This is a genomic window from Hyphomicrobium sp. DMF-1, assembly GCF_027886585.1.
GTDB classification, from domain to species: domain Bacteria; phylum Pseudomonadota; class Alphaproteobacteria; order Rhizobiales; family Hyphomicrobiaceae; genus Hyphomicrobium_C; species Hyphomicrobium_C zavarzinii.
Genome location: NZ_CP115706.1, coordinates 4,557,864 through 4,613,250 on the forward strand (window position 1 = coordinate 4,557,864; position 55,387 = coordinate 4,613,250).

Here is a 55,387-nt window from a genome sequence, read left to right on the forward strand (position 1 = left end):
CGAACCAGCGAGCCAGAAAGCCTGCGGCGCTTTCGGTGAACAGCGCCGCAAGGTCGCGCTGTGCCTCGAGCGGGAGCTTCTGGACCGAGCGCGAGAGGCGTGCGCCCTTCCATAGCTCGCGCAGTCCGCCGCCTGCGTTGGGCGGCGTTTCCAGGAGAAGGCCCTTGAGCACGCTGGCTGCGCGATCGAGCGCGGCGTCGTAAGCGGGCAGCCGCGCAGCGTCCCGCTCGGAGAACGCGGCAATCGCGCGCTGACGCGCCGCGAGACCGTAGGGCATCACGAGCGCACGCCGGTCATCGACGGGCCAGAAGTTGGCGACCGGACGCTCGACGATCCTCAGTCCATGGCGAGGCAGATCAAGATCGCGAATGACCTTGGGGTTGAGGAGGCTCACGGTGTAGGCCGCGACCGAGTTGCGGAAGCCGGGATGAAACTCGTCGGTGTAGGCGGCGCCGCCGACGTTGGCGTTCTTCTCCAGCACCACCACATCGAGGCCGGCCGCAGCCAGATAAGCCGCCGCGGTGAGGCCGTTGTGGCCCCCGCCTATGATCGCAACGTCGTGCAAACCCAATCGCCCTCTCGCAACGCCCTGCGCGCCGCGACGACGACATCGGGCTCAGCCCCACGTGCAGCGCGACTCGTAGCAGGATTTCCTCGCCCCGCCGATGGTGCAGCTCGACCGCACGAACCGGCAGACCCGACAGCTATAGGAGGACAGGCATCCGCGATAGCTCCCGCCTTTGCGAAATTGGCAGGTGGTTATCGTCTGGCAGTCGCGGCCGGGATTGATGGCACCGCCCGGACCTTCCTGGGCAAGGCCGCGACCTGCGGAGAACGCGGCGGCGGCGAAGATCAGCGTCAAGCTCGCGACGCAGATGGTAGCTTTGCGCAACGTCGACATGGCTTTGGCCTCGTGGCTTCATCCATGCGCCAATTTTCTGCCACAATTGGGCTTCTGGCAACCGGGATGATCCGCTATCCCTACCCCGGCGGGTCCAGCAAAGATCCCAATGCTGAAATTCTGCCGTAAACACCTGCAATTCTTATATTTTTCAGAACCCTGTCATGACGAGAAACATCATGCATTCCATCTCTTTGCGGATTTTGGCTGTGGGCGCGGCCGTGCTTCCCGGACTGCTTGCGGCCGGCGGCGTCCGCGCAGAGACCTCTTCACTCACCGAGAAGATCAACGCGTATGTGGGCTGCATCAACCGGCTCTCGGAACGCGCCTACGACTCCCGCGAGCGCTACTTCAGCTGGGTGGGCAAGAAGGGTCCGACGGGGAAAGAGCGGATCATCTACGGCACGTACACGATCTACGACACGGCGGACTGCAAGAGCGGCGTCGAGAAAGCCAACACGCTCGACCCGCGCAATGCTGAGCTCGAGGCGGCGGCCTCAACCTATGTGGACGCGGTGGTCGCGCTCGAGCCTCTGCTCAAGGACGCGGACGACTATTACTCTCAGGAGAACTACAAAGACGACAAGATGGCCAAGGGCAAGGCGCTGCATCCCCAGCTCGTAGCCGCGTGGACTGCGTTCGCGACCGCTGACGCGAAGCTGCGGTCTGGCATCGATGTCGTGCAGGACATGCTGGCTGCGGAAGACCTCGTCAACATCGAGAAGGAGGAGGGCCGCAAGGGGCGCTATCACATCCAAGCGCTCATGATGCATGCGAAGCGGCTTATGCGCGCCCAAAGCACCGACAAGCCGGATCTTGCAAAGATCACGGCCGCCCTCGGCGAATACGAAGCGGCGACCAAGGCGGCCGACAGCTATGCCGAACAGAACAAGGACAGCAAAATCGGATCGAGCTTCGTCAGCTCCGCCAAGTCGTTCCTGGTCACGAGCAAGCAGCTGATGCGCCGCGTGCGCGACAAGGTCCCCTACAGCGACGGCGAGAAGATGATCCTCAACTCCGGCGGCGGCGGCTGGATGGTGGAGGGCTCGCCCGACCGGCTCATGCACGACTACAATCAGCTCGTCGAAAGCTACAACCGCGGTCCTGGCTTCTGAGGCTGGCCGCGAAAAGCTCGAGGCGCGCTGCGTTATCATCACGGCGCTATGCGCAAGATTGCAGCGTGCCTGGATCCCGACCTTCGCCGGGATGACGTTCCTTTTTGGAGCCTAGGTTGCCCCAATTCAACGTCCGCCGGCTGCATGGCGCAGCCATGCCGTGGCTTCGCATGGACGGCCGCGATGACGCTCTTTTTTGTCGATCCGGCTGCCTCAATTCAACGTCATCCCGGCGCAGGCCGGGATCCAGACACGCCGGCGCGGTGCGCTGACCGAGAGTGAGTTGCGACCCGCCAACGGGCAATGGGCCACGCGGAAGCTGGCCACGCCTGCGTGGAGAAACCGCGTGCCGTAACCTGCGGCGCGGCAAGACGGAAGCGAGGCGCAGGCCGTGCTTCGCCTACTCTGCGGCGACCTTTTTGTTGGGCTGAACGAGCGTCATGTAGTCGTTGAGCAGCGTCTCGGAGATCTGGGCAGGCTTGAACTTGAAGTCGCCGATCTCGGAGACGGGCGTCACCTCGGCAGCGGTGCCGGTGATGAAACACTCCGAGAAGGTTGCCAGCTCGTCGGGGAGGATTGCACGCTCCCGCACCTCATAACCGCGCTTCTTCGCAAGCGCGATCACCGTGCGGCGCGTGATGCCGTCCAGGAAGCAGTCGGCCTCGGGCGTGTGGATCACGCCATCCTTCACAAAGAAGATGTTGGCGCCGGTGCACTCGGCGATGCGGCCGCGATAGTCGAGCATGAGGGCATCGGCATAGCCGGCCCGCTCGGCGCGGTGCTTCTCGATGGTGCAGATCATGTAGAGACCGGCGGCCTTGGCCTTGGTGGGCGCGGTGGCCGGATCGGGACGGCGATACTTGGCGAAGCCGATGCGGATGCCCTTCAGCCGCTGCTCCATCGGGAAGTAGGAGCCCCAAGTCCAGGTGGCCACTGCGAGGTGAATCTTGGTCTGCTGGGCGGCCACGCCCATCTGCTCGCTGCCGCGCCAGGCGATGGGGCGGACATAGCAATCGACGAGGTTGTTGGCAGCCATCGTATCGCGGCACGCCTGATCGATCTCGGCCACGCTCTGCGTGATCTCGAATTCGAGGATGCGGGCGCTCTCGACGAGGCGCTCGGAATGCTCTGTCAGCTTGAAGATCTCGCCGCCGTATGCGCGCAGGCCCTCGAACACCGCGCTGCCGTAATGCAGCGCATGCGTCAGAATGTGAACATTGGCCTCGCGCCAGGGCACGAGCTTGCCATCCATCCAGATGAAACCGTCACGATCGTGGTAGGGAACGATCTCAGCCATGATGACGTCCTATTGGGTTCCGCAGTTCGCACTCGGCATTGGGCTCGTCGTCCTGCTCGACCGCCGAGACGGGTCTTCCGGACGGGTCCGGCCAGGTCGCTCCCCGCAATCGAGGTTGCGGGGCGGCAGAAAACGGAGCAATGCGCCCCGTTTCGGCATGTGACGGCCGCTTGAAAATGACTTGCCAGAAGTACCAATGGCATTCAAATATGTCAACATGGCTGACATAACTCGTGACCCCTCCGGTGCCCGACGCCAGAACCTGACGCGTGACAGCGCCCAGGACGCGCCCTCTTCAGCCAACGGACGAGCCGACCTCATCACGCACGTGGAGCTGTTTTTTTTCGCCTATCGTGATTTCACGGGCGATCCGGACGCGGTGCTGGCGCAATACGGCTTCGGGCGGGCCCATCACAGGGTGCTGCATTTCGTCCATCGCAATCCCGGCCTCAGAGTTGCCAACCTTCTCGAGATTTTGAAGATTACCAAGCAGTCGCTTGCGCGCGTGCTGAAGCAGCTCATCGGCGAGGGCTTCATCACGCAGAGGGCCGGAGCGGAGGATCGCCGCGAACGGCTGCTCTATGCGACCGTCAAAGGCACGCGGCTCGCTGAAAAGCTCACCGCCTTGCAGGTGAAGCGCGTGGAGGCGGCCCTTGCGGCCGCGGGACCCGAGGCGGAGGCCGCAACCAAACGCTTTTTGCTCGCCATGATCTCCGAGGAAGACCGGGCGCAAGTGGAAGCTCTCGTCCGCGTCTCACCGGCAGGCGACAAGGCCAGCGGGGAGAACCGTTGATGACCTCGTTATCAGACCGACGCTCCGAGCCGCTGCCGGACGATGCTCCGCATGTGCTGATCGTCGACGACGACCACAAGATCCGCGATCTGCTCGCGCGCTATCTCTACTCTCAGGGCTTTCGCGTGACGACGGCAGCCGACGCCGAGATGGCCCAGGCCTCGCTCCGGGGACTCGATTTCGACATCGTGCTGCTGGACGTGATGATGCCCGGCATCAGCGGGCTCGAGCTCGCACGCCAGATCAAGGCGGTGCGCGACATTCCGATCTGCATGCTGACAGCCCGCGCGGAGCCCGAGCAGCGCATCGAGGGGCTCGAGATCGGCGTCGACGACTACGTGCCGAAGCCGTTCGAGCCGCGCGAGCTTCTGCTGCGCATTCGCAACATCCTGAAGCGCGGCCAGAGTGCGCAGGCCGTTCAGGCGCCCCCGGTTTCCGACGAGGTAAGGATGGGAACCCTCGTGTTCCACATCGCGCGCGGAGAGCTCAAGCGCAACAACGAGACGATCAAGCTCACCGAACGTGAACGGGATCTCTTGCGCCAGTTCGCGCAGAAGCAGGGCACTCCCATCCAGAGGCATGAACTGGCGACCGACGAGACGACCGGAAACGACCGGGCGATCGACGTGCAGATCAATCGCCTCCGCCGCAAAATCGAAACCGACCCCTCGAACCCGGTCTACCTTCAGACCGTGCGCGGCAAGGGATACATCCTGTACGTGGATTAGAACGTGGACCTTCTCGGCCCCTTCACCAGCGCGTCCGAACGAGCCGGGAAGGCATTCCGCTTCTTTTCGGAAAAATCCGCTCCGGCTCTCAGCCGGCTCAAGGGGCTGCACCAGAGCTTCGTGGGCCTGTTTGCCGAGCTGATGCCGAAGGGCCTCTATGCCCGCGCGCTCATCATCATCATCGCACCGATCGTCGTGCTCGAAGGCGTGATCGCGTTCGTGTTCATGGAGCGGCACTGGCAGAACGTCACGCGCCGCCTCTCCGAGACGACGGCGCGGGACATCGCGGCGCTGATCGACATCTACGAAGGCTCGCCGCCGGGCAAATACGACGAGATCATCCGCATCGCGCGCGACCGGCTCAATCTGTCCATGCAGATCCTGCCGCCCGGCGACCTGCCGGAATCGCGGCAGAAGCCGTTCTTCGATCTGCTCGACCGCGCACTCTCGCGCGAGATCTCGCGGCAGGTTCAGCGGCCGTTCTGGATCGATACGGTGGGACAATCGCGGCACGTGGAGATCCGCGTGCAGCATGCCGACTCCATCCTGCGTTTCCTCGCCGTGCGCACGCAGACCTATGCGTCCAACTCGCACATCTTCCTTCTCTGGATGGTCGGCTCGTCGGTGATCCTCTTGACCGTCGCCATCCTGTTCCTTCGCAACCAGATCCGCCCGATCCTGCGTCTTGCCGAAGCGGTGGACGCTTTCGGAAAGGGCCGCCCCGTGCCGGACGATTTCCAGGTCCGGGGCGCGCGCGAGGTGCGCCAGGCGGCGGCAGCCTTCCTCGAAATGCGCAACCGCATCCGCCAGCACGTGGAGCAGCGCACGACGATGCTGGCGGGCGTGAGTCACGACCTGCGAACGGTGCTGACCCGCTTCAAGCTCGAGCTCGCGTTCATGGGCGAAGGGCCGGACGTCCAGTCGCTCAAGGCGGACGTGGACGAGATGCAGCACATGCTGGAGGACTACCTCGCGTTTGCGCGCGGCGACGGCGGCGAAGAGGCGAAGCCCACGAACCTCACCGAGCTGCTCGAGGAAATCCTGGAGGAGTCGCAAGTCTACGGCACGGCAATCGAACTCAAGCTCCGCAAGCGGCGCGGCGACGTGATCCTTCCGCTCAAGCGGCAGGCCTTCAAACGCGCCATCACCAACCTTGTCTCGAACGCGGTGCGCTACGGCGATCAGATCGTGATCCGCGCCGCCACCGAAGGGCGATGGCTGCGTATCGAGGTCGACGACAACGGACCGGGCATCCCGGCATCTGAGCGGGCGAATGTGTTCAAGCCGTTCTACCGGATCGACAGGTCGCGCAACCAGGACGACGGCAACAGCGGCCTCGGGCTCGCCATTGCCCGCGACATCGCGAAAAGCCACGGCGGGGACATCACGCTCGGCGAGAGCTCCATGGGCGGGCTTCGCGCCATCATCTCCGTGCCGCTCTAGAGGCCGCTCTCTCCCCGTAATCCGCTGGTCTGCCTCGGGGTTTTTCCGCTCTCGCCGCCTCACGGGATGTTGAGTTACGTTACATCCCGTCTAGACGTAACGTTATTTCATGAATGTCCCGATCAGACGGGACTTGTTCCGTTCCTTCATTGAGAGGAGAGGTTTCATGACCTCACCAACCGTTACGAGGATCACCGCACTTGCGGTCGCGTCCGTGTTCAGCCTGCCAGCCACTGCGGCCGACGCCGTCTCGCAGAAGCTTCCGGATGCCACCGCCTGCACCAAAACCGTCAACGCCATGGGCGCCAGCATGGGGCACACCAGCGAAACAGCACCGGACGGCCGGCCGATCTATCGCTTCGTGCTTCGCACCAACGGGCTCGACTACGAGGTGATGTGCGATGCCGCAACCGGCGTCGTCGGCGACGTCTCGCCCCGCGCCACACACTGATCCTGATTTTGCTTTTAAAACAGCAGGCTACCCTCGGGTGGCCTGCTTTTTCGTGCCGATATTTTCCCGGCGATCCCGTGCTACACAAGTCCGTGATTGGGAAAAATGCCGCGTTGCGCGAACTGTTACAGTATAGCATAACCCTAGGGGTGAGGGTGATGCTGCACTTGCAGCGGCGTCGATACCCAAACGGCCAGAAAGCGGGACCGCCACCCGCCGATGGCATGGCACTCAATGCGGCGGCCGCGGACCCGACAGGCTATCCTCCTTGCTGCGTTAGGTCCCCGCCGCATCGATGTCAAAAGAACCCGGTCGCCGGAGCTTTCGGGCTCATCCGGGTTCAAACGAGGACACGTAGCCGCGGGCGTGCGCGATCTGACACGCCATGATCATTTCGCCAGCTCGCGGCTGCGCCCCTCTCCCGCAAGCACAGCTTTCGTCATCAGCTCTCCGAGACCACCTTCGGCCATCAGCACGCCGAGCGCCGCTGCCGTGGTGCCGCCGGGCGACGTCACGTTCTGGCGCAGGACGCTCGCGTCGAGATCCGAGCGGTGCAAGAGCTCGCCCGCTCCCGAGACGGTAGCCCTGGCGAGGCGCTTCGCCAAACCGGCCTCCAGCCCTGCGGCGATCCCGGCCTTCTCCAGACATTCGGCGAGCAGAAACACATAGGCGGGTCCCGAGCCGGAGACGGCCGTCACCGCATCCATCAGCTCCTCCTTCTCGACCCACGCGACCTCTCCCACGGCCGACAAGAGCGCTTCGCACAAGCCCTGTGCGGCAGGTGTCACGTGGGCGTTCGCAGCGCAAACCGTGATGCCACGGCCGATAGCGGCAGGCGTGTTGGGCATGGCGCGCACGACGGCGGCGCCTTGCGCCAGATGCTTTTCGAAACTCTGCAGCGTGCGCCCGGCCGCGATGGAGATCGTCAACGTCTGAGGTCCGGCGAGGCGGGCAACCGGCGGAAAGACGGCGTCCATCACCTGAGGCTTGACCGCGACGAGGATCACCCCCGGCGCCTCGGAGAGGCGTTCAATGCGCGGCTCGGCTGGAATGCCGTACTTGGCGAGAAGCGCTGCAACCTCGGACGGCGGAGACGGGTCCTGGACGCGGACGCGCTTGGGATCGAGGCCGCGCGCGATCAAACCCTCGATCAGGGCGCCGCCCATCTTGCCCGCTCCGACGAGAAGGAGGGGACCGTTGAATGTGAATGCCATTGTGCCGTGCCGTTCTGCTTCTCTGCGGGGACCGCCGCAGACGCAGCTCAGCTTTGTCCAGAGGCGGCTTAGGCTTGGCCCTCGGTCTGGAACATGGTCGAGACGAGCGCTTCCCGGCTCTCCTTACCCGCCCAAACGACGAACTGGAAGGCCTGATAGTAGCGCTCGCAGGCTTCGAGAGCGGCCTTGAGGATGGCTTCGCACTGGCCCGGCGTGATCACGGCGCCATTGAGCAGCAGCGCGTGGCGGAACATCACCAGGCCTTCCTGGGTCCACAGATCGAAATGGCCGAGCCAGAGCTGCTCGTTGATCTGGGCAATCAAGCGGTACATCTCGTTGAGGCGCGTCTCGGGCACCCGGAAATCGAACGCGCAGGCCAGATGCAAGGCCTCGAGGTCATCGCGCCAGTTGAGCGAGACGTGATAGTCGGTCCAATTGCCGCCCACGACCAGCGTCAGCTCGTCGTCGCCCGTGCGATCCGTCTGCCAGTCATAGGTCGCGGCAAGCTGCTCCACCAGATCGATCGGGTGAGTGATGCGCTGATTGCCCTTTTCGGACGATGCCATTCTGGCTCCTTCAACCTGCTCGGCGACCTCGTTCGGCTGCCGGCATTCCTGATCGCCGCACTGCACGCTCTGCCGATGACCTGATTGGGGCGAAACTCGACTTGTCCCCGGGTGCTTCGCGTTCTCAACGGCTGAGCAAAGGCACCGCAGCTCCCCTGTCGAGCCAGCCTCGCAACGGGGAAAATTGACCCGCGTTTCGAAGCACTCTGAACGCCGCAGACGAAAACAGAGGGGCGCACGAGTCGCAAGCCGATGGCGGTTTTGTCCACGAGCAAAGTGGGCAAAATGGTGTCGCGACGCTTAAGGCGCAGCGTTTGCGCAACTCGCTGACGCCAAATGTTGAAAAGTCGATTTTCCGATGTGGAAACGGCGGCCGCGCACTCGACAAGCGGAACGAAGCACCGAGGCATCTCGTGCCGAGACGCGCGAAGGGCTAGAGCCCGATCACTCCCGATCGCCGCTCAAGGCCATCAGTAAGATCGAAAATTCACGCTTCGGACTGATAGGGTCCGAAGCGATCATGGGACTTCAGTGAGACCGATGATTCACGCTTCGGACTGATAGGGTCCGAAGCGATCATGGGACTTCAGTGAGACCGATGATTCACGCTTCGGACTGATAGGGTCCGAAGCGATCATGGGACTTCAGTGAGACCGATGATTCACGCTTCGGACTGATAGGGTCCGAAGCGATCATGGTCTAGACACCCGAGCGCGGCGTGCTGCCTTCGAGCGCGGCCACGCGGGCTTCGAGAGCGGTGATGAGACCGGCCAGCCGCTCGTTCTCGGCGCGAGCCTTCTCGGCCATGGCCTTCGCAGCCTCGAACTCCTCGCGCTTCACGAGGTCCATGCTCTCCAGCAGCCGTTCGGCCTGCGCGCGCATGACGCCCTCCACCTCGCGGCGGACACCTTGAGCGGCACCGGCAGCGTCCGTCATCAGCTTGGCGACTTCATCGAGCAGACGATTTGAGGTCTGGGTCATCGGGGTTCCTTCCGCTGGCGCGCCGGGCGACGCGCTTTTTCGTCTGATACTCCGCCGCCGCTGGCATGGGGAGCGTCGCAAGAGCCGCAGTCCGCTCCGGGCGCGTGCGGCCTGGGGTCTGCTGTCATCTGTCCGGACTATGGTGGTTCGCAGAGCACGGTTCAAGCGCCCGGGCGAGGATCGCTTGACTCGCTTGCCGAGACCCGGCAGCGTCCGCCCGCCGCTCCGGCTGGCACTATGAGCCATTGAACGCGAAAGGGAAATCCGCAAGCGCCATGAACCTTCTCGCCATTCCCTTTCCAGATTTCGATCCGGTTGCCATCTCCATCGGGCCGTTCGCCATCAAATGGTACGGCCTCGCCTACCTCGTGGGGCTGATCCTCGGCTGGATCTACGTCAGGCGGCTGCTGCAGCAGCCGCAGCTCTGGCGCAACAACACGCCGCCCTTCAGCCTCGAGAAGGTGGACGACCTCCTGCTCTACATCACGATCGGCGTCATCGCGGGCGGGCGGCTCGGCTATGTCTTCCTTTACGAACCCGGCACCTATCTCGCCGCCCCGCTCGACATCTTCGCGGTGTGGAAGGGCGGCATGAGCTTCCATGGCGCGCTCGCGGGGTGCGGGCTCGCGGTTTGGCTGTTCGCCGTGCGCAACAAGATCAGCGCGCTCAGCGCCATGGATCTCGGCACCGCAGCGGTGCCGATCGGGCTCTTCTTCGGGCGTCTCGCAAACTTCATCAATGGCGAGTTGTTCGGCCGCGTCTCGGATGTGCCGTGGGCAATGGTGTTTCCGCATGCCAAATGGCTCCACCCCGCGATCGAGCCCGCAACCCGCCATCCGAGCCAGCTCTACGAGGCGGCGCTGGAGGGCCTCGCTCTTTTCCTCGTGCTGAGGCTCCTCACGCACACGTTCGGCGCGCTCAAGTCTCCGGGGCTGGTGACGGGCGTGTTTCTCTCGGGCTACGCGCTCGCGCGCTCGTTCTCGGAAATCTTCCGCGAGCCGCACGCGGAGCACCTCTTCAACATCGGCCCCTTCACGGCGGGGCAGGTGTACTCCCTGCCGATGCTGCTCGGCGGGCTCTACCTCATCTGGCGCGCCCGCCAGCAGACCAGCGCCGCGCGGACATGACAGCCGAGACCACCAACGCGGAGACGCCGCTCGGCGCGAAGCTCAAGGCCCGCATCCGCCGCGATGGCCCGATCGACGTTTCGGCGTACATGCTCGCCTGTCTGGCCGATCCGGAGCACGGCTACTACAAGCGCCGGTCCGCGATCGGCGCGGCGGGCGATTTCGTCACGGCGCCCGAGATCAGCCAGGTGTTCGGCGAGCTGATCGGGCTGTGGTGCGCCGTCGTGTGGCAGCAGATGGGCTCGCCGGGCCGGGTCAATCTGGTCGAGCTCGGCGCGGGGCGGGGAACGATGATGCGGGACGCACTGCGTGCCGCGCGCCTCGTGCCGGCTTTCCGGAGCGCGCTGTCGGTTCACCTTGTCGACAGCAACGAGACGCTGCGCAATCTTCAGCGCGTGACGCTGGCCGAATGCGGCGTGCCCGTTCATTTTCATGGCGACGCCGTCTCAGCGCTCACGAGTGAGTCGCATATCCCGGATCATCCGACCATCGTGCTCGCCAACGAGTTTCTCGACGCGCTTCCGGTCGCGCAGCTCGTCTATGCAGAGGGGGACTGGCGGGCCCGCAAGGTAACCGTCGATGCCGGGGGCGCGCTGCAGTTCACGCTCGATCGCGGTGCCCGGCTGGACCCCGCCTTGCTCCACGAGACGCCGACAGCTCCCCGGGACGGGGATATTCTCGAAGTCTGCGCAGACCATGAGGCCGTGGTCGCCGCCGGTCTTCGCAGCCGCGCGAGCCTCGCGCCGCTCGCGGCGCTGTTCATCGACTACGGGCACACCGCAACCGGCTTCGGCGACACGCTGCAGGGCGTGGCGGGGCAGAAGCACGTTTCGCCGTTCCACCGGCCGGGGGAGACGGACCTCTCGGCGCAGGTCGACTTCCAGAGCTTCGCCAAGAGCTGCGCCGCGGCCGGTCTCGCGGTCGATGGCCCCATGCCGCAAGCGGAGTTCCTGGGGCGCCTCGGCATCATCGAGCGCGCTTCGCGGCTGATGTCGGCCAATCCGGCGATGGCGTCCGAGATCGAAGCCGGCGTGGCGCGCCTGATCGCGCCCACGGGCATGGGCTCCCGTTTCCTGGTGCTCGGCGTGCGCTCGCCCGCGCTTCCTCCGTTGCCCGCTTTCGAGCAGGCCGACGCATAAGGTATAAGCCGTTTCATCTGATCCCAATCAAGAACAGTGAGCCCATGCTGAGCCCCCTCGAGGCCGATAGCCTCTCCATCCTCCCCGGCATCCGTCACGGCTTCTTCACCCGGCAGGGCGGCACCTCCCGCGGGATCTACGCCAGCCTCAACTGCGGAGCGGGCTCCAAGGACAACGCCGTGTCGGTGATCGAGAACCGCTCCCGCGTGGCCCAGCATCTCGGCAGCTTTGGAGACGATGTTCAGACCATTTACCAAACCCACAGTGCGGAGGCGCATGTCGTGGACCGGCTCGTCCCGCGCGACGAGCTGCCCAAGGGCGACGCGCTCGTCACCAAGACGCGCGGCCTCGTGATCGGCATCCTGACGGCCGACTGCGCGCCAGTGCTGTTCGCCGACGCGGACGCGGGGGTCGTGGGGGCGGCTCACGCCGGATGGCGAGGCGCCCTCGGCGGCATTCTGGAAGCCACTGTGGCCGCCATGGAGGGCATTGGCGCTGATCGCACACGCATTTTTGCCGCGCTCGGTCCCTCGATCGGGCCCAAGTCCTACGAGGTGGGCCCCGAGTTCGTGGCCGCGTTCGAAGCCGCGGACGCAGGCAACGCCCGGTTCTTTACCATTCCCAAGGGGCGCAAGACGCCCCACTTCGACCTGCCCGGCTATGTGATGCATCGGCTCGGCCGGCTCGGCCTGCGCCGCAGCGAGCAACAGTCTCCGTGCACCTACGAGAACGAATCGATGTTCTACAGCTTTCGGCGAGCAACACATCGAAATGAGCCCGATTACGGGCGCCAAATCTCCGCCATTGTTGTGGCCTAACTGCAAAATCCACAATCGCGTTGTGGATGTTGCGGACAGAATTAGCCACGACACCGTTTTCACCTCGATTCCGTCTGGACGCACGGCGGGCGGGTAGATACAGGACTCGGTAGAGGGTACCGGCAGCGTTTTAGGAGAAATGGCCGCAAAGTCTGTACGCCGGCCGCCGGAGAACAGCGGATCATTCACAGGGGGACGTCATCGTGACGACCATTGATGCTGCTGCGGCATGGCGTGGTAACAGATCAGTCGTGTTCGCAGTCTTCGCAACTTTCGTGGCTTTCGGCCTGGGCGGGTGCGAGACGGGTGCCAACCTGTTTGCGAACAACGCCGCCGACCCGAACGCGTCACTGTCCACTGGACAGCCGCCGGCGGCTTCCATCTCGCAGACTCCGAAAATCGCCATCGCTCCGGTGATCGGCGCGCCCGATGCGGTCGCAAAGCAGCTTCAGACGCAGCTCACGAGCGCCATCGAATCGCAGCGGATCACCGTTGCCAAGGGCGCGAACGACAAGGCTGAGTTCACTCTGCGCGGCTACGTGGTGTCGGCACGCGAGAAGGGACGCACGAAGGTTTCCTACATCTGGGACGTCACCGATCCCTCGGGCAAGCGCGTGAACCGGATCACCGGCGAGGAAGTGCTCGCGGGCGCCCAGTCCAAGGACCCGTGGGCCGCAGTGACCCCGCAGGTTGTTGATACGATCTCGAGCAAGACGGCGGGCTCGCTCGCCACCTGGCTGCCGACGCAAGGTGCATCCGCGCCCGTTGCCATGGGCGGCTCGACTACGGGTGCTGCGGTTTCCCCGCAGACGGCTCCGGCGGTCGCTGGCTCCGTGCAGACGGCTGCGACGCCGACGGCTTACGCTCAGCCGCAGGCGACGGCCAACCCCATTCCGCCGTCCGCGGCAGGCGGTCCCACCACCGGCAGCATCGCGCGTGAAGGCGCGGTGACGGCCATGGTGCCGAGCGTGACCGGCGCGCCCGGCGACGGCGGCGTCGCGCTTACCAGCGCGATCCAGCGCGAGCTGACCCGCAACGGCCTGGCTCTCACCGAGACGGCTTCGGCTCAGACCTACAGGGTCGAGGGCAAGGTCGTGGTGGGCGAGGGCCAGAACGGCAAGCAGCCGATCCAGATCGACTGGAACGTTAAGGATCCTCAGGGCAAGAAGCTCGGCACGGTGTCGCAGAAGAACGAGATTCCTCAAGGGTCTCTGGATGGCGCCTGGGGCAAGACCGCCGATGCGGCGGCCGCTGCCGCCGCCCAGGGCATCCTGAAACTGCTGCCGCCGCAGAGCAAAGTGAACTGATCGTTCGTAAGGTGGCGCGGCGTGAGGGGCGCTGGCCACACTTCAACAGAGTCTGCTAAACATGCCGGGCCCGGGTGGTTTACACACCCGGGCCCGCGCGTTAGAAGGCGCGTCATCGAAGTGTCGCATGAGGAGCGTCCATGCCATTCGATGCGCGTGGAGATAATGGCAGGGGCGGCCAGACCATGAAGATCGTTGCCGGAAACAGCAACCGGCCGCTGGCTGAGGCTATTGCACAGTATCTCAAGATCTCGCCTGCGAAGTCTCAGGTGAAGCGCTTCGCGGACATGGAAGTGTTCGTGGAGATCCAGGAGAACGTGCGCGGCCAGGATGCGTTCGTCATCCAGTCGACGTCGTTCCCCGCCAACGACAACCTGATGGAGCTGCTGATCCTGATCGACGCGCTGAAGCGCTCATCAGCCCGGCGCATCACGGCGGTCATTCCCTACTACGGCTATGCGCGGCAGGACCGGAAGCCCGGCCCGCGCACGCCAATCTCGGCGAAGCTCGTCGCCAACCTGATCGAGCGCGCCGGCGCAGATCGCGTGCTGACGCTCGACCTGCACGCCGGGCAGATCCAGGGCTTCTTCGACATCCCGACCGACAACCTGTTCGCGGCACCGGTGATGGTGCGCGACATCGAGGACCGCTACGGCAGCAAGAACGTCGTCGTCGTCTCACCCGACGTCGGCGGCGTGGTGCGCGCGCGTGCGCTTGCCAAGCGCATCGACGTGCCGATCGCGATCTGCGACAAGCGGCGCGAGCGGCCGGGCGAGTCCGAGGTCATGAACGTCATCGGCGACGTGCAGGGCAAGCTGTGCATCCTCATCGACGACATCGTCGATAGCGGCGGCACGCTCGTGAACGCTGCGGAAGCGCTGCTGGCCAAAGGCGCGACCGAGGTCAGCGCCTACATTACGCACGGCGTGCTTTCAGGTGGCGCCGTCTCGCGTATTCAGAATTCGCGGCTGAAATCGCTCGTCATCACGGATTCGATCCTGCCGACGGCGGCGGTGCAGGCTGCGCGCAACATCCGAGTGCTCTCGATCGCTCCCCTGCTCGGCGAAGCCATCCAGCGCACCTCGCGCGAGGAAAGCGTCTCGAGCCTCTTCTACTGAGCGAGGAAGACGAGCGGGCTCTCTTGGAGCCTAGCTCAGCGGGCCGCTGATCACGGTCACCTTCAGGCGTGCGATGCCCATCTTGGCGAAGCCGAGCTTTTCGGCCGTGGCGCGCGAGACGTCCAGCATGCGGCCTTTGACGTACGGCCCCGAGTTGTTGATGCGCACGAGCGCCATCGCTTCCGTCTTGGGGTTCACGAGCACCAGGATCGTGCCGTTGGGATAGACCGGGCTCGCGGCGTTGTCGGGAAGGTCGGCGCGCATCTCCTCGCCGGACGAGAGGATCGTGCAGGGATTGCCGGGATCGACCTTGCAGTCGTCGTAGAAAGAGGCCGTCACCACCTCCTCGAAGCCGACGAGCTTTTCCATCTCGGAGCTGGTTTTCACGCGATGGCAGACGCTGTTGTAGCAGTAGGTCTTGCCGGGCTTCTTCGCGCGGGCGGTCTCAGCGAGCGAGGCGAGACCGAGTGTTCCGGCGGCGAGCGCGATGGCCGCGCCGCAGACAATGCGGACCGAAGCAGATTTCACGTAGCGTCCCCCGACGTTCCCAGTGACAGGACGCAGAAAGTCTTCGATTCTTAGCAAGAATGTGGCCGTGCCGAAGTTATCTCCAGCCCGGCCCATTGGCGTTGCGTGGCTGCCGCACTCTCAGCGCGAGAGCTTCTTCGCCTTGAGCTCGGCGAGATAGTCGCCCCAGCGCTTGTCCTTCTGCAGCGAGAGCATGTGCAGATAGGACCATGTGTAGAGGCCGGTATCGTGTCCGTCATCGAACACGATGCGGACGGCGTAGTTGCCCACGCCGCGCAGCTCGCGGATCTTCACGTTCTTCTTGCCCCCGACGGTGACGCGCTGATCCTTCGAGTGGCCTTGCACCTCAGCGGAGGGGCTCAGCACGCGCAGGAACTCGGCGGACAGCTCGTGATCGTCGCGCGTGGCGAAGGTCACGTGCAGGGCTTCGCCGCCGTGCACGATCTCGAGCTTCGGCGGCTTCATGCCACGGCCTGCGGCGCGCTCGAGCTCGGACCACGCCTTTGCGGCGATCTCGCGGAAGATCTGCGCGCTCGGGCTGTCGGGCGCTGTCGCTGTGACGGGCCGGCCGGAATCCGACGTCTCGCGCACCTCGATGGTAAGCGGCACCTCGCCGAGGAACGGCACCTCCAGCTTCTCCGCCTCGGCCTTGGCGCCGCCGTGGCCGAAGATGTCGTAGCGCGCTCCCGTATCGGGCGCGATGAAGTAGCTCATGTTCTCGACGATGCCGAGCAGCGGCACGTTGACCTTGCGGAACATGGCGAGACCCTTGCGGGCGTCGATCAGCGCCAGATCCTGCGGCGTCGAGACGATCACGGCGCCGGAGAGCGGCACCTGCTGGGCGATGGTGAGCTGCACGTCGCCGGTGCCGGGCGGCATATCGATCACCAGCACGTCGAGATCGCCCCAGAGCACCTCGCGCAGCATCTGATTGAGCGCGCCGACCACCATGGGGCCGCGCCAGACGATGGGCGTGCCTTCCTCGACCATGAAGCCCATGGACATGGCCTTGATGCCGTAACCTTCCATCGGCAAGAGCTTCTTGTCGGCGCTCGCCTCCGGCTTTCCGGTGATGCCGAGCAGGCGCGGCTGGGAGGGACCATAGATGTCCGCGTCCATGATGCCGGCCTTGAGGCCGATGGCCTGGAAGCCGAGCGCCAAGTTGGCAGCGACCGTAGATTTGCCGACGCCGCCCTTGCCCGAGGCGACGGCGACGATGTGCTTGACGCCGGGCACGCCCTGCGTCTGGCGGACGGGCGCTGCGGCCTGCTGCTGCGAGGGGCGGTGGCCGGCATCGCCTGCGGTGCCACGGGCGCGTGCCTCGGTGACGCGCGGATGCTCACGGCCATTGCCAGAAGAGGGCTTGGGCTGAGGCGGCTCGCGGCCAGGAGCGGCCTCCGCGGTGAGCACCGCGACCACGCCCGCAACGCCCTCGATCTCCTTCACGACCTTCTCTGCTGCACCGCGCAATGGCTCCAGCTCCTCGGCGCGCGAGGCGGGCACGGTGATGGAAAAGTAAACGCGGCCGTCCTTGATCAGGATATCGGAAACCAGGCCGAGATCGACGATGTTGCCGTCCAGATCGGGGCCTTTGACGCGGCGCAACCGCTCCATGACCTGGGACTTCAAATCGGACATGCGGTGCTCCTGGTTTTTCCTTCGTGGGCGGCCCGCAGGCGGCCTCGCGGGCGTCTGTGGCTGCCGGGACTCAAACGCTCTGGCTCTAAGTCATGCGGGAGAAACTCGCAATGGCGGAGTTCTCGCGCAGGCCCCTTTCGGATATAGGAAACCAGCCTATGCTCCGCCAGCGGAGACCGGCCAACATGGGAGAGATATCAATGGACGGACTGCTGGCGCTGAGCCGCGCGATCGACCGCGTCTCCGCGTCGATTGGACGCTCGGTCGCGTGGCTGATCGTGGCCGCCGCCCTGATCAGCGCCGTCAACGCCGTGGTGCGCAGACTCTTCGATTGGAGCGCGAACTCGCTGCTCGAAATCCAATGGTGGCTGTTCGCGGCCGTGTTCCTGCTCGCGGCGCCCTGGACGCTCGCGATCAACGAGCACATCCGCATCGACGTGGTGAACAGCCGGCTTTCCGCCCGGACGCGCAACATCATCGAGCTCGTGGGGCACATTTTCTTCCTGCTGCCGACTGCGGCGCTGGTCGTCTACACATCCTGGATCTTCTTCGCGACCTCCTTCGCCCAGAACGAGCAATCGCCCAACGCGGGAGGACTTGCGCTGTGGCCGATCAAGGCGCTGATCCCGGTCGCGTTCGCGCTGCTTTTCCTCCAGGGGCTTTCGGAGCTGATCAAGCGCATCGCCATCATGCGCGGAGACCTGACGGAAAAAGGGGAACACCAGGGCTATCACGACGACGCGGTAGCCGCGGGCACGGAGGCCCCGCACGGGTCGCACGACACGAGACGCCACGACCACTGAGACGGGCGGCAACAGGCTGAGCCTGAGCCTCAGCGCCAGACGACAACGGGGGAACGACGACGCATGACCGCCTTTCTGGCCCAGAACCTCGCGCCGATCATGTTCGCGTCGCTGGTGATCTTCCTGCTGCTCGGCTATCCGGTCGCGTTCTCGCTCGGAGCGGTGGGGCTGGTGTTCTTCGTCGTTGGCGTGGAACTCGCGCCGCACTCGGACGGGGTCATCACGCTCTCCTGGCATCTCCTGCAATCGATGCCCGGGCGCATCTTCGACGTGATGCGCAACGACACGCTGCTGGCGATCCCCTTCTTCACGTTCATGGGGCTGATCCTCGAACGATCGGGCATGGCGGAGGATCTGCTCGAGACGGTGGGGCAACTTTTCGGCACGCTGCGCGGCGGCCTCGCCTACGCTGTGATCTTCGTCGGCGCGCTGCTCGCCGCCACCACCGGCGTAGTCGCGGCCAGCGTCATCTCCATGGGCCTGATCTCGCTGCCGATCATGCTGCGCTACGGCTACGACCGGCGGCTCGCCTCGGGCGTGATCGCGGCGTCCGGCACGCTAGCGCAGATCATTCCGCCGTCGCTGGTGCTGATCGTTCTCGCCGACCAACTCGGCCGTTCGGTCGACGATATGTACAAAGCGGCCATCCTGCCGGGGCTGACGCTCGCCGGTCTCTATGCGGCCTACGTGTTCATCGTCTCGATCATCCGTCCGGACGCCGCGCCGGGCCTTCCCGCGGAGGAGGTCGGGCATCGCGAGGCGGATGGGTCGCGCGGTCTCACCTCACTCAGCATCTTGACCATTCTCTCGGGATTGTTCGCAGCCTGGATGATGCACGGCTCGTCCTATTCGGGGATCGATCGCGGCATTCTCGCCATGGCCTGGGGCATCATGTTCGCGCTCGGCGCCGCCTTGCTCAACCGCGGTCTCATGATCGTCACCGGGCGCGGGCTGCTTTCGGCCATCGCCGAGCGCGTGACATTCGTGATGGTGCCACCGCTGCTCCTGATCTTCCTCGTGCTTGGCACCATTCTCGTCGGTATTGCAACGCCGACGGAGGGCGGCGCCATGGGCGCGGTCGGCGCTCTCATCCTCGCGGCTGCCAAGCGCTACAGCGATTCCGACGCCCGCCGCTTCAATTTCCAGATCGTGCGGCAGGCCGCGGAAGCCACCGCGAAGCTCGCCGCGTTCGTGATGTTCATCCTGATCGGGGCACGCATCTTCTCGCTCACCTTCTACGGCGTGAACGGCCACATCTGGGTGGAGCATCTGCTCACCTCGCTGCCGGGCGGCATGTACGGCTTCCTGATCGCCGTGATGATCCTCATCTTTCTGCTGGCGTTCTTCCTCGACTTCTTCGAGCTGTGCTTCATCCTGGTGCCGCTGCTGAAACCAGCGGCCGAAGCGATCTTCCGTACATCTCCAGAGGCCATCGCCATCGCCAAGAGCTTCGGCTTCGCCGTGCTCACCCGGACCGATAGTGCGGGGGTCGTGACGGAGATGGTTGCGGACGTGACACCTTTCGTGGTCTGGTTCGGTGTGCTTCTGGCCGTCAACATGCAGACGAGCTTCATGCATCCGCCTTTCGGCTTCGCGCTGTTCTATCTTCGCAGCGTCGCGCCCCGGGAAACCTATCAGGACAAGGTGACGGGGCGCCTGATGCCGCCGGTCACCACGAGCGATATCTATTGGGGCGCCGTTCCCTTCGTGTGCATTCAGCTCGTCATGGTCGGGCTGATCATGGCGATGCCCTCGCTCGTGATGCCAAAGCCGGGGGCTCACAAGGCTCCGCCGCCAACGTCCATTTCACGCCCGCTTTCCACAGCGCCTGTGGGCGATCGTGGATTTGCGCTGCCCGGCGCGCCGCCGGCGATCGAGGGCGCACCCGACGTTCCCTGGAGCGGCCCAGGCGCGCCAAGCCTCGACATGCGGGAGCTTCCGAGCTTCACGGCACCCGAGCGCACGCTGCCGCGGACTGCCCCCGCGCCTTGAGCAGATCAAGCGGATAAATTGCCTCCGCATGAATCCCGATGAAGGGTTTCTTTGCGCTGCACCGTCGATCCCCTATTCACGAGACCGCGCGTGCGTGCGATTGTCGCCCGCGCGTGCGAATAAGCATTTCGGAGGAGTCGGATTGCTTCTCGCGCGCGCATCCGCCGCTCCCAGTGAGACGCGTGGGCCTGCTCGCAAGAAGCTCGCTTCGAGCCGCGGGCGATACGCGAAAATATCATGGGGCGATTGCGCAACAGTGTGATGATCCGTTGCGCAACGTCACAATTTCACACTGGAGATGCTATTCACTCTCTTGCTAAGTGGGAGGCAGGATCGAGCTCGGCGCGAGGCGCGCCAGTCGGATGAACGCAAGCGGGGCATTCGATCCATTGCATCCATCACAACGTAGTGCGTCTCCAAAATCAGCGCGTTCCGAAAGTCATTCATGCGGAAGACAAGAAGCTTCGCGTCTCCGACGCTCAAGAACGAGAACATCGACAAGCTCGGAGCGCCTGTCGAGGTTCGCCGTCATCCCGGCGCACGCCGCCTCACGCTGCGCGTGAGCCGCACGCGGCGCACTGTGATCGTCACCCTTCCTGTTCAGTGCGACATCGACGAAGCCGGCTCGTTCATCACGCGCAACATCGACTGGGTGCGCGAGCGTCTGGACAGCCTTCCCACCGCCGTGCCGTTCCGTGACGGCGTGTTCATTCCGTTGCGCGGCGAAGCGCATCGCGTCGTTTTCTCCGGGCTTTCCCGCCGCGCACCGGTCGAGCGCAAGGTTTCCTCCTCCTATCCCGAGCTGTGCGTTTCGGGCCAGGCCGAGCATGCGCCGCGGCGCCTCAAGGACTGGCTCGCAAAGGAGGCGCATCGCGATCTCGAAGAGCGCGTCGCCTTTCACGCCAAGCGCCTGCGCGTCTCGCCTAAGCGCATCGCCGTTCGCGACCAGGCGAGCCGCTGGGGCTCCTGCTCGACGACGGGCGTGCTGTCGTTCTCCTGGCGGCTCATCATGGCGCCTGCGGATATTCTCGACTATGTGGCGGCCCACGAGGTGGCGCATCTCAAGGAGATGAACCACGGACCGCGTTTCTGGGCGCTGGTGCGCCAGACCATGCCTGGGCTCGACGAGGCCAAGCGCTGGCTGCAGATCTACGGCATGGACCTGCATCGCTACGGTGCGCTGGACGAGGCCTGAGAGTTGCGCGCCGCTTATTAGCCCCGGCGCTCGGATGCTTCCACAGCAGCGGCGAGATCGCGATAGACGCGCTGGATGACCTCTGCCTTCTCGGCATTTCCACACAGACGCGGGATCGTAACCTCCGCATAGTGGCGCGGATCAAGGGTGGGCCAGTTGACGCGCTGTTGCTTCACGTGGGCGACTGCGGTCTCCACATCACCGAGCTGCACGAGCGAGGCGGCGAGCCGATAGGCCGTGTAGGGTGTGCGGAAGACCTGCTCCGAGTGCCGCGCGGCCACGACTGCCCGCTCATAATCGCCGTTATTCATATAGACTTGGCTGATCCAAGCCTGGGTGACCCAGCGCACTGGGTTGTCGGGAGACATGGTCGTATCGAAGGCGATGAGATCGTCGATCGCGGATTGTGAGGCGCTGGCGCAGGTGAGCGGGATGGCCTTCACCAGAAAGCGGGCGAGCCCGTGGTTGGGGTCCAGCTCGAGCGTCCGTTTTGTCGCCGCGAGCGCTTCGGCCATGCGGCCCGCATGCCAGTGGTGGATCGATACGTTGAATATGGCATCGGCGTCGTCGGGCGCGAGCTCAAGCGCGCGGCGCGCGTGCGCCTCGGCTTCGGCCCGGGCTGCGGACGTATCCGATGACGGGTCGACATTCGCGAGATAGGAGAGCTTGTCGGCGAGGACGGAGTCCGCCTGGCCCATATCGGCGTCGAGGGCGAGCGCGCGCCGCGCCAGCGCAATGCGCTCCTTCTCCCAGGCGAGACTGTCTCTCGCCTCTCCCGGCATCCAGGTTGACTGGAGAAAGAGCTGCCAGGCCGTTGCGTTCTCGATATTGCCTTTGAGGGCTCGCTTGGCGGCTGTGTAGAGCTGCGGAAGAATTTCGGACACAAGCGTGGATACCAGCTCGCTCTGGGCGGCAAGGTCGTCCGTTGCGGTGGGCCGCTCGTAGTTCTGTGCCCAAACGGGGGCGCCTTTGGCCGCGTCGACGAGCTGGATGTTGATCAGCGTCCGCGTCTTGTCGCGCTGGAGACTGCCTTCGAGGATGTAGCTCACGCCCAACTCGCTTCCGACACGGCGCAGATCTGTGGCCTCGCGAAACTGGAACGCGGAGGTGCGCGCAGAGAGCGCGAGGGATTTCACGCGAACGAGCGCGGTCGTGAGCGCGTCGGTGAGGCCGTCGGCCCAGCGGGTGTTCGGCTCGTCCTTCGACATGTCGGTGAAGGGAAGCACCGCCAGCGTGATGGCATCCACCGCCTTATGGGGCGTGGCGGGTCCTCTCAACACAGGAGCAGGGGCGACATCTCGCGTCGACGGCGCCGCGGCCCAGAACGCGACCAGCACGAGCGCAGATGCGACGGTAAGAAACGCGGGCTTGGCCGCCCAGGAGCGCCATATGGGTGGCGCGGCTTCCGGCGTGTCCGGCTGGCTCTCGTCCGGGCCGGACAAGGCCAGCTGCTCCTCATCGGCGGCGGCGTTGAACTCGACTGCGTAGCCGCCCTTGGGGATGTCGATGCGGATCGGATCGTGCCGCCCGGAGGTCAGATAGTAGTTGTCGAGAAGCTTGCGCAGACGGCCGGCCTGCACGCGCACGATGGGATCGGTGCCGGGGTCGAACTCGGCGCCACGCTCGAAGACGTCCACGCCGATGGCATAGCCCTTCAGCCGCTCAACCTCGCCCGCCAGCGTGGCGTCGACCAGATAGCGCAAGAGCGCGCGCATCTTCGGCGCGGAGGCGAACTCCTCCGAGGCCAAGATCGCTTCGAGATGCTTTTCAACGTCGACCCGCTCTCGAGTCATCCCCTTTTTTCATCCGACCGAGTTCGCCACGCAGAAAATTGAACGCCCGTCACTGTCGGCACTTGCGGGCACGAAGAAGAATTGGAAGGTCCGTGAGGAGGATATGTTCATTTCGCCGCACTGCGCGGAATAGCTGAACGAATTCAGCGCGAGCGACGTGATCTTGGGACGTGATTTAACGGTAAATTGCGGTGACATACTACCGGGTTCGCGGAGCGCAGCCTAGTATTTGAGCAGATTTGTAACTGGCTTGGGCGAGGCGAGCGTTTGCTGCTGCCTCACGATCACGAGGGCGTTAGCCCGATCGAGCTTCTCCCCCGCGCAATATCCCGAACCGCTGCTTTATTTCAGCGTGCTTCAAGCGCCGCTCGATCCTGCTGCGTCCCCGCGAGCCATCTTCTCCGGCGAGCCCCATAGCCGGCGTTCATCCCCGAAACAACGTCGAGACCGGGATGCCGCCCGAACAGCGGCGCCGCTCGGCCGGCAAGCGGAAAAGGCCATGCGGTACTACTTCCACCTCGTCTGCGAGACCGTCATCTGCATCGATCACATCGGCCAAGAACTCGAGAGCCTTCGCGAGGCCAAGGCGGAGGCGGCGCGCATCGCGCGCGAGCGTGCGACGAGCGAACCGGGAGCCCGCTGGGCCGTATCGGTCGTCAACGACGACAACAAGGAAGTCTTGCGCCTGCCCGTCGCCGACGCGGCGCTGACAGGCTGAGCGCCTTCCGGCGCGCGCCGCCGGCGTTCGGACGTTCAGGTCGGCATCCGGGCGTTCACCGCACGGGCGGGCGAACGATGATGCGCCCTTCCGACGTAACCGTGGTTTCGCCCCGGGCGGACGCAGGCGCGCTCTCCTCGGCGGAGGCCCGCATGAGAATTCCGGCGATGGAATCTTCCCTGGGTTGCTGCTTCTGCGGCGAGCGGCTCAAGGCGTCCGCAACAGGCGGGCCGCGCCGGGTAACAGCATCCGGCAGTGAGAGCGGCGCCTTTCCGTCATGGGCCGCCAGCATGACATCGTGCCAGATCTCGGCGGGCAGCGTTCCGCCCGCTACCCTGTTCATGGTGCGGCCGTCGTCGTTGCCGACCCAGACGCCCGCCGTGAGATACGACGTATAGCCGACGAACCAGGCGTCGCGGAAATCCTGCGATGTTCCCGTCTTGCCGGCCACGGTGTGGCCGGGGATCGCGGCGCGGCGTCCGGTGCCGGTCGCCACAACGGACTGCAGCATGTCGTTCATAGCGGCAACCGAGCGGAGCGGGATCGCGGGGTCCGATTTGGCGTCGATGCGCTTGAACAGCACTTTTCCCGCGCCCGTCCGGATGCGGCGGATGGCATAAGGCTCGTTCACGTAGCCCCCGTTGGCGAACGCGGCGTAAGCACCCGTGAGATCAAGGAGCGACACCTCGGACGTGCCGAGCGCGAGGGAGGCATCGGCGCGCAACGGCGACTTCATACCGAGGCGGCGTGCTGTCGCCGTGACCTTGCTCACGCCCGCATCGAGCAGAAGCCGCACGGCAACGGAATTGATGGAGTTCGCCAAGGCATAGCGCAGCGTGGTGGCGCCGACGTAGCGGTTGTTCTCGTTCTTGGGCGACCAGCGGCCTGCGGTGACCGGCGCATCCTCGACGATGCTGTCGGGTGTCAGCCCGCTTTCCAGCGCCGTGAGATAGACCACGGGCTTGAAGGCGGACCCCGGCTGGCGATGGGCCTTCACCGCGCGGTTGAACTGGCTGTCGGCATAAGATCGCCCGCCGATCAGCGCGCGGATGCCGCCGTCCGGCGCGAGCACGACGACCGCGGCCTGACTCGCCTCGAGCGGGCAACCCTTGCCGGCCAAGGCGCTCTCCACAACCTCGCCCGCGCGGCGCTGCAGGTTCGCGTCCAGCGTCGTCTCGATGACGATCTCGTCGCGATCGGCATCCTCGAAGGGCGCGGCCACATCCAGCACATAGTCGACCGCATAGGCCATGTCGGCCTGCTCAGGCACGCGCATCATCGAGGAGAAGCGGATCTCGGACGCGCGCGCCCGATTGGCCTCCTCCTCGCTGATCAATCCCGCCTCGACCATCTTGCTGATGACGACCCGGCCGCGGGCGATGGCCTGTACGGGGCTTGCGCTCGGTGCATACTTCGAGGGTGCCTTGAGGAGACCGGCGATGACGGCCGCTTCCGCGAGCGTGAGCTCACGCGCGGACTTGGCGAAATAGCGTTGGGACGCCGCCTCGATGCCGTGGGCGCCGCCGCCGAAGTAGACGCGATTGAGATAGAGCTCGAGGATATCGCGCTTGGAGAGCTTGAGCTCCAGCCAGAGCGCGAGCACCAGCTCCTCAGCCTTGCGGGAAAACGTGCGCTCGGAGGAGAGGAACAGGTTCTTTGCGAGCTGCTGCGTGAGCGTCGAGCCGCCCTGCGTCAGGCGCCCGGCGCGGAGATTGGCGATGGCCGCGCGCAGCATGCCCAAGGGATCGAGGCCGGGATGCTCGAAGAAGCGGCGATCCTCGGTCGCAACCACCGCATCGGCCACCTCGCGCGGCAGCATGTCGAGCGGGATGTAAGCGCGTGAGACGCCGCGCTCGGCGACGAGGCTGCCGTCGCGTCCCAGTATGCGGATGACGGGACCTGTCGCCTTGGGCCGCATCGAGAGCGGATCGGGAAAGGTGACGGTGTAATAGATGAAGAGCGCGCCGACCGTGATCGCGATCAGTGAGAGCGCCGCGACAGGGGCGAGCAGCAGAAAGCGGATGAAGAAGGGAAGCTCGGAGCGGCCACGGCCGCCGTCATCCGGCGTGGCATAGGATTGCCAGTCGTGCTGGTGCGGCGGATCCGGCTGATGCGGCCCCCTGTAATCTCGGCCGTCGTACCCCATGCTCTCTCGAGCCCCACCGCGCCGCCGATATCCGGCTCTCCCAAAGGCCCGGCGAAAGCGCGGCCTCGGAAGATTATGGGGAGGGTTTGGCTAACGCTGCGTTAACCCGCCGGCACGCGCGGCTCAGCGGCTCGTGAAGGGCGCGGCGATGATGGCGAGCAGAATGCGGGCCGCGATGGTGAAGAACATGAAGAGCAACTGCCGCTCCTCGAGCAGAAGCTCCACCCAGATATTGTACTTGGGATCGATGCCGGTGCTGGTGATGAGGCTCTTGAGATCGCGCGCCCATCCCAACATCATCGAGAGCGTCTCCGGCGAATTGTAGCCGACCAACGCCAGCGCGAAGGCGCCCAGGATCAGAGACAAAAAGATCGTGCTGGTGCCCACCAGAAGACGCAGCAACATGGTCGCTCTTCCCTTCCCGCGCTTCGCGCGGTCTTGACCCCACCCCCTGCCGTCACAACATGACGGAAGCCCCGGAAGGTAAATCCTGAGGGGAGAGCGCACAAGCTTCCGTTTTTCCGAGGCGCGCGTGCGGTTTTAGCGTCGCGCCGTTGCGAAAGAGAGAGATGACGAAGAGCACAGTCGAACGCTACTCGGACCCCGCCATCCAGGCCGCCGTGGCCCGCATCGAGGCGGTTTCGCGGCTAATGGACGACCTTTTCGTGATTCCGGGAACGAAAGTGCGCGTCGGCCTCGACTCGGTGATCGGACTCGTGCCGATCGTGGGCGATCTAATCTCGCAGGCGATCTCGAGCTACATCATCTGGGAGGCACGCCAGCTCGGCGTTTCGCGCCTCGTCATCGGGCGCATGATCGCCAACACGGCCGTGGATACGGTGATCGGCATCATTCCGTTCGCGGGCGATGCCTTCGACGTGGCCTTCCGCGCCAACATGAAGAACCTGGCCCTCCTCAAAGGCCACCTTGCAAAGCACGGCCACATCCGCCGCGACGCGGCGGGTACCGGCCCCGTCATCGACGTGCGCGCGACGCGCGTCGGCTGAGTCCCCCCGGCAGGTGCATCATGTGGTGCCAATACGCGACACTTGCAGTCGCAAGTCACGCTAACCGCTGTGGATTCCGTGGTTTGCCCATAGAGCTGGGCAGGCGACTCAGGGAATTAGTCAGTTTGTAGTGAAGCCGCATGTCGCGTTTCTGGTGTTGCGTCGGCTCTAAGCCCGTCACAAGGATCGCAATGCCGAGACTCTTCCAAGCCGCAGCTCTTGTTTTCGCCCTGACGTTCCTCGGTGGCTGCTGCCGCGATACGATCCGTGAAATGTCGTCTCTGAAGGACACTCCGCTGCGTCCGCAGCATCAGCGGAGCGCAAAGGCGGCATCCCAGCCGGCGAGCGAGGCCAAGTCCGCACGCGTCGACCGCGACGACGACGAGGACACCAGCCGGATCGAAACGGGCTCCGTTGCCAAGCCGGATTGCCAGGGTCAGCACATCGCCTATCAGGCGACGAAGGAATACCTGAAGAACTTCGGCCCCAAGCCGCCGGATGAGCCCGGCGAGCGCGGTCCGTGCAAGCCCGACGCGAAGTAACCTCGCTTCCTCTGCTTCACCTGATCGAAAACGCGGGCCCGCATCATTGCCTCGCGTTTTTATTTGCCGATCAGCCGGCCTCGCGATATTCGCGAGCTGCGGCGATGCCGAGCAAGGCGCGCCAGATCTCGACCATCGCCAGGGAATCGAGGCCGCAATAGGCGAGCAGGTTGTCCCGTGCCGCTCGCGCCTCATCCAGCTCCAGCTCGCCGGTGACGATGGCGTTCCACGTCTCGCTCGCGGTGGCGCCTTCTCGGATCGCGAGGGTCTTGTAGGAGAGGCTCGGCACCAGGGCCGGCAGCACCCATTTGATCGATGTCTTGCCGCGAAATGCGGGGTGCACGACCATCTGCGCGGTGAAGACATCCATGAGATCGACGACGCGCTCGTTCACACCCGCGAGATAGCTCTCCTCGGCCGGCAGGCGCTCGGCGAGCTTGGCGTTGATGCCCTTCTCGAAGGGCTTGTTCCACACGACGATGGATCCCTCGGCGGGCAGCGAGGCTTTGAGCGCGGCGACGAACGGCTCGTCTGGGCAGGTGGTTTCCGTGAACAGGAACTCGCGGTGGATCGCCTCTCCGCCCGGCCTCTCGACCACGTGCAGCGAGAACTGGAAGGGGACGTGGTTGAAGGGGCCGTAGCCCGCAAATCGCGGGAGCGCGCAGGGATAGGTCTCGTAATCGAGGAAGGCTGCGGGATAGCGAATGTCGTCGAGAAAGGCCGCGAGCGGGGCAATCTCGACGAACGGGCGGCGGCGCTTCGCGGCATTCACCTGGTTGCGCTGATTGTCCGTCAGCTCCGCGCTGTCGGGCACGTCCTCGATCGCCAGAACGCCACTATCGACGAGCGCGCGCAGCTTCTTCGGTGACTGCCCGATGCGCGTGAGATCATGCACGCTGTAAGCCGGAACGTTCGGGTTGATGTAGCCGAACGTGGTGCATTGGCTGCTGCGGCCCTTGTAGATGCAGACACATGGCGCGGAGGGAAGCGCGGGGAGCTGCAGAAGATCATGGGCAGCGTCCATCTCCACGGCCACCGCATCGAGAAGCGGCGCAACCCGGTCCGTGAAGTCCTCGCGCGTGAAGAGGCGGTCGAGATCGAGCGTGCCGTCCGACACGTAAGAGCTGTCGAGACGCACGAGATTGAGGCGGCCGAGCGGGACGCCGTTCTCGCGCAGCACCAACGCCTGGAAGGCGATGTCGTGGGCGTAGAGGTCGTCCTTTGCCTTGCGATCCTCGCCACTGGTCGACGCCTTCACCTCGTAAAGGTCGTAGGCGGCGAGCGCGTCGTTCCAGACGAGGATGTCACAGGCGGTGGTGTAGCGACCGGTCTCGAACACGGGCTGGTACAGGATGGGCGTGCGCGCATCCACCAATTGCGCGGTGCCCACCGCGTCGCCGCGGCGGATCAGAACGCCGCCCGGGAACAACTCGCGGGCCCGCACGTCCACATCATTGCCGATCTCGATGATCGCCTGCTCGAACACCGACAGCGGCTCGGCGTGGTAGACTTCGGGCTTGTGAACCTTCACCCAGGCGTTGTGGGCGCAGTCGCGGTAGACGAGATAGTTCGTCTTGCTGAGCTTCATCCCCCATACGGCCGCTTCTCTGGGCCGCCCCCATGTTCGACCGCGCCCTGCCGGGCTCCAAGGCCTTCTGCGCTCCAGGTTCTCGGCCGGCCGCATTTTCTTGCGACGAACCGGCCTCCACTTCCCCGGAAAATGCTCTAGGCTCGGTGATACTTTGAAACCAAGGTGCGGGTGGAACGTACAAAATGCACACTGGTCCGCCAAACCCTGAATGAGGTTTCCCCGTGCTTATCCGCAAGGCGTCCGACATTCCGTCTTCTGAGATCACGCCGCGCGCGATTTATCTGAAGCGGCGCGAGCTTTTGCAGGGCGGGTTGGCGTTGTCGGCGCTGGCCGCGCTTCGGCCGCAACAGGCCCGGGCTGCCATGCTGGCGTTCACCAAGAGCCCGTTCTCGACCGACGAGACGCCGACGCGCAAGGCCGACGCCACGAGCTACAACAACTTCTACGAGTTCGGCACCGACAAGGCCGATCCGGCCGCCAAGGCGCATACGCTCACCACTGCGCCCTGGTCCGTCAAGATCGACGGGCTCGTCGGCAAGCCCGCCACCTACACGCTCGAGGACATCCTGGGCCATGCCAAGCTCGAGGAGCGCATCTACCGCCTGCGGTGCGTCGAAGGCTGGTCTATGGTCATCCCCTGGGTGGGCTTTCCTCTGGCGGATCTCCTGAAGCGCGTGGAGCCGCAGGGCAGCGCGAAATACGTCGCCTTCGAGACGCTGGTTCGGCCTGACGAGATGCCCGGACAGCGCGGCATTTTCCAGCCGCTGCCGTGGCCCTATCTCGAAGGGCTTCGGCTCGACGAAGCCATGCATCCGCTGACGATCCTCGCGACCGGCATGTACGGCGAGACGCTGCCGAACCAGAACGGGGCGCCGCTTCGGCTGGTGGTGCCGTGGAAGTACGGCTTCAAGAGCATCAAGTCGATCGTGCGCATCTCGCTCGTCGAAAAGCAGCCGCCGACGACGTGGCAATCGCAAGCCGACAACGAGTACGGCTTCTATTCGAACGTGAACCCGGAAGTCGATCATCCCCGCTGGAGCCAGGCGACAGAGCGGCGCATCGGCGAAGGAAGCGGACTGTTCGCGAAGCGGCGGCCCACGCAGATGTTCAACGGCTACGGCGAGCAGGTCGCTCACCTCTACGCAGGATTGGATCTCCGTGCCAACTACTGAGACCCTCGCCAAGGTTAGCGACCGGCCGCGGCCGCACGCCACGCGGGCTCTTTGGCCGTCGTGGATCGGACCTGGAAGCTGGGCGCTCTACGGGCTCGGACTCGTGCCGGCGGCCTGGACGTTTTATCTCGCCGTTTCCGACCAGCTCGGCGCAGACCCGCTCAAGGTGCTCGAGCGCTCGCTCGGCCTCTGGGCGCTGCGCTTCCTGGTTGCCGGGCTCGCCATCACGCCACTTCGCCGTCTCGGAGGCCCCAATCTCATCCGCTACCGGCGCACGCTCGGCGTGCTCGCGTTTCTCTACGCGCTCTTTCACGTCGCGGTGTACGTCGCGCTCGATCAAGGCTTCGACCTCCACCTCATCTTGAAAGACATCCTCAAGCGGCCTTACATCACGATCGGGCTCTTGAGCTTCCTGATCCTCATTCCGCTGGCGGCGACGTCGAACGCGACGATGATCAAGCGGCTCGGCGGCGCGGCGTGGCAGCGGCTGCATCGCTGGGTCTATCTCGCTGCCGCGGCGGCGGCGGTGCATTTCATCATGCTGGTGAAAGCCTGGCCGCCGGAGCCCCTCGTCTATGCAGCGATCGTCGCGATGCTGCTGCTCTTCCGGCTTGCGGATCGCGGCCGCAGAACCACATTCACTCCATATCCGAACACGAAGCGAGGAAACCCATGACAGATACCGAGGAGTACTGGCGTCAGAAGCTCACGCCCGAGCAGTATCGCGTGCTGCGCCAGGGCGGCACGGAGCGGCCGTTCACGGGCGAGCATCTCAATACGCACGACCACGGCAAGTTCACGTGCGCGGCCTGCGGCAATCAGCTTTTCGCGTCGGATACGAAGTTCGATTCCGGCACCGGCTGGCCGTCGTTCGATCAGGCGCTTCCCGGCGCCGTCGCCTATCACCGGGATGCCTCGCACGGCATGGTGCGGACGGAGGTGACTTGCGCGAAGTGCGGCTCGCACCTCGGCCACGTGTTCGACGACGGGCCGACGGGCACAGGCAAGCGCTACTGCATCAACTCGGTGTGCCTCAATATCGAGAAGGACGGCGCCTAGAGCGACGGAGCGCTTCTTATCGCCGGCAGGTGCGCTCTCAACGGGCGCATCCACTTTCAACATCGGTCCGGACAAAAGATCGGTCCGCACAAAAGGCAGACCCCGCCGTGAAGCGTGTTTCAGCTCCAGAGCGGGGCAGCACCTTTCGGCGCCTGACGTTCGCCGGGTGATGGCGCCCGTCTGGTTATTGAACGCGCCAGAACGAAACAGGTTCCCAAAAAATCAGGTTGCCTCGCCGATGATGTAGCGCTCGATCTCATCCTCGGGGATGCCTTCCTCGCTGCGAACCCAGCCGCGCACGGAAACGCCAGCCTCGTGAACTGTTTCCGGATCGCCGGAAATAAGCGGGTGCCACCAGGCGAGACCGCGTCCCTCGTCCAGGCGGCGATAGGCACAGCTTTCGGGTAACCAAGACAACGTGCGAACGCGCCGCAAATCGATCTTCAGGCAATCCGGCATCTTCTCGAAGCGGTTCTCGTAGTCCTTGCAGCGGCACGAGCCGATGTCGAGCAGACCGCAGGCGAGCCGCGTCAGATATACGGTGCCGGTGTCCTCCTCCTCGATTTTCACGAGACAGCACTGCCCGCATCCGTCGCAGAGCGAATCCCACTCCTCCGCCGTCATCTGCTTGAGGGTCTTGATTTCCCAGAAGGGCTTTTCCGCGCCTTCCGGCGCCCACACGGCCTCGTCCGATACGGCGCGCCGCGCGGGGTTGGCGCGGCTGCGGGGGGCGCTCTTGCGCGGCGTCCGCTCGCGCTTCTCCGGTTTGGGCTTGGAGCTTTTGCTCACGTCTCAATCTCTCGCAGGGTATCTCGACCGATAGCACGCCGCCTCGCCCAGATCAGCCGCCGCGTACACACCGCGAGCCACGGCGCGCGCCACGCAATCGGCGGCGACGGCACCCAGGCGCAGGAGCTGCATCAGGCGCGCGCTTGCGTCCTCCGCCAGCGCCACGTGCCCGCTCGCCAGCACGAACAGCGTATCGCCGTCGACGTGCGAATGGATCGGCCGCACGGCGCGCGCAAGGCCGTCCTGCGCCATGATGGCGATGCGCCGCGCCTCCGATTTCGTCAATATCGCGTTGGTCGCGACAAGCCCTATGGTGGTGTTGGTGCCGGGCGCGGCCGGCGCGATGTCGAACCGGCTGCCGCGGACCGGGTCCTCGGCGGACACGGCCGGGATCGGGCTCGGCCAGCCCCGGCCGCCGAACTCATTCTCGAGCTCGTAGGGCGCGGCCCAGAAATGCCCGGTGCCGGGGATCACGGGCGAACCGAACGGGTTGACCGCGATGAGCGCACCGATCTGGATCTCGCCGTCATACGCGCTCGCGGAGCCAAGGCCGCCCTTCATGTTGCCTGCCATGGCGCCCATTCCGGCGCCAACGTTGCCAAGCTCGAAGTGGCTGTCCGCGCGCTCGCACGCCTCGATACCCCAGGCGCGGTAAGGCGGCATCTCGCCCCACGCCTTGTCGCCGCCGTTGGGAAGATCGAACAGCACGGCGCCGGGCACAACGGGCGAAACGTGCGGCGTCTCTCCCAAGGCGAAGCCGCGTTTTCTCGCCCCGAGCCAGGCGACGGCCCCGGACACGGCCTCGAGGCCGTAAACCGAGCCGCCGGAAAGGACGATGCCGTCGACCGCTTCGACTAAGCAGGTCGGGTCGAGCGCGTCGGTTTCGCGGGTGCCCGGCGCGCCTCCGCGCACGTCGCAGGCCGCAACCGCGCGCCGCTCCGGAAGCACGACCGTGACGCCGCTACTCACCGAAGCGCAGTGGGCATTGCCGACAGCAATGCCGTCGACGTCGGTGATGAGATTGCGCGGGCCGGGACGGATGGTCATGTCGCTGCGTGACTCGTCCGGACAGAGATCAGGAAAATGGTGCCCCTGGCCCGACTCGAACGGGCACGTCATTGCTGACAACAGATTTTGAGTCTGCCGCGTCTACCGATTCCGCCACAGAGGCTGTGAGGCTTTTCAATCGCTTCGTCCTCAGCCTCTACCTGGGCTCAGGCGGGGTTGCAAGCCTTGCTTTGCGGGGCGCTCTGTTGAAATCTCGGACATAAATGTGGCTGCGACGCTACAGAACGGCACTATTCACCGCTCCCTTTGCCCCTAGGGACGGTCCGGGCTTCGGGTGAGCAGCGGCATCCGTTACGCTGTCACATCGGATCATCTGTATCGGGACAGGTTGCGCCCGCAAGATAGATCAAAGACTTGTGCCGCGTATTCCCGTAGGGAGACCTCACGTCATTCGCGGTATCGCTCGTCCGCTCCGTGGCACCTTGAGCCTCGCTGCCTGCCTGCTGGCGGGAAGCGGCGGAGCGGCATGGGCCATCGACGTGACCACGCCGGTCGTGATCAACGATGCCTCGGTGCTCGGCACCGACGACATCAACATCGAAGGCGGATCGCTGCATTTCAACATCAGCGCGGCGCTCGAGAACAACCTCGGCTTCTTCGACGGAAAGACGGGTACGGTCACGGCCGCGCCGGGGCAGATCGTGGAGTTCGGGCCGAGCTTCCTCGGCACCTTCATCGGCATTGATGCGGACAGCACGGCGGTGTTCGGATCGTCCACGGCAACGGGCACCATCCTCATCAATACCGATTTCGGATCGTCGCATCCGGATGGCCGCGTGGTGGTCGCGGGCGGCACGCTCGGCGGCGATATCGGCCTCGTCATGCTCCTCGCGAGCGCGGCCTCCACCACCGTGGAAGCGGGCGCAACGCTCGATCTCAACGGCCCCATCGCCTACGTTCACAACCTCAAGGGCAGCGGCAGCGTCGTCACCCACGGCGGCGAGCTCGGCCTGATCGTCGACGACGGATCGAGCACGGAGTTCTCCGGCACGATCAGCGGATCGAGCGGCGTCGCGATCATGAATGCGGGTTTCACCAACGGCACGATGATCCTGTCGGGCAACAACACCTACACGGGCGGCACGCTCGTCTGCGTGTGCGCGACCTTGCAGCTCGGCAACGGTGGAGCGTCCGGCTCCATCATCGGCAACGTGACCAACGGCGGCGTGCTGGCCTTCAACCGCTCCGATATCTACGTGTTCACGGGGTCGATCGAGGACGATGTTTTCGATGCCGGCTCGGTGGTGCAGATGGGCACCGGCACGACCGTGCTGACGGGAACGCACACCTACACCGGCGATACCCTCGTCGAAGCGGGCAAGCTGGTGGTGAACGGCTCGATCGCTCAGTCCGACGTGACGGTTCAGAGCGGAGCGACGCTCTCCGGCACGGGCACACTCGGAGACACCACTGTGCTCGCGGGCGGCGTCCACGCGCCGGGCAACTCCATCGGAACGCAGACCGTCGGCGACTACATCCTCTCGGCGGGCGCGGTGCTCGAAGTGGAGATCAACGCGGCCGGCCAAAGCGACCGCGTGGTCGCGACAGGAACGGTCGACCTCACGGGCGCGGTGCTGCGCGTGATCACAGAGCCCGGACGCTACGTTCCGGGCATGAGCTATCTCATCATCGACAGCGCGGGCGGGCCGATCTCCGGCTCGTTCGCGACGTTCGTCAGTCCGTTCGCCTTTCTCGATCCCACCGTGTCGTTCGCGGGTGGCGGCAGCCAACTGGAGCTGACGCTCAGCCGGAATGCGACCGCCTTCGCCGACGTCGCGCTCACCCCGAACCAGCGCAACGTCGCAGGCGCGATCGACGGTCTCGCGAGCAGCGATCCGACCTATCAGAGCGTGGTGGGGCAGACGCGCGATGGCGCACGCGCGGCCTTCGATGCACTTTCGGGCGAGGTGCACGCGACGCTCGGCGGGCTTCTCGTCGAGGACAGCCGCCACGTGCGCGACGCGCTGCTCGGGCGTCTTGCACAGGCGTTCCATAGCGGCGGCTCCCCCATGCTCGGCGGCAGCGGCCCGGCTATCGTCGCCGATCTCGCGCCTCCCGGGCGCATGGCCCTCGGCGCAGGCCGTGGCAGCGCGGAGCCCGCGCCTGCGATCAACCGGGGGCTCACCTTCTGGACACACGGCTACGGCTCCTGGGGCGACTACGACAGCGACGGCAACGCGGCTGCGGCCGAGCGCGCGCTCGGCGGCTTCGTCTCAGGCATGGATGCCGCCATCGGAGCATCCTGGCGGGCCGGTCTCGCCACGGGCTACGCACACGCCAACTCCTCGATCAACGCACGCCGCTCCACGGCCGAGGTCGATACCTATCACCTTGCCGCCTATGCGGGCGGCCCGGTGGGGGCGCTGGCCCTCCGGTCCGGCCTCGCCTGGTCGTGGCACGAGATCGATACGAGCCGCGCCATCGTGTTCCCCGGCTTCACCGAGCGAGCGGACGCGAATTACGACGGCGACACGGGGCAGATCTTCGCCGAGGCCGCCCTGCCGTTCAGCTCCGGGCGCCTGGCGATCGAGCCGTTTGCCGGGCTCGCTTACGTTCACACGGACACGGACGGCTTCGTCGAGACCGGCTCATCCGCCGCGCTTCGCTCTTCCGGCAATACGGAGAGCGTGACCTTCTCGACCCTCGGCTTCCGCGCGGCGACGCGCTTCGATGCGGGCGGCCTCGAGGTGATGCCGCGCGTCTCGGTGGCGTGGCAGCATGCCTTCGACAGGGTCGCGCCGGGGCTCGCGTTGTCGTTCGTCTCTTCGGGCGCAGGGTTCGGCGTCAGCGGCGTGCCGCTCGCCCAGGATGCGGCGCTGATCGAAGCGGGGCTCGACCTTGGCCTCAGCGCCGATGCGACGCTGGGAATTTCCTACACGGGCCAGCTTGCCGGAGACACCGAGGATCACGGTGTCCGGGGTACGTTGCTCTGGCGGTTCTGAGGGGCTCCGGGAGCCTTTACTTCCAGGAGAAGGTGGTGCGGCCGGTGCCGTGGATGTGCTCGGCAACCTCCACGTGGTCGCCCACGTGCGGATCGGTCTTCTTGAGTGCCATGACGTGGGCAACGCGGCCGTCCGCCAGCTTCACGTCGACGGCGAGGCCTTCCTCGATGGCGATGCTCTTGGCGCCGACAAGCGGGCCGACATTCTCGACGACGCCCGCAACGCGGCGCGTCTCGACGTTGGCATCGAGGCCGGTCAGCCAGAACCCGCCAGCCACGCAACCGGCCGCGGCCACGCCCGCGCCGATCCACTTCAGACGGTCGTAGAAGAGCTTCTGGTCCAGCCTGCGTCTGGTTTCGTCGCGCATGTGCTCATCCCTCGAGGATCCGGCGGGCCGACACGAGGCTTCGCCGCACTTGACTGCTCAAGCCGCCTTCTCGTGCCCTTCGACCAGGCGCACGATGTCGGCCATGATGTCGTTCAACTGGAAATCCTTCGGCGTGTAGACTGCGGCCACGCCGAAGCTCTTGAGCTTGACCTCATCCTCGGGCGGAATGATGCCGCCCACGACGACAGGAATGTCCGCAAGCCCTTCCTTGCGCATGCGATCCATCAGCTCTGACACCAGCGGCACGTGCGATCCGGAAAGGATCGACAGGCCGACCACGTGGGCGCTCTCGTCCACGGCGGCGCGCACGATCTGGGCGGGCGTCAGGCGGATGCCTTCGTAGACAACCTCCATGCCGACGTCGCGGGCGCGCACGGCGATCTGCTCGGCGCCGTTGGAGTGGCCGTCGAGGCCCGGCTTGCCCACCAGGAACTTGATGCGCCGGCCAAGCTTGTTCGACACGGCTTCCACGGAAGCACGGACGCCGTCCAGCTCCGTGCTCGCACGCTCGGGCGCCGCCTGGGCCACGCCGGTCGGAGCGCGGTATTCGCCGAACACGCGGCGCAGCGTCGTGCCCCATTCGCCCGTCGTCACGCCGGCCTTGGCGCAGGCGATCGAGCTTTCCATGATGTTGCGGCCTTCTTTTGCCGCCGATTCGAGATCGGACAGGGCCTTGTTGACGGCCTTCGCGTCGCGCCCTTCGCGCCAGGCCTTCAGGCGGCCGACCTGCTCTGCCTCGACCGCGGGATCCACCACCATGATCGCGCCTTCACCGGCTGTGAGCGGCGACGGCTCTGTCTCGGTCCACTTGTTCACGCCGACGACGATCTGCTCGCCGGTCTCGATCTGGCGCACGCGCGAGGAGTTGCTCTCGACGAGGCGCCGCTTCATGTAGTCGATGGCCGCGATCGCGCCGCCCATGCGCTCGATGGTGGCGAGCTCGGCCTTGGCCTGCTCCTTCAGCTCCTCCACCTTGCGGGTGATCTCCGCCGAGCCGTCGAAGATGTCGCCGTACTCGAGAAGGTCGGTCTCGTAAGCGACGATCTGCTGCATGCGCAGCGACCATTGCTGATCCCAGGGACGCGGCAGACCCAGCGCCTCGTTCCAGGCGGGAAGCTGCACGGCGCGGGCGCGGGCCTTCTTCGAAAGCGTCACCGCCATCATCTCGAGCAGGATGCGGTAGACGTTGTTCTCGGGTTGCGGCTCGGTGAGGCCGAGGCTGTTAACCTGCACGCCGTAGCGGAACATGCGGTTCTTGGCGTCGGTGACGCCGTAGCGCTCACGCGTGATCTCATCCCACAGCTCACCGAACGCCCGCATCTTGCAGATCTCGGTGATGAAGCGCATTCCGGCGTTCACGAAGAAGGAAACGCGGCCGACGACGGTGCCGAATTCCTCATCCGGAACCTCGCCGGAGGCCTTCACCGTATCGAGCACGGCGATGGCGGTGGCGAGCGCGTAGGAGAGCTCCTGCACCGGCGTCGCGCCGGCTTCCTGCAGATGGTAGGAGCAGACGTTCGTGGGGTTCCACTTGGGAACCTCGCGGTAGGAGAAGACGATCGTATCCTTGATCAGGCGGAGCGAGGGCTCGGGCGGGAACACGTAGGTTCCGCGCGAGAGATACTCCTTGATGATGTCGTTCTGAATCGTGCCGGTGAGCTTGACGCGCGGCGCGCCGGTCTCGTCGGCCGTGGCGATGTAGAGCGACAACAGCCACGCCGCGGTGGCGTTGATCGTCATCGAGGTGTTCATCTGGTCGAGCGGAATGCCCTCGAGCAGGCGGCGCATATCGCCCAGGTGCGAAACCGGCACGCCGACCTTGCCGACCTCGCCCCTGGCAAGCTCGTGGTCCGAATCGTAACCAGTCTGGGTTGGCAGGTCGAAAGCGATCGAAAGGCCGGTCTGCCCTTTGGCCAGGTTTTTCCGGTAAAGCTCGTTCGACTTGGCAGCCGTTGAGTGGCCCGCATAGGTCCGGAAAAGCCAGGGCTTATCCCGAACCGGACCCTTGCCAGCCGAACCCCCACCCGATTTTTCCGACATTCTCAAACCCCTCGCGCGCATTCACGATTTCCCATAGCGTACCGGCCGGCACGCGCAAGGCAAAAGTCTAATTCGTCACGGGGATAGCGTCAGGCGCGCAGGCGCTTGGGATCGTTGGTCAGAGGCGTGCGGATGCGGGTCGCGGCCTCCACCAGACGGGTCAGCGCCAGCATCACGAGGAGGGCCACGATCATGCCCAGCCCAGCCTGCACGACGATGTTTGCGCTTTTTTCGGTGCTGACGGAAAAGCCAAGGTGGTTCAAGGCATAGATTCCGGTGAGGCCGCCCCAGAAGATGGCGGGGGCAAACACGGCCGCCAACCCCTTCACCGGGAGCATCGCGCGCATCACCATAAAGACCAACAGGGTCAAGGCGGCGACGATCCAGTAGCTCATGCTGTCGGCCATGGCGATGTCGTCCAGAACCTTGAAAACAGCCTCGTGCCCCATGGAAGCTCCCGTAAAATGCAGCTCGAACCCTGAAACCCGCCATTGATAGCGCGCGTTCATTAACTCTTCGTATGAGTTGCCGGGGCTTCGCGGTGTGGCCCTCCCGTTTCCGGGTCCCGCCACGGCCGGGGTTTCAATTGAGGATCGTCTCCAATGTCGCCGCGACAAACTCTTTATTGCGGCGCCAAAAAGTGCTTGAAACGAGGCCGACGGTACGGAGGCGCTTCAAAAAGCCGCCTCCACTGACCGGTTAGGGCCATGGTTTCTGGGACATCCGGTCAACGGGATCCAGCACAATCATGGACCGCGGGACCCTTCTTCGCGTCAGGGAGAGACGAGAGCATGTCGAGCCAAAGCGCCGCAACAAAAGGCAGCACCACGGTCACTCCGGCTGCGCCTGCAATAGTTGCTGCCAAGAAAGACCTCTACGAGATCGGTGAGATCCCCCCGCTCGGCCACGTGCCGAAGAACATGTATGCGTGGGCCATCCGCAAGGATCGCCAGGGTGAGCCTGACAAGGCGATGCAGGTCGAGGTCGTGCCCACCTGGGAGCTCGACAGCCACGACGTGCTCGTTCTCGTGATGGCGGCCGGCGTCAACTACAACGGCGTCTGGGCCTCGCTCGGCACGCCGATCTCTATGTTCGACGTCCATAAGCAGCCCTTCCACGTCGCCGGGTCGGACGCGTCCGGCATCGTTTGGGCCGTCGGCTCCAAGGTGAAACGCTGGAAGGTCGGCGATGAAGTCGTCATCCACTGCAACCAGGATGATGGCGACGACGAGGAGTGCAACGGCGGCGACCCGATGTTCTCGCCCTCCCAGCGCATCTGGGGCTATGAGACGCCGGACGGCAGCTTCGCGCAGTTCTGCCGCGTGCAGGACCGCCAGCTGCTCGAGCGCCCGAAGCATCTCACGTGGGAAGAAGCGGCCTGCTACACGCTGACGCTCGCCACGGCTTACCGCATGCTGTTCGGCCATCGCCCGCACGTGCTGCGTCCGGGCCACAACGTTCTCGTCTGGGGCGCGGCCGGCGGTCTCGGCGCGTTCGCCGTGCAGCTCTGCGCGACGTCGGGCGCCAACGCGATCGGCGTCGTCTCGGATGACGACAAGCGTGACTTCGTCATGCAGCTCGGCGCCAAGGGCGTCATCAACCGCAAGAACTTCAAGTGCTGGGGCCAGCTGCCGAAGGTGAACTCGCCCGAGTATCACGAATGGCTGAAGGAGATGCGCAGCTTCGGCAAGGCGATCTGGGACATCACCGGCAAGGGCGTGAACGTCGACTGCGTGTTCGAGCACCCGGGTGAGACGACGATCCCGGTCTCCGTGCAGGTCGTGAAGCGCGGCGGCATGGTCGTGATCTGCGCCGGCACCACCGGCTACAATCTCACGATGGATGCCCGCTATCTCTGGATGCATCAGAAGCGCGTGCAGGGCTCTCACTTCGCTAACCTCCAGCAGGCCTCGCAGGCCAATAAGCTGGTGGTCGAGCGGCGCATTGATCCGTGCATGTCGGAAGTGTTCTCGTGGGCGCAGATTCCCAAGGCCCACATGCGCATGATGCGCAACGAGCACAAGCCCGGCAACATGGCGGTGCTGGTTCAGGCGCCCACCACGGGCCTGCGCACGTTCGAGGACGTGATCGAGGCCAGCCAGGCTCGTCACGGCTAGCTCGCCAAAAGCAGCGCGAGAAAGATCGGGGCGCGGCAGGTTTGCCGCGCCTTTTCTTTTAGGCCGCAGTCGGACCCAGTGCGGGCAACGAGTGACCGTCGCGCGTCTCGGGCATGGCGACGGTGTAGACCGCGAGCCCAGCCGATTGGCCGGGACCGCGAAGCAATATTCGGCGAGCGCGATGGACCAGCTCGCGAGAATGACAATCCAAAGCGGTTTGTCGGTAAACTTCATGTGGCCGTACCAAGCGAGCGTCATGAAGACGTTGGACGCTGCGAGCAGCAGGACCGGTGCAACAGGCTTCTACTTCTGCCGGACAAGCTCGGCGCATCCGGCCGTCGCTTCCTCGCCAGCCTCCACGTAGCAGGCGCCGATGCGATCCGGTCCCAGGATCCGGCCGTGGTTGTAGCCCTTGGCGTTCGGCGCGACCCAGGTGAAGGACAGGTTGTCCGGATAGATCACGCCGAAGAAGTTCTTGGTGCCGTCCGCATACGTGAAGTTGCCGCGGAAGCGGCGATCCTGCTGCTCGGTGATCACAACCTTCTTCTCGCTCCAGGTCTTGTAACCCTTCTTGTCGGAGATAGTGCGGTTCTCGCCGACCCAGGTCCCGACAAGATTGGGAATCGCGCTGTCGTCACCTGCGCCCGCCGAGGACGAGACGCCAACCATTGCCGCAAGCGAGGCGAGCGCGATGCCTCGGCGTCCCGCCAGACCCGGACGGGCATTCTGCTTTCGATGTTCCATAAACTCTCCCTTTGTGCCCTCGCGGGCTCGAACCGCTCCGGGCTGAGGGGAGATTCTATTTTCGAATCCGGCGAAGTGAAATTCACGCCTTCGGGATGTGCGCCCGGTCAGGCCGCGTTTCGACGCGGCTCGCTCTCGTGCTTGCCGTTGGTCAGCTTCTTCAGTTCCATGATGCCCCGGTTGACCTCGGCGCCGAGCAGGATGATCACGGCTGTGACCTGGAAAAAGATCATGGCGACCATCAGCTGGGAAAGGCCGGCATAGAAGCGCGCATAGTTGCTGATCGAAAGATAGTACGAATAGAAGCCCGCGATGGCGAGCCAGACCACGACGGAAAAGGTGACGCCGGGCCACACGTCCGCGAGGCGGCGCTTGCCAGCGGCGAGCCAGAGATGGAACGCCAGGAGCTGCGCGCCGATGACGGCCGCGCCCAGCATGTATCGCACGGCGGGCGCCAGCCACGTGGAATCGAGGATCGACCGGATCAGCGACGGCTCCACCCACGAGGGCCCGAATTGCGCGGCGAGCGCGGGGCCGACCACCACGGCCCAGGTCAATACCAGCATCGAGGCGCCGCTGATCAGGACGAGAAGCATGCTGAGCGCCAGACAGACCGGATAGGGCCGCGTCTCATGCACGCGATAGGCTCCGTTGAGGGCCGCGCGCAGCGTCTCGACCGCGCTCGTCGCGAAGAACAGCGCGAGAAATCCGCCGAATGTCAGGAGATCTATGCGGGTCTGGCCCATGATGGCATCGACCTGAGGTGCCAGAGCCTCGGCCACCGCCTGCGGCAGGTTGTGGAAGAGCTGCGAGACAGCCTCCGCCGCAAGCTCCCGGCCGCCGAACAGGCCCGCAAGCCCGCCCAGGAAGATGCAGAAGGGGAACAGCGATACCACGAAGGCAAACGCCACAGCACCGGCCATGGCGAAGCCCGAATGCTCGTAGAGCCGGTAGAGGGCAGACAACAACGTGCGGTAACGCTTCATCGGCAGGCAGTCTGGCGGGTGTTTGGTCTAATGTCGAGCCGGGACCCTAGTCCAAAGGGTCCTCCGAGGTCCATGTCCCCGGGGCAACTCTCGACATGAAATGCCCTGCCTCGTTAACGATCGCAACGGATCGTGGCGTAATGCCCGTCAGGCCCCGTGCGTTCCTGTCGCTGGGGCACGAGTTTGTCTTGACGGCAAGGCTCGGAAATTTGCAGATGACGTCCTGAAATGACGGGTCCGCGACGGGCCCGGGGGACGAATTGCGCCCCAAAGCCGGTGGGAGGATTCAAATTCATGTCGACCGTTGATCTCAAGTCCGGAAGCGACCTTCTGGCTGCCGGACCGCAGCGCCTGATCGAGAAGACCGCCGAGGCCGTGAAGGCCGCCGATCGGGTGCTGGACCTCGCCAAGGCAGGCGTGCGCGCCAGGATCAAAGAGGTCGGCGGCGTGGACGAAGCCCAGCACGCCGCGCACGGCCTCGCCTGGCTCGCCACCACGGTCGAAGCTCTGCGGCAAATGAACCTGTGGGCGGCGCGCCTCAAGGAAGAAGGCAACTTCGGCGAGTTCGAGCAGCTTCTGCTCCTCGCGGCCTTCGCCGAGTACGGCGCACAGATCGCCGGCGGCATCCCCATGAGCCAGCTCGAAATCATCCGCCCCGAAGCGCTCGGCGTCTCGAAGGCCGACATCCGCAAGTACGAGGATGCCGTGGCAGACGTGGTCGCGGCGGGCAGCACGGAGACCGTCAAGGCCAAGCTCGCGGAGTTTATCAAGCACGCGCAGGGTGCGACGACCTTCGGCAACTCCGGCCTCGACGAGACCATGTCCGCGATCCACGAGCAGATGCGCTCGTTCTCGGAAGCGGAAGTGGTGCCGCATGCGCACGAGTGGCATCTGGCGAACGCCTACATCCCGATCGAAATCATCGGCAAGGTGGCTGAGCTTGGCGTCTTCGGTCTCACGCTGCCGGAGGAATTCGGCGGCCTCGGGCTCGGCAAGCTCGCCATGTGCGTCGTCTCGGAAGAGCTGTCGCGCGGCTACATCGGCGTCGGCTCGCTCGGCACGCGCGCCGAGATCGCGGGCGAGTTGATCCTGCACAACGGCACGCCCGAGCAGAAGCAGAAGTACCTGCCGAAGATCGCCACCGGCGAGATCCTGCCGACGGCCGTGTTCACGGAGCCCAACACGGGCTCCGACCTCGCCTCGCTCAAGACGCGCGCCGTGAAGTCGGGCGACGTCTACAAGATCACCGGGCAAAAGACCTGGATCACGCATCCGGTTCGCGCGGATATCATGACCGTGCTGACGCGCACCAATCCGGACGAGAAGGGCTACAAGGGCCTTTCCATGTTCATCGCCGAGAAGCCGCGCGGCACGGACGAGAACCCGTTCCCGGCCAACGGTATGACGGGCGGCGAGATCGAGGTGCTCGGCTATCGCGGCATGAAGGAGTACGACATCTCCTTCGATGGCTTCGAGGTGCCGGCGGAGAACCTGCTCGGCGGCGTCGAGGGGCAGGGCTTCAAGCAGCTCATGAACACGTTCGAAGGCGCACGCATCCAGACGGCCGCGCGTGCGGTGGGCGTGGCGCAGTGCGCCATGGACCTCGCGCTCAAGTATGCGCTCGAGCGCGTCCAGTTCGGCAAGCCGATCTACTCGTTCCCGCGCGTCGCCAACAAGGTGGTGATGATGGCCGTCGAGACCATGATCGCACGCCAGCTCTCCTATTTCGCCGCACGCGAGAAGGATGAGGGCCATCGCTGCGATCTCGAGGCCGGCATGGCGAAGCTGCTCGGCGCCCGTGTCGCCTGGGCCAACGCCGACAACGCGCTGCAGATCCACGGCGGTAACGGCTTCGCGCTGGAATATCCCGTGTCGCGCGTGCTGTGCGATGCGCGCATCCTCAACATCTTCGAGGGCGCAGCCGAAATCCAGGCGCAGGTCATCGCGCGCCGCCTGCTCGAGGACAAGGGCTGATCCTTCCTTTCGGCTCAGACGATCATGTGGAGGGGCAGATGCGAGCATCTGCCCCTTTTTCCTGGCGGCGACCGGCTCTCCGCAGCGGGCTAAGGCCAACTCCCGAATAGTTGATTTTTTCCAGCCGAACCGGACAGTTACACTCGCAGCATCAGCTCCAGTCCTTCCCGGAACACCAGGATAAATTCTGATGCCCCTGCTCCTCCGCTCGCTTGCGGCCGCGCTTCTGCTCGCCGGTTCCGCTCACGCCCAGGACATTCCGGCGGAGGTGCCGCCCGCCAGCGACTTCGCACCCGGTTCGGGGCGTGTTTGGTTCTCGTCCTGCACGTTCGAGGCGGAGCGCTATGTCTCCTGCAAGGATGCGGCGCGCCCCGCCATCGAGGCCATCGCCAAGCCGGGAGACGGCACGCCCGGAGAGGCGCTCCAGGCCTTCGTGAAGAAGCTCTTCACCGACAAGGGCTGCACCTTCGATGCTCCGCCGGAGAGCTTTCGCGTGAACGGCATCTTCCTCTCGTTCGATTCAAAGGCCGCTCATCAGATCGCGTGCCAGGGCCAGAAGGCGGATCTCGTCTTCAAGCCAGGCGTGATCATTCTTCTGAATACGCTCTATTTCGTTGCGGGCGATCCGCCGCAGTAAGGGCTCGCACCTTCCCTTCCGGCCGCCGCACCGTTATTCCTCGGCGGATGACACAAAAATCCATTTTGATCACGGGAGCTTCGTCCGGCATCGGACTGGCCTCGGCCCGGCTCCTCAGAGGGCACGGATGGCGCGTCCTCGCGACCGCGCGCACGCAGCAGGACGCCGACATGCTCTCGCGCGATGTCGGCGTGGAAGTGCTCTATCTCGATCTCGCCGATCCGAACTCCATCGCATGGTGTGCGGAGCAAGCGCTCCGGATGACGGACGGACAGCTCACCGCCCTGTTCAACAACGGCGCTTACGGACAGGTTGGCGCAGTGGAGGATCTTTCGACCGATCTCCTGCGCCGTCAGCTCGAGGTCAACGTGATCGGCACGCACGATCTCACCCGGCGGCTGATCCCCTCCATGCGGGCGGCGGGGGGCGGACGCATCGTGCAGTGCTCCTCCGTGCTCGGCTTCGTTTCCGTTCCCTATCGCGGCGCCTACTGTGCTTCGAAGTACGCGCTGGAAGCGCTCAGCGACGCGCTCCGGCTGGAGCTCAAGGGTACGGGCATTCATGTCTCCATCATCGAGCCCGGACCGATCCGCACGCGTTTCGTGGAAACGGCGCTCGCCAATTTCCGTGCGACGATCGACATCGAAAGCTCAGCCCATCGGGACGTCTACCAGGCACGCCTCAGCGCAATGGAGCAGGGTGGGAAATCGACGTTCAAGCTGGAACCCGAGGCCGTTGCCTGGAAGCTCGTGCATGCAGTCGAGAGCAAGTCTCCGAAGCGGCGCTACATGGTGACGGTGCCGACTTACGCGGCCGCCGCGGGGCGGCGTTTTCTTCCTGCGCCTCTCGCCGACTGGCTCGCGCAGAAGATCTAAGGCCGCTCATTCACAGGTGAGTTCACCTTTCTTCAACCTTGGACCTCTATCGTGTGTCCACTGATGTTATTTCGAGCGCGCAGTTCGTGCGAAGCATCGGGACTGCGCCATCAACATTTTGAACGGTTTGATTGGCCATGCCGCTCCTGGAGACCATCACGAGCGTACTATTCGGCGGTAAAGACACTGCCCGACGCCGGGCCGCCGCCGCCCAGAAGCCCGAAGACCTTCGCACCGTCGTGCGCGTTCCCCAGCGCATGCGCAGCGGATATCTCTGGACCGAGAAGCTGATTTCGCCCCGCGCCTGCATGATCAAGGACCTGTCGGTGAAGGGTGCGCGCGTCGAGATCATCGGCGACCCCGTGAAGCACAGTCTTCTCGCCGACGGCGTGCGTCTCTACTTCGATACGGAGAAGCACGAGATTCAGAGCAAGGTGGTCTGGTCCAAGGGACAGATGCTGGGATTGCGTTTCGAAGGAAAGCCGCGACCGCCTTCGCGCACGTATCGCTAAAGCATTCTCCCGCGAGGTAAATCAGTTCGCGCGGCGCTTGTGAACAAGGCCCTGCTTGCAGCCGGCCTTGAACTCCATGTTGGAAATCTTCCGATCGCGATTGGTGTCGACGGCTTCGAAGCTGTCGATATAAGGCTCCGCGCCAGCGGGCGAGAGATCGCTACGTCCGGCCGCCAGATTCCAGATCGCCCTGCAGTCGTCCTCGCTCAACGCGGCGCCTGGCGGGGTCTCGCGCCCGGCATCCCTCGACGGCTCTTCCGCAACGGCCAAGCTTGAAACGAGGGCGAACAAGGCTGCGCACGCGTAGACTTTTTTCCTGGTGTTCATCATCAAACTCCCCGGTGTGCACTTCTCTCCTCGACCTTACATTTTCGTAGAGAAGCCTCGCATGCCTTGTCTCGCGGCGCCGGAAGCAACACGTCGTCTCCCTATACAGCGGGTTCCGCAGGTCCCGACCCCGAGGGCCTGACCATCCCGTAACAGGAGTAGATCACATGAACCGCACCTTCATCAAACTCGCCGCTGGCTGTGCCTCGGCGCTCCTGCTCGCCGGTGCGACGAGCTCGGCAAACGCCAACTACCTCGGTTATGGCAACGGCGATCCTGGAAACTGGAGCTTCTGGGACGAGCAGAACGGCGGTCCGGTGCACGAGACGCCGCCTCCAGCGCCTCACATCAGGACCGTGCACCATAGTTATGTGCACCACAGCACTCATCATCTGCCGAATATGCCGAAACGGCCCGACTACCGGCACTCCTGACCGTAGCGGCTCGGCTTCAGGCGGAACGTGGCCTCCACGGCAGACGTTCCGCCGCGCGGCTATTCATAAAAAATGCCGTCAACACGCACAAACTGAACACCGAAATTAAGCTGGTGAAATAGACTTTCACCTGGCGAAACATGTCGATTAAAAGCCAGACGCAAAAATACCGGTGAAAAACCCATACTGACATATGTATAAGTACGTACTCTTGTCGCCAGCCGTCACGAATCATGACTGGTTATCGCAAATTCACGACTCACTGCCTCGGTCGGAAAAGTGTGATGGCAAAACTCCTATTCGACTATCCTCTGGCGGAACGCGTTTTTCACAACGCGCTGGCAGCTGCGTGCATCGCCAGGCTCGAGGAAGAAGGCGAAGCTCCTGAGATCTCCGACTGCAGGGCTCTGATCCTTGCTGCTGTTATCACGGGCGTTCGCAGCGGCGAGCGCGACCCCGACACGTTGCTGGCGTTCGCTCTCGGACTGCTATTTCGCTTTTTTCCTCATGACAGCAGCCCAGCAAGTTCCAATTTTACTTTAGGACATCGTCCAAATCGGCGCCCGCTTTAAAAAAGCAACGCTCCGCTATTGCGGATTCATTTGTAAATAAAATTATTTCGGAAACATATGCCGACGCTAGGCATAGGTCATAGGATAACGATCAACCTTTGTCCTCTTTGTTTCAGTGTCGGGAAATCCACAACGACATTCAACAAATTACGTATCCACAATGTCGATGTTTTCATACCCCGTGTAAATATGGATATATTTGAAGCACGAGTATATGCGTGTGTATCGCTAGCGTTCTGATCTGATGCTTCGTCGATTATGGGGGTGCATGATGACGGACTTGAACGCACGGCTTTCTGTGCGGCCACTCTATATCCAAGTGCGCGACGCTCTCGTTCAGAAGATCACCGGAGGTGACTGGAGGCCGGGGGCCGCCCTTCCGAACGAGACCCAACTGGCCCAGTCGCTTGGAATTAGCATCGGTACTGTTCGCAAAGCTCTCGACATGATGGAGATCGAGCGCATCGTGACGCGCAGGCAGGGCCGTGGAACTTTCGTAAACGACTATGCTTCCAGTGATACTCCATTCCCCTTCTCAACGATCCGCAACAGCGAGGGGAAACGTGTCAGCGGCGAACGACACGGCAGGTCCGTCACGCGCGTTCAAGCCAGCGTGGAGGAGGCCAAGCGTCTGGGTGTCCGTCCGGACGACGAACTCATTCGTGTCGACCGCTCGAGAAGCCACAACCGGCTGACGTTTATGGTGGAGACCTGCCTGCTTCCAGCAAAGCACTTTCGCCGCCTGCCGGAGGAGCTTGGCCGCTATCGGCTATCGGTTCTGGCCCAGCAGAACTCCATTCTCCTTGGCCATGCGGACGAAAAGGTCGACATCGTACCGGCTAACGAGGCCGATGCCCGAGAACTCGGCGTCCCCGAACTCACCCCACTCCTGAGACTGGATCGCGTGATTTTTTCCGACAACCACGACGCTCTCGAATGGCGCGTCGGACGCTGCTTCCTGCGGCACCTGCATTACACAGTTCAGTTCACGTGATACTCCAAGCCGATGATGCCCCCGCCGTTCTTGCAGAAAATATCTGCACGGCCATGCTCGGGGCCTGGGCGTTCCGGCGCAGGACTTACAAAGCTCAGTTGGCGAAGCGGAAGTGCATGATGTCACCGTCCTTGACGACATACTCCTTGCCTTCGAGGCGCATCTTGCCGGCTTCCTTCGCGCCCACTTCGCCGCCGCCCGCCACGTAATCCTCATAGGCGATGGTTTCGGCGCGGATGAAGCCCTTCTCGAAGTCGGTATGGATGACGCCCGCGGCCTGCGGAGCCTTGGTGCCGCGCGCAATAGTCCAGGCGCGCGCTTCCTTGGGGCCGATGGTGAAGTAGGTGACGAGGTCGAGAAGCTCATAGCCGGCGCGGATGAGACGATTGAGGCCGGGCTCGGCGAGCCCCATCTCGGCCAGAAACTCGGCGCGATCCTCCGCGGGAAGCCCCGCGAACTCGGCTTCGATCTTGGCCGAGATGATCACGCACGCCGCGCCTTCCGCCTTGGCCCTCTCTTCGACCTTCTTCGAGTGGGCATTGCCGTTGGCGGCCGATGCCTCCTCCACATTGCAGACATAAACGACGGGTTTCGAGGTGAGGAGCTGAAGGGCGAGAAACGCGGGCTTCTCCTCCGACGTGATGTCGGCGAGCCTCGCAGGCTTGCCTTCGCGGAGCGGCACGAGCGCTTTCTCCATCACGACGAGCTGCGCCTTGCTCTCCTTGTCGCCGCTCTTGGCCTTCTTCTCGAGCGCGCCGATGCGCTTCTCGAGGCTCTCCATATCGGCCAGCATCAGCTCGGTCTCGACGACCTCGGCGTCCGCAAGCGGATCGATGCGGTTCTCGACGTGGGTGATGTCGTCGTCCTCGAAGCAGCGCAGCACGTAGGCCACGGCATCGACCTCGCGGATGTGCGACAGGAACTTGTTGCCGAGCCCTTCGCCCTTGGATGCGCCGCGCACGAGGCCCGCGATGTCGACGAAGGTGAGGCGCGTCGGGATGATCTGCCCGGACTTGGCGATGCCCGCGAGCTTCTCCAGGCGCTCATCGGGAACGCCGACCTCGCCGACGTTCGGCTCGATGGTGCAGAAAGGATAGTTGGCCGCTTCCGCCGCAGCCGTCTGCGTCAGCGCATTGAAGAGGGTGGACTTGCCGACGTTCGGCAGGCCAACGATGCCGCACTTGAAACCCATGGGGAAAGTCTCTCGAATTGTTCGAGGCTCGCCCTACACCGCCGCCAGCCGCCGATCAATGTAAAACGGCAGAACGGGCAGAGGTGTCGCGGCACCTCCGCCCGAAATCACGGCCTGGCGGCGAAAAATAGCCAGACGAGGACAGTTATTCGTCCTCCTCATCCAGCACTTTCTCGGTCGCGGTCAGGAGGCCCACGCTCGGGTTGGTGCCGCAGTATTTGCCGACCTTCTCCATGTTGGATACGAAAGCGTCGGTATCGAAGATCTTGTCCTCGGAATCCGAGGCGTGATAGCCCGCGATCCACATCAGGATGAACCCCAAGCCTTCCTCGTCCTCCTTGCTGGAGTTCACAGCGGCCTCGCAGGTCATGGTGGCGAGGTCAATCGCCTCGGCGCCATGGGCGGTTGCATTCTCGCCGAGCAGCTTAGAAGCGATGGACAGCACGCCGACCTTCGGGCGCTCCTTGCATCCGGCGAGGATTTTCTCGAAGTCCTTGCCGAGAGCGTTGAAGTCGACCACGGAGCCCTGCTCCTCGGTCACCGAGTAGCCGGCGATCCAATAGAGGATGCCGCCCATGCCGGACTTGTCGTTCGCAGAGCCGGAATCGATGGATTGAATGAGCTGGCTGCAGCTCACTGTCGACACGTCGATCTTTTCCGCCATGGCGGCGGTGCTCAAGCCCACAACTTGCAGCAGCACTGTGGCAAGGATGGAATAAAGGCGCCGCATATATGTCCCCCGGGTTAGCCCACTTCCGCACGGCAGCGCGATCGGCGCGCATCGGTGCACCATCGATCGCTCCTAATGCGGATTGCTTTACCGAGCCTGACCACGGCTCCGTAACAGGACCGAGGGGCGCCGCACTCAGCGGATTTTCGTGAGCTCGAAGGCGGAGTAGCTCGCCGGGCTCGGCAGCCTTTCCTTGCCGGTCATGGCATCGGCCAGGGCCTCGGCAACAACCGTCCCCTCCTCCAACTCCTTCACCGCGATGACCATGAAGGGGCGCTGCCAGTTGGTGCCATCGGCATCGCAACTGACGCAGCGCTCGCGATACTGGCCGAGGTTCAGGCTCGAGATCGGGATGGACGCGTCGATGGCGCCCGACACCAGTTCCGCCGTGCGGGTGGCGCGGCGGGCGGCGCGCTTCTTCTCCTCGACGGGGTTGCCTTCCTGGGACGCCGTGCCGACGGCGACGATCTCGCGTGCGCTGGCAAGGCCGTCGCGCACCTCCTGGTCGAGAACGTCGCCTGCAATCTCGGCGCCCGAGATCACGCGGCCGTCCCTCTCCAGGTCCTCAGCACTCCCGCGCACCCACAGGAACTGTTTCTTTGCGACGACGACATCGAACGTTCCGCGCCGGCCCGCCTTGTCGCGCCCCTCGATCTCGAAAATCAACGTGCCCTTGGTCTGGCGCATGGGCTCGGCGGCCGACAACGGGGCAATCTCCGTCGGCACGTAGGGCTCGGCGTAGGGATCGACGACGACGTTATGGACGACGACGGCCGCGGTGGTCAGAACGGCCGTGGAGCCGAGCGCGGCTGCGGCGCCTGCCTTGGTCTGCAGGAACGTCGACAGCCAGTTGTACCAATCCTGCCAGCCACGGATGCGGTCGAACCATTTGTAGGTGCTCCACGCGCGGCGCACCTTCTTCGATTTCTGGAATTGCTCCTTGAGCTTGTCCGTCCCGAGCGGCATCCGGCGCATCCCCCTTTCGAATTGTTACGTGCAGGATAGCGCGAATTCCAATCAGAAAAGAGACGAACTCACTCGCTCGGCTTGCGGCCCGCCAGCCATTTCTTGAGGTTCTCCGCCAGCGCGTTCGCGCTCTTGCCCGCGCGCTCGCCCGCCGGATGGGCGCGCTGCTTGGGAGCGGGCCTCGAGGGCGGGGCTGCGGGCTCCGCCTCAGCCGCGCGGCCGCGCTCCTTGCGCGGGTCGGGGCTCTCTCCCAGCGTCTTCGCCACGTCTGTCAGAAAGCGCGACTGGTCATCTTTCGCGAGGCGCGGGGACGCCTGGGCAATGGCCGCGAGCAGCGGCTCGAGCCACTCCTGATCTGCCTTCGTGAAATCGTTCAGCACCCAGCGCGCGACCAGCTCCTTTACGCCGGGATGGCCGACGCCGATGCGTACACGCACATAGTCATTGCCGAGATGGGCGGAGATGGAGCGCAAGCCGTTGTGGCCCGCGTTGCCGCCGCCGGTCTTCACCTTGAGCTTGCCGGGCGCGAGGTCGATCTCGTCATAGAAGACGACGATGTCGCCTTCCGCGATCTTGAGGAACCGCGCCGCCTCGCCCACGGAGCGGCCGCTCTCGTTCATGTAGGTGTCGGGCTTGAGAAGAAGCACCTTCTCGCCGCCGATCTCGCCGTCGGCCGCGTAGCCCTGGAACTTGCGCTTCCAGGGGCCGAAGCGATGCGCCTCGGCAATGAGATCCACCGCCATGAACCCGACGTTGTGGCGGTTCCGGGCGTATTCGCTGCCAGGATTTCCGAGGCCGACGAACAGCTTCATGGCTCAACCCTGAATAAGAAAAAGGCCGGCACTCGAAAGCGAATGCCGGCCTTTCGCGTCGAAGCGACTTACTTCTTGGCCGCGGGCTTGGCGGCCGGAGCCTTGCCACCCGCTGCGGGAGCAGCTGCGCCCTTGGCGGCAGCCGCACCAGCCTTGGCGGCTGCGGGAGCGGCGGCCTTGGCATCGCCTGCTGCGGGAGCGGCACCTTCCGCTGCGGAGGCGGCACCCTCGTCGTCGTCCTTCTTGGCACCGGCAATGGTGGCGACCGTGAAGTCGCGGTTGCTGATGACCGGGCTCACACCCTCCGGCATGCCAACGGCGGAAATGTGAATCGAGCGACCGATCTCGAGGCCTTCGAGGTTGATCTCGAAGAAGGACGGGATCTTGTCGTAGGGGCAGAAAATCTCAACCTCGTGGCGCACGATGTTGAGCACGCCACCGCGCTTGAGGCCTGGAGACAGCGCGTGGTTGGCGAAGCGGATCGGCACGAAGACGCGGATGATGCCGTCCTTGCCGATGCGCAGGAAGTCGACGTGGATCGGGTGATCCTTCACGGGATCGACCTGTACGTCGCGGGGAATGACGCGGATCTTGTTCGAGCCGACGGCGATGTCGAACACGGACGAGGTGAAATGACCCTTGATGAACTGCTTCCAGAGATCGTTGCCGTTGATGGCAATGATTTCGGCAGGCTGACCGTCTCCGTAGATGACGGCGGGAACATTTCCTTCGCGGCGAGCTTGACGTGCGGCCCCCTTGCCTGCACGCGGGCGCGCCGTGGCTTTGATCTCAACGATCTCAGACATGGCATTTTCTCCAATGAAAAAAGGGCCTTAACAGGCCCATCCAACTGCAACCGGCCTCCAAGGGTGCCGGGCAGGTCTCTCGCAGGTGCTTGAGATGGGCGCGTTATAGCTGCGGCGGGGGCCGTTGGCAATCGACGATCGGGTGGCAAATCCGGCCGGAACGCCCCATTTTACGGGCGATTAACCTTTGGAGACCCGATCTGCGGGGCGATGCCTCCCCGTAGCCTTCGGACGGTATGCTACACTCTTCAAAATCGGTGGCCCCGAATCCCTGGACCAGAGAGCTCGATGACCCGGAAAGTCACTAAGCGCCGCCCGGCGCAGGAGCAGGACAAGCTCATCTTCACGGCGCTGCAGGAGTCCGGCCGCCCGGTCTCGGCTTACGAGATCATCGACCAGCTTCGCGACCGCGCGACGCTCGCGCCGCAGACCGTGTATCGGGCGCTCGACCGGCTGATCGCGTCGGGCTCGGCGCATCGGCTCGAATCGCTCAACGCCTTCGTCGCGTGCTGCCAATCGACCCACAAGGGCGCCGGTGCGGCGGTGTTCGCCATCTGCGACGACTGCGGAACGGTCTCGGAGTTTGCCGAGCCGCGCGCCGTCGAGGCGCTGGCGAGCTGGGCCAAGAAGGCGAAGTACACGGTTCGCGCGATGACTCTGGAATTGCGCGGACGCTGCTCGGCCTGCACGGCGCGGATGGCGTGAAGCGGGCAGTAGGCAGTAGGCAGTAGGCAGTAGGCAGTAGGCAGTAGGCAGTAGGCAGTAGCGTTGCGATCTGGGGCAGCACGCGCAACCGCTCTCATGCCTTCCCCGAGACAGACCTCGCTCAGAAAAGAAAACGGGCGCGTGTCCGGTTGGGTCGGACACGCGCCCTTGTCTGTCTGCCAGTCAAGGCACCCTAGTTCGCAGTCACTTGAAACAGCGCGCAAGGCCCGCGGCCTCGCGCGGCGTCGTCTCAGGCGGCTGCCTTCGCCTTCCTGATGGTGCGGGAGCGAGCCTGCGCAGGCTTCTCAGCCTTGCGGATTCGTTCGCTGTTCTCCCCTGGCGCCGCGCCCCGGCGATGCGTCTTGACGACCACCTCGCCAGCCTCGAACGCCTCCTGGAGAACAGGGATGGCTCGTGCGGGATCAGCCGTCCCGCTCATGAACACGTCGAGCGCGGCATAGCCGGTCTCCGGCCAGCTATGGATGGAGATGTGACTCTCCGCCAAAACCGCAACTCCCGTGACCCCGCCCGTGGGCTTCAGGGGGTGAAGATGCATGTGCAGGAGCGTCGCGCCCGAGGCTTCGACACAACGTTTGAGAGTCCGCTCCACGTGCTCGATATCGTCGAGCTTGCGCGCACCATATAGATCAATGATCAGGTGCCGGCCGGCATAACGGCCCGCGCGGTCCTCACTCGTGTCCTCAAGAGCAACGCGCGCACCCTGCGTCGCGTGCAGATCTTCCTTTTGGGCGGGGCTTGAACGAGTCAAGTCCATCCCCAATTGGAAGAGGGTGTCATTAAAGGCCATATGACCCACTCCCCAACCAGCAGACAGATTCAACCCGAACGCTCCTTACCTTGGGGGTGTGGGGATGGAAGTCCTTGACCTTAAGGGCAGGTGGACGAACGGAGACGACGGATATGATGCAAGTGCCCCCCCGTCGCAAGAGAAAAGTGACCCTCTGGGGCTAAAAATTTTGGCCGTAACGTCACACCCTTCCAGCACGATACAGCAGCGGCCGTTTCGAGCGCCTCAGCGCGGCGTCACTGCGGGTTCAGGAACTGCTCGAGCAGCTTCTTGCCTTTCGACTTGCCGCTCTCTCCGTTGCCGCCGCCGCCCAGGAGATCGTTGACGATCTCATCGGCCTTTTTGCCTTTGAACTGCTTCCCGATCTCCTTGATCGTGTCGACCGCTTTGGGGTCCTTGAGGACGCCAGCGAGATCGGGCGAGTATTTCGGGTTCTCCCAGGAGCCGTGCACGCGAACCGGAATCTCGATGCCCGAGACATCCTGCGTGCTGCCTTGTCCGGCAAGGCTCGCCACCAGCTTCGGACGCAGCATGTAGTCGACCTCACGGGTCGGCAGCGTCACCTTGCCGGAGCCGGTGAGGCGCAGCAGCGGGCTCACGAGTTTCAGATCCTGATTCTCAGCAGTGCCGGAGCGCACCGTCCAGGTGGACGTCATTTCGCTGAAATCGGTCTTGTCGGTCGGCGCGGTGCCGAGACCGCCGAAACTCCCCTTGCCGATACCGCGCACCATCTCCGCCACGTTGACGCCGATGATGGCGCCATCGGCAAAGGCCAGCTCGGCCTTTC

General features: G+C 64.5%; 56 protein-coding genes, 1 tRNA gene and 1 pseudogene (2 of these 58 only partly in view). 29 read left to right on the top strand and 29 right to left on the bottom strand.

The window, feature by feature from the left end; genetic code table 11:
• Positions 1–571: the beginning of a phytoene desaturase family protein gene (locus tag PE058_RS21115; RefSeq protein WP_271029453.1), read on the bottom strand. The gene continues 1,043 nt to the left of window position 1, outside the view; the window shows 571 of its 1,614 coding nt (coding positions 1–571); the start codon lies at positions 569–571; the stop codon falls past the left edge of the window.
• Between the two features lie 45 nt (positions 572–616).
• On the bottom strand, positions 617–901 hold the full coding sequence (locus PE058_RS21120) for a hypothetical protein (protein WP_020084737.1): 285 nt from the start codon (positions 899–901) through the stop codon (positions 617–619).
• A gap of 179 nt (positions 902–1,080) precedes the next feature.
• Here PE058_RS21120 and PE058_RS21125 point away from each other — a divergent pair, with 179 nt between their 5' ends.
• Positions 1,081–2,016, top strand: coding sequence for a YiiG family protein (locus tag PE058_RS21125; protein ID WP_020084736.1), 936 nt, complete (start codon positions 1,081–1,083; stop codon positions 2,014–2,016).
• Positions 2,017–2,416: 400 nt separating this feature from the next.
• Here PE058_RS21125 and PE058_RS21130 read toward each other — a convergent pair whose 3' ends face one another.
• Entirely contained in the window at positions 2,417–3,313 is an 897-nt protein-coding gene (locus tag PE058_RS21130; RefSeq protein ID WP_020084735.1) for a branched-chain amino acid aminotransferase, read from the bottom strand.
• A 196-nt stretch (positions 3,314–3,509) separates the two neighbouring features.
• On the opposite strand from PE058_RS21130, the gene PE058_RS21135 reads away from it, so the two are divergent.
• The 4 genes from PE058_RS21135 (at position 3,510) to PE058_RS21150 (ending at position 6,728) form a co-directional block, all read left to right on the top strand.
• Positions 3,510–4,106, top strand: a complete 597-nt coding sequence (locus PE058_RS21135) for a MarR family winged helix-turn-helix transcriptional regulator (protein ID WP_020084734.1) — start codon at positions 3,510–3,512, stop codon at positions 4,104–4,106.
• A complete protein-coding gene (locus PE058_RS21140; protein ID WP_020084733.1) occupies positions 4,106–4,834 on the top strand; it encodes a response regulator in 729 nt (242 codons plus the stop codon). Before PE058_RS21135 ends, PE058_RS21140 begins: the two co-directional genes overlap by 1 nt.
• Positions 4,835–4,837: 3 nt before the next feature.
• A complete protein-coding gene (locus PE058_RS21145) occupies positions 4,838–6,277 on the top strand; it encodes an ATP-binding protein (protein ID WP_020084732.1) in 1,440 nt (479 codons plus the stop codon).
• Positions 6,278–6,443: 166 nt separating this feature from the next.
• On the top strand, positions 6,444–6,728 hold the full coding sequence (locus PE058_RS21150) for a hypothetical protein (RefSeq protein WP_271029454.1): 285 nt from the start codon (positions 6,444–6,446) through the stop codon (positions 6,726–6,728).
• Positions 6,729–7,117: 389 nt separating this feature from the next.
• On the opposite strand, the gene proC is transcribed toward PE058_RS21150, so the two are convergent.
• The 3 genes from proC to PE058_RS21165 all read right to left on the bottom strand — a co-directional run bounded on the left by proC (position 7,118) and on the right by PE058_RS21165 (position 9,489).
• The gene (gene proC, locus PE058_RS21155; RefSeq protein ID WP_271029455.1) at positions 7,118–7,942 is read right to left on the bottom strand and encodes a pyrroline-5-carboxylate reductase; all 825 of its coding nucleotides are present in this window, start codon (positions 7,940–7,942) and stop codon (positions 7,118–7,120) included.
• A 68-nt stretch (positions 7,943–8,010) separates the two neighbouring features.
• Entirely contained in the window at positions 8,011–8,508 is a 498-nt protein-coding gene (locus tag PE058_RS21160; RefSeq protein WP_271029456.1) for a YbjN domain-containing protein, read from the bottom strand.
• Positions 8,509–9,207: 699 nt separating this feature from the next.
• Entirely contained in the window at positions 9,208–9,489 is a 282-nt protein-coding gene (locus tag PE058_RS21165; RefSeq protein WP_020084728.1) for an accessory factor UbiK family protein, read from the bottom strand.
• Positions 9,490–9,764: 275 nt separating this feature from the next.
• Between PE058_RS21165 and lgt the strand changes: the two genes are divergently transcribed.
• The 5 genes from lgt (at position 9,765) to PE058_RS21190 (ending at position 14,998) form a co-directional block, all read left to right on the top strand.
• Complete coding sequence (gene lgt, locus PE058_RS21170) at positions 9,765–10,616, top strand: prolipoprotein diacylglyceryl transferase (RefSeq protein WP_020084727.1); 852 nt, start codon at positions 9,765–9,767, stop codon at positions 10,614–10,616.
• On the top strand, positions 10,613–11,755 hold the full coding sequence (locus tag PE058_RS21175) for a class I SAM-dependent methyltransferase (protein ID WP_271029457.1): 1,143 nt from the start codon (positions 10,613–10,615) through the stop codon (positions 11,753–11,755). The genes lgt and PE058_RS21175 overlap by 4 nt, the downstream gene beginning before the upstream one ends.
• A gap of 44 nt (positions 11,756–11,799) precedes the next feature.
• On the top strand, positions 11,800–12,573 hold the full coding sequence (gene pgeF / locus PE058_RS21180; protein ID WP_271029458.1) for a peptidoglycan editing factor PgeF: 774 nt from the start codon (positions 11,800–11,802) through the stop codon (positions 12,571–12,573).
• Positions 12,574–12,776: 203 nt separating this feature from the next.
• Positions 12,777–13,880, top strand: coding sequence for a hypothetical protein (locus PE058_RS21185; RefSeq protein ID WP_020084724.1), 1,104 nt, complete (start codon positions 12,777–12,779; stop codon positions 13,878–13,880).
• Between the two features lie 185 nt (positions 13,881–14,065).
• Complete coding sequence (locus PE058_RS21190) at positions 14,066–14,998, top strand: ribose-phosphate pyrophosphokinase (protein WP_020084723.1); 933 nt, start codon at positions 14,066–14,068, stop codon at positions 14,996–14,998.
• Positions 14,999–15,028: 30 nt separating this feature from the next.
• On the opposite strand, the gene PE058_RS21195 is transcribed toward PE058_RS21190, so the two are convergent.
• Positions 15,029–15,526, bottom strand: a complete 498-nt coding sequence (locus PE058_RS21195; RefSeq protein WP_271029459.1) for a septal ring lytic transglycosylase RlpA family protein — start codon at positions 15,524–15,526, stop codon at positions 15,029–15,031.
• Between the two features lie 120 nt (positions 15,527–15,646).
• A complete protein-coding gene (locus PE058_RS21205; RefSeq protein ID WP_333780409.1) occupies positions 15,647–17,164 on the bottom strand; it encodes a P-loop NTPase in 1,518 nt (505 codons plus the stop codon).
• A 185-nt stretch (positions 17,165–17,349) separates the two neighbouring features.
• Here PE058_RS21205 and PE058_RS21210 point away from each other — a divergent pair, with 185 nt between their 5' ends.
• The 3 genes from PE058_RS21210 to PE058_RS21220 all read left to right on the top strand — a co-directional run bounded on the left by PE058_RS21210 (position 17,350) and on the right by PE058_RS21220 (position 21,154).
• Positions 17,350–17,967, top strand: a complete 618-nt coding sequence (locus tag PE058_RS21210; RefSeq protein ID WP_271029460.1) for a TRAP transporter small permease subunit — start codon at positions 17,350–17,352, stop codon at positions 17,965–17,967.
• A gap of 63 nt (positions 17,968–18,030) precedes the next feature.
• Positions 18,031–19,959 (top strand): TRAP transporter large permease, encoded by a 1,929-nt coding sequence (locus tag PE058_RS21215; RefSeq protein WP_020084719.1) that lies wholly within the window; start codon positions 18,031–18,033, stop codon positions 19,957–19,959.
• A 445-nt stretch (positions 19,960–20,404) separates the two neighbouring features.
• The gene (locus PE058_RS21220; RefSeq protein ID WP_020084718.1) at positions 20,405–21,154 is read left to right on the top strand and encodes a M48 family metallopeptidase; all 750 of its coding nucleotides are present in this window, start codon (positions 20,405–20,407) and stop codon (positions 21,152–21,154) included.
• Positions 21,155–21,171: 17 nt separating this feature from the next.
• Here the strand turns inward: PE058_RS21220 and PE058_RS21225 are convergent, their stop codons facing one another.
• The gene (locus tag PE058_RS21225; protein ID WP_271029461.1) at positions 21,172–22,947 is read right to left on the bottom strand and encodes a hypothetical protein; all 1,776 of its coding nucleotides are present in this window, start codon (positions 22,945–22,947) and stop codon (positions 21,172–21,174) included.
• A 499-nt stretch (positions 22,948–23,446) separates the two neighbouring features.
• Here PE058_RS21225 and PE058_RS21230 point away from each other — a divergent pair, with 499 nt between their 5' ends.
• Entirely contained in the window at positions 23,447–23,665 is a 219-nt protein-coding gene (locus tag PE058_RS21230) for a DUF6894 family protein (protein ID WP_020084716.1), read from the top strand.
• Positions 23,666–23,720: 55 nt separating this feature from the next.
• On the opposite strand, the gene PE058_RS21235 is transcribed toward PE058_RS21230, so the two are convergent.
• Positions 23,721–25,811: a transglycosylase domain-containing protein gene (locus PE058_RS21235; protein WP_271029462.1), complete on the bottom strand. Its 2,091-nt coding sequence runs from the start codon at positions 25,809–25,811 to the stop codon at positions 23,721–23,723.
• Between the two features lie 123 nt (positions 25,812–25,934).
• The gene (locus PE058_RS21240) at positions 25,935–26,216 is read right to left on the bottom strand and encodes a hypothetical protein (protein WP_020084714.1); all 282 of its coding nucleotides are present in this window, start codon (positions 26,214–26,216) and stop codon (positions 25,935–25,937) included.
• Positions 26,217–26,380: 164 nt separating this feature from the next.
• On the opposite strand from PE058_RS21240, the gene PE058_RS21245 reads away from it, so the two are divergent.
• Positions 26,381–26,818, top strand: a complete 438-nt coding sequence (locus PE058_RS21245) for a DUF4112 domain-containing protein (protein WP_020084713.1) — start codon at positions 26,381–26,383, stop codon at positions 26,816–26,818.
• A 191-nt stretch (positions 26,819–27,009) separates the two neighbouring features.
• Positions 27,010–27,360, top strand: a complete 351-nt coding sequence (locus tag PE058_RS21250; RefSeq protein ID WP_020084712.1) for a hypothetical protein — start codon at positions 27,010–27,012, stop codon at positions 27,358–27,360.
• A gap of 70 nt (positions 27,361–27,430) precedes the next feature.
• Here PE058_RS21250 and PE058_RS21255 read toward each other — a convergent pair whose 3' ends face one another.
• Positions 27,431–28,948, bottom strand: a complete 1,518-nt coding sequence (locus PE058_RS21255; RefSeq protein WP_271029463.1) for a DUF2779 domain-containing protein — start codon at positions 28,946–28,948, stop codon at positions 27,431–27,433.
• A 224-nt stretch (positions 28,949–29,172) separates the two neighbouring features.
• Between PE058_RS21255 and msrP the strand changes: the two genes are divergently transcribed.
• From msrP to msrB, 3 genes are all read left to right on the top strand, one after another.
• Positions 29,173–30,123, top strand: a complete 951-nt coding sequence (msrP, locus tag PE058_RS21260) for a protein-methionine-sulfoxide reductase catalytic subunit MsrP (protein ID WP_020084710.1) — start codon at positions 29,173–29,175, stop codon at positions 30,121–30,123.
• 64 nt (positions 30,124–30,187) lie between these two features.
• Positions 30,188–30,799, top strand: coding sequence for a protein-methionine-sulfoxide reductase heme-binding subunit MsrQ (msrQ, locus tag PE058_RS21265; protein WP_442908687.1), 612 nt, complete (start codon positions 30,188–30,190; stop codon positions 30,797–30,799).
• Complete coding sequence (msrB, locus tag PE058_RS21270; RefSeq protein ID WP_020084708.1) at positions 30,796–31,182, top strand: peptide-methionine (R)-S-oxide reductase MsrB; 387 nt, start codon at positions 30,796–30,798, stop codon at positions 31,180–31,182. The genes msrQ and msrB overlap by 4 nt, the downstream gene beginning before the upstream one ends.
• A gap of 222 nt (positions 31,183–31,404) precedes the next feature.
• Here msrB and PE058_RS21275 read toward each other — a convergent pair whose 3' ends face one another.
• From PE058_RS21275 to PE058_RS21285, 3 genes are all read right to left on the bottom strand, one after another.
• Positions 31,405–31,971 (bottom strand): YcgN family cysteine cluster protein, encoded by a 567-nt coding sequence (locus PE058_RS21275; RefSeq protein ID WP_442908668.1) that lies wholly within the window; start codon positions 31,969–31,971, stop codon positions 31,405–31,407.
• 3 nt (positions 31,972–31,974) lie between these two features.
• Positions 31,975–33,018, bottom strand: a complete 1,044-nt coding sequence (locus PE058_RS21280; RefSeq protein WP_271029465.1) for a P1 family peptidase — start codon at positions 33,016–33,018, stop codon at positions 31,975–31,977.
• 37 nt (positions 33,019–33,055) lie between these two features.
• Positions 33,056–33,142 (bottom strand) — tRNA-Leu (locus PE058_RS21285).
• 319 nt (positions 33,143–33,461) lie between these two features.
• Here PE058_RS21285 and PE058_RS21290 point away from each other — a divergent pair.
• On the top strand, positions 33,462–35,981 hold the full coding sequence (locus PE058_RS21290; RefSeq protein ID WP_271029466.1) for an autotransporter family protein: 2,520 nt from the start codon (positions 33,462–33,464) through the stop codon (positions 35,979–35,981).
• A 16-nt stretch (positions 35,982–35,997) separates the two neighbouring features.
• Here the strand turns inward: PE058_RS21290 and PE058_RS21295 are convergent, their stop codons facing one another.
• From PE058_RS21295 to PE058_RS21305, 3 genes are all read right to left on the bottom strand, one after another.
• A complete protein-coding gene (locus tag PE058_RS21295; protein ID WP_020084704.1) occupies positions 35,998–36,348 on the bottom strand; it encodes a hypothetical protein in 351 nt (116 codons plus the stop codon).
• A 57-nt stretch (positions 36,349–36,405) separates the two neighbouring features.
• Entirely contained in the window at positions 36,406–38,409 is a 2,004-nt protein-coding gene (locus PE058_RS21300) for a protein meaA (protein ID WP_020084703.1), read from the bottom strand.
• A gap of 89 nt (positions 38,410–38,498) precedes the next feature.
• Positions 38,499–38,858 carry a hypothetical protein gene (locus PE058_RS21305; protein WP_271029467.1) on the bottom strand — a complete coding sequence of 120 codons (360 nt, stop codon included), beginning with the start codon at positions 38,856–38,858 and terminating at the stop codon, positions 38,499–38,501.
• A 342-nt stretch (positions 38,859–39,200) separates the two neighbouring features.
• Between PE058_RS21305 and ccrA the strand changes: the two genes are divergently transcribed.
• On the top strand, positions 39,201–40,526 hold the full coding sequence (gene ccrA / locus PE058_RS21310; RefSeq protein WP_020084701.1) for a crotonyl-CoA carboxylase/reductase: 1,326 nt from the start codon (positions 39,201–39,203) through the stop codon (positions 40,524–40,526).
• A 135-nt stretch (positions 40,527–40,661) separates the two neighbouring features.
• On the opposite strand, the pseudogene PE058_RS21315 reads toward ccrA, so the two are convergent.
• From PE058_RS21315 to PE058_RS21325, 3 genes and pseudogenes are all read right to left on the bottom strand, one after another.
• Positions 40,662–40,811: pseudogene (locus PE058_RS21315) on the bottom strand (DMT family protein); the annotation flags it as partial.
• Between the two features lie 18 nt (positions 40,812–40,829).
• A complete protein-coding gene (locus PE058_RS21320) occupies positions 40,830–41,270 on the bottom strand; it encodes a lipocalin family protein (RefSeq protein ID WP_020084699.1) in 441 nt (146 codons plus the stop codon).
• Positions 41,271–41,377: 107 nt separating this feature from the next.
• Complete coding sequence (locus tag PE058_RS21325) at positions 41,378–42,256, bottom strand: YihY/virulence factor BrkB family protein (RefSeq protein ID WP_020084698.1); 879 nt, start codon at positions 42,254–42,256, stop codon at positions 41,378–41,380.
• Positions 42,257–42,550: 294 nt separating this feature from the next.
• On the opposite strand from PE058_RS21325, the gene PE058_RS21330 reads away from it, so the two are divergent.
• The 4 genes from PE058_RS21330 to PE058_RS21345 all read left to right on the top strand — a co-directional run bounded on the left by PE058_RS21330 (position 42,551) and on the right by PE058_RS21345 (position 46,254).
• Entirely contained in the window at positions 42,551–44,230 is a 1,680-nt protein-coding gene (locus PE058_RS21330) for an acyl-CoA dehydrogenase family protein (protein ID WP_020084697.1), read from the top strand.
• A 190-nt stretch (positions 44,231–44,420) separates the two neighbouring features.
• Positions 44,421–44,867, top strand: coding sequence for a hypothetical protein (locus PE058_RS21335; protein WP_020084696.1), 447 nt, complete (start codon positions 44,421–44,423; stop codon positions 44,865–44,867).
• Positions 44,868–44,932: 65 nt separating this feature from the next.
• Complete coding sequence (locus PE058_RS21340) at positions 44,933–45,742, top strand: SDR family NAD(P)-dependent oxidoreductase (protein WP_020084695.1); 810 nt, start codon at positions 44,933–44,935, stop codon at positions 45,740–45,742.
• Positions 45,743–45,879: 137 nt separating this feature from the next.
• Positions 45,880–46,254: a PilZ domain-containing protein gene (locus PE058_RS21345; protein WP_020084694.1), complete on the top strand. Its 375-nt coding sequence runs from the start codon at positions 45,880–45,882 to the stop codon at positions 46,252–46,254.
• 21 nt (positions 46,255–46,275) lie between these two features.
• On the opposite strand, the gene PE058_RS21350 is transcribed toward PE058_RS21345, so the two are convergent.
• A complete protein-coding gene (locus PE058_RS21350; RefSeq protein WP_271029468.1) occupies positions 46,276–46,581 on the bottom strand; it encodes a hypothetical protein in 306 nt (101 codons plus the stop codon).
• A 167-nt stretch (positions 46,582–46,748) separates the two neighbouring features.
• Here PE058_RS21350 and PE058_RS21355 point away from each other — a divergent pair, with 167 nt between their 5' ends.
• The 3 genes from PE058_RS21355 to PE058_RS21365 all read left to right on the top strand — a co-directional run bounded on the left by PE058_RS21355 (position 46,749) and on the right by PE058_RS21365 (position 48,581).
• The gene (locus PE058_RS21355; protein WP_020084692.1) at positions 46,749–47,015 is read left to right on the top strand and encodes a hypothetical protein; all 267 of its coding nucleotides are present in this window, start codon (positions 46,749–46,751) and stop codon (positions 47,013–47,015) included.
• Positions 47,016–47,299: 284 nt separating this feature from the next.
• A complete protein-coding gene (locus PE058_RS21360; protein WP_156827241.1) occupies positions 47,300–47,587 on the top strand; it encodes a hypothetical protein in 288 nt (95 codons plus the stop codon).
• Positions 47,588–47,858: 271 nt separating this feature from the next.
• Positions 47,859–48,581, top strand: coding sequence for a GntR family transcriptional regulator (locus PE058_RS21365; RefSeq protein ID WP_156827240.1), 723 nt, complete (start codon positions 47,859–47,861; stop codon positions 48,579–48,581).
• Positions 48,582–48,675: 94 nt separating this feature from the next.
• On the opposite strand, the gene ychF is transcribed toward PE058_RS21365, so the two are convergent.
• The 5 genes from ychF to PE058_RS21390 all read right to left on the bottom strand — a co-directional run bounded on the left by ychF (position 48,676) and on the right by PE058_RS21390 (position 53,087).
• Positions 48,676–49,773 (bottom strand): redox-regulated ATPase YchF, encoded by a 1,098-nt coding sequence (gene ychF, locus PE058_RS21370; RefSeq protein ID WP_020084690.1) that lies wholly within the window; start codon positions 49,771–49,773, stop codon positions 48,676–48,678.
• A gap of 145 nt (positions 49,774–49,918) precedes the next feature.
• Positions 49,919–50,503 carry an HdeA/HdeB family chaperone gene (locus PE058_RS21375; protein ID WP_020084689.1) on the bottom strand — a complete coding sequence of 195 codons (585 nt, stop codon included), beginning with the start codon at positions 50,501–50,503 and terminating at the stop codon, positions 49,919–49,921.
• A 135-nt stretch (positions 50,504–50,638) separates the two neighbouring features.
• Positions 50,639–51,469, bottom strand: a complete 831-nt coding sequence (locus PE058_RS21380) for a hypothetical protein (protein WP_156827239.1) — start codon at positions 51,467–51,469, stop codon at positions 50,639–50,641.
• Positions 51,470–51,537: 68 nt separating this feature from the next.
• On the bottom strand, positions 51,538–52,281 hold the full coding sequence (pth, locus tag PE058_RS21385; protein WP_271029469.1) for an aminoacyl-tRNA hydrolase: 744 nt from the start codon (positions 52,279–52,281) through the stop codon (positions 51,538–51,540).
• Between the two features lie 68 nt (positions 52,282–52,349).
• Positions 52,350–53,087 carry a 50S ribosomal protein L25/general stress protein Ctc gene (locus tag PE058_RS21390; protein WP_020084686.1) on the bottom strand — a complete coding sequence of 246 codons (738 nt, stop codon included), beginning with the start codon at positions 53,085–53,087 and terminating at the stop codon, positions 52,350–52,352.
• Positions 53,088–53,375: 288 nt separating this feature from the next.
• Between PE058_RS21390 and PE058_RS21395 the strand changes: the two genes are divergently transcribed.
• On the top strand, positions 53,376–53,792 hold the full coding sequence (locus tag PE058_RS21395) for a Fur family transcriptional regulator (protein WP_020084685.1): 417 nt from the start codon (positions 53,376–53,378) through the stop codon (positions 53,790–53,792).
• A 250-nt stretch (positions 53,793–54,042) separates the two neighbouring features.
• Here PE058_RS21395 and speD read toward each other — a convergent pair whose 3' ends face one another.
• On the bottom strand, positions 54,043–54,633 hold the full coding sequence (speD, locus tag PE058_RS21400; RefSeq protein WP_333780410.1) for an adenosylmethionine decarboxylase: 591 nt from the start codon (positions 54,631–54,633) through the stop codon (positions 54,043–54,045).
• A 203-nt stretch (positions 54,634–54,836) separates the two neighbouring features.
• Positions 54,837–55,387 carry the final stretch of an AsmA family protein gene (locus tag PE058_RS21405; protein ID WP_271029470.1) on the bottom strand. It continues 1,660 nt past the right edge of the window, so only the last 551 of its 2,211 coding nucleotides appear in the window; its start codon lies beyond the right edge, outside the window — the gene reads right to left on this strand; its stop codon occupies positions 54,837–54,839.

Excerpts from the sequence above, each read along its gene's own strand:
- ychF (WP_020084690.1), bottom strand. The coding sequence starts at position 49,773 with ATGGGTTTCAAGTGCGGCATCGTTGGCCTGCCGAACGTCGGCAAGTCC.
- PE058_RS21125 (WP_020084736.1), top strand. The coding sequence starts at position 1,081 with ATGCATTCCATCTCTTTGCGGATTTTGGCTGTGGGCGCGGCCGTGCTT.
- PE058_RS21365 (WP_156827240.1), top strand. The coding sequence starts at position 47,859 with ATGACGGACTTGAACGCACGGCTTTCTGTGCGGCCACTCTATATCCAA.
- PE058_RS21390 (WP_020084686.1), bottom strand. The coding sequence starts at position 53,087 with ATGTCTGAGATCGTTGAGATCAAAGCCACGGCGCGCCCGCGTGCAGGC.
- PE058_RS21165 (WP_020084728.1), bottom strand. The coding sequence starts at position 9,489 with ATGACCCAGACCTCAAATCGTCTGCTCGATGAAGTCGCCAAGCTGATG.
- pth (WP_271029469.1), bottom strand. The coding sequence starts at position 52,281 with ATGAAGCTGTTCGTCGGCCTCGGAAATCCTGGCAGCGAATACGCCCGG.
- msrB (WP_020084708.1), top strand. The coding sequence starts at position 30,796 with ATGACAGATACCGAGGAGTACTGGCGTCAGAAGCTCACGCCCGAGCAG.
- PE058_RS21395 (WP_020084685.1), top strand. The coding sequence starts at position 53,376 with ATGACCCGGAAAGTCACTAAGCGCCGCCCGGCGCAGGAGCAGGACAAG.
- PE058_RS21220 (WP_020084718.1), top strand. The coding sequence starts at position 20,405 with ATGCGGAAGACAAGAAGCTTCGCGTCTCCGACGCTCAAGAACGAGAAC.
- PE058_RS21150 (WP_271029454.1), top strand. The coding sequence starts at position 6,444 with ATGACCTCACCAACCGTTACGAGGATCACCGCACTTGCGGTCGCGTCC.
- PE058_RS21305 (WP_271029467.1), bottom strand. The coding sequence starts at position 38,858 with ATGGGGCACGAGGCTGTTTTCAAGGTTCTGGACGACATCGCCATGGCC.
- PE058_RS21250 (WP_020084712.1), top strand. The coding sequence starts at position 27,010 with ATGCCGAGACTCTTCCAAGCCGCAGCTCTTGTTTTCGCCCTGACGTTC.
- PE058_RS21300 (WP_020084703.1), bottom strand. The coding sequence starts at position 38,409 with ATGTCGGAAAAATCGGGTGGGGGTTCGGCTGGCAAGGGTCCGGTTCGG.
- PE058_RS21295 (WP_020084704.1), bottom strand. The coding sequence starts at position 36,348 with ATGCGCGACGAAACCAGACGCAGGCTGGACCAGAAGCTCTTCTACGAC.
- PE058_RS21255 (WP_271029463.1), bottom strand. The coding sequence starts at position 28,948 with ATGAAGCTCAGCAAGACGAACTATCTCGTCTACCGCGACTGCGCCCAC.
- PE058_RS21210 (WP_271029460.1), top strand. The coding sequence starts at position 17,350 with ATGGGAGAGATATCAATGGACGGACTGCTGGCGCTGAGCCGCGCGATC.
- PE058_RS21375 (WP_020084689.1), bottom strand. The coding sequence starts at position 50,503 with ATGCGGCGCCTTTATTCCATCCTTGCCACAGTGCTGCTGCAAGTTGTG.
- PE058_RS21320 (WP_020084699.1), bottom strand. The coding sequence starts at position 41,270 with ATGGAACATCGAAAGCAGAATGCCCGTCCGGGTCTGGCGGGACGCCGA.
- PE058_RS21135 (WP_020084734.1), top strand. The coding sequence starts at position 3,510 with ATGGCATTCAAATATGTCAACATGGCTGACATAACTCGTGACCCCTCC.
- PE058_RS21205 (WP_333780409.1), bottom strand. The coding sequence starts at position 17,164 with ATGTCCGATTTGAAGTCCCAGGTCATGGAGCGGTTGCGCCGCGTCAAA.
- PE058_RS21325 (WP_020084698.1), bottom strand. The coding sequence starts at position 42,256 with ATGAAGCGTTACCGCACGTTGTTGTCTGCCCTCTACCGGCTCTACGAG.
- PE058_RS21280 (WP_271029465.1), bottom strand. The coding sequence starts at position 33,018 with ATGACCATCCGTCCCGGCCCGCGCAATCTCATCACCGACGTCGACGGC.
- PE058_RS21120 (WP_020084737.1), bottom strand. The coding sequence starts at position 901 with ATGTCGACGTTGCGCAAAGCTACCATCTGCGTCGCGAGCTTGACGCTG.
- PE058_RS21140 (WP_020084733.1), top strand. The coding sequence starts at position 4,106 with ATGACCTCGTTATCAGACCGACGCTCCGAGCCGCTGCCGGACGATGCT.
- PE058_RS21355 (WP_020084692.1), top strand. The coding sequence starts at position 46,749 with ATGAACCGCACCTTCATCAAACTCGCCGCTGGCTGTGCCTCGGCGCTC.
- PE058_RS21360 (WP_156827241.1), top strand. The coding sequence starts at position 47,300 with ATGGCAAAACTCCTATTCGACTATCCTCTGGCGGAACGCGTTTTTCAC.
- PE058_RS21240 (WP_020084714.1), bottom strand. The coding sequence starts at position 26,216 with ATGTTGCTGCGTCTTCTGGTGGGCACCAGCACGATCTTTTTGTCTCTG.
- ccrA (WP_020084701.1), top strand. The coding sequence starts at position 39,201 with ATGTCGAGCCAAAGCGCCGCAACAAAAGGCAGCACCACGGTCACTCCG.
- PE058_RS21235 (WP_271029462.1), bottom strand. The coding sequence starts at position 25,811 with ATGGGGTACGACGGCCGAGATTACAGGGGGCCGCATCAGCCGGATCCG.
- PE058_RS21130 (WP_020084735.1), bottom strand. The coding sequence starts at position 3,313 with ATGGCTGAGATCGTTCCCTACCACGATCGTGACGGTTTCATCTGGATG.
- PE058_RS21350 (WP_271029468.1), bottom strand. The coding sequence starts at position 46,581 with ATGAACACCAGGAAAAAAGTCTACGCGTGCGCAGCCTTGTTCGCCCTC.
- PE058_RS21230 (WP_020084716.1), top strand. The coding sequence starts at position 23,447 with ATGCGGTACTACTTCCACCTCGTCTGCGAGACCGTCATCTGCATCGAT.
- PE058_RS21160 (WP_271029456.1), bottom strand. The coding sequence starts at position 8,508 with ATGGCATCGTCCGAAAAGGGCAATCAGCGCATCACTCACCCGATCGAT.
- PE058_RS21345 (WP_020084694.1), top strand. The coding sequence starts at position 45,880 with ATGCCGCTCCTGGAGACCATCACGAGCGTACTATTCGGCGGTAAAGAC.
- PE058_RS21245 (WP_020084713.1), top strand. The coding sequence starts at position 26,381 with ATGACGAAGAGCACAGTCGAACGCTACTCGGACCCCGCCATCCAGGCC.
- lgt (WP_020084727.1), top strand. The coding sequence starts at position 9,765 with ATGAACCTTCTCGCCATTCCCTTTCCAGATTTCGATCCGGTTGCCATC.
- pgeF (WP_271029458.1), top strand. The coding sequence starts at position 11,800 with ATGCTGAGCCCCCTCGAGGCCGATAGCCTCTCCATCCTCCCCGGCATC.
- PE058_RS21330 (WP_020084697.1), top strand. The coding sequence starts at position 42,551 with ATGTCGACCGTTGATCTCAAGTCCGGAAGCGACCTTCTGGCTGCCGGA.
- PE058_RS21225 (WP_271029461.1), bottom strand. The coding sequence starts at position 22,947 with ATGACTCGAGAGCGGGTCGACGTTGAAAAGCATCTCGAAGCGATCTTG.
- PE058_RS21380 (WP_156827239.1), bottom strand. The coding sequence starts at position 51,469 with ATGCCGCTCGGGACGGACAAGCTCAAGGAGCAATTCCAGAAATCGAAG.
- PE058_RS21335 (WP_020084696.1), top strand. The coding sequence starts at position 44,421 with ATGCCCCTGCTCCTCCGCTCGCTTGCGGCCGCGCTTCTGCTCGCCGGT.
- PE058_RS21215 (WP_020084719.1), top strand. The coding sequence starts at position 18,031 with ATGACCGCCTTTCTGGCCCAGAACCTCGCGCCGATCATGTTCGCGTCG.
- PE058_RS21190 (WP_020084723.1), top strand. The coding sequence starts at position 14,066 with ATGAAGATCGTTGCCGGAAACAGCAACCGGCCGCTGGCTGAGGCTATT.
- PE058_RS21175 (WP_271029457.1), top strand. The coding sequence starts at position 10,613 with ATGACAGCCGAGACCACCAACGCGGAGACGCCGCTCGGCGCGAAGCTC.
- proC (WP_271029455.1), bottom strand. The coding sequence starts at position 7,942 with ATGGCATTCACATTCAACGGTCCCCTCCTTCTCGTCGGAGCGGGCAAG.